We start from the raw sequence: 55,775 nt of genomic DNA, 5'->3' as shown, positions 1-55,775 counted from the left end.
CGTTGCCCCTGTCCTCGGCGCTTTGGAGCATGAGCGGCGGGCACAGCGCCCGAATCGGGCGCGTTAACGGGTATTCGATAAGATTTTACGAAAATTTTAGGTTAATTCTATCTTGCCGGGGATGGCCCGTTACGACCGGCCGGAATTCCGATACAAGGCACGCATTCAACAGTATCTCCTGCATGTCCATCGGCATTCATTGACCATTTACGGGAACCCCAGCCGTGAACACCATAACTGTTGCCAGCTCCAAGCCGCTCGATCCACTGGACGAGACGACATCGCTCGAAACCGCTGCCACCAGGAGAGAATTGGGGCCGGATCTGTTGCGGGCGCTTGCCATCCTGCTCGTCATGCTCGCGCATCTGCCCGTCGAAGCGACGCCGCTGCTTTTGGCTGAAATCAGGCCCTATGGCTGGATCGGCGTCGACATCTTCTTCGTGCTCAGCGGCTATCTCATCGGAGGCCAGTTGATGGCGGAGGCCACGCGCCGCAGCGCCGTCGATTTCAGGGCTTTCTACCTGCGCCGGGCATTCCGCATATTGCCCGCCTTTCTGCTTGTGCTCGCCTTCTACACATTCATCCCGTCGCTGCGGGATGCACCGACGATGCAGTCGGCCTGGCGGTTTCTGACCTTCACTGTCAATTTCGGGCTCGACCCCCGCCTTGGCGGCACTTTCACAGAAGCTTGGTCGCTAAGTGTCGAGGAGCATTTCTATCTCCTCCTGCCACTGCTCGTCGTTCCGCTGAAACGTCGCGCGACCTTAGTCTTTGCGGCCTTTCTGGTCACGACCATCATGATTGCCGGCATGGGTCTGAGGTTCGCGCTATGGCAGAGCCAGGTCGGCCCCGCTGTTGAAATACAGGCCTACAGGGAGGCATTCGCCATCTATCTGAGAGATGTCTACTACCCGACCTACAATCGGCTTGATGGGCTGACCTTTGGTGTCGTGCTGGCGGCGATCCGGCTCTTCAGGCCGTTGCTGTGGGAACGGTATCTGCCGCCCTTCATCGCGCTTGGCATCGGCGGCATGGCCGTGACGGCGGCGCTCGTGATCTTTTCGATCCGAGGGCCCTTTGCAGAAACCAACTTGCCGCTGGTGTTCCAGCCCCTTGCGGGCGCGGTCGTCGGCTTTCCGCTGTTCTCGGCGGGCGTGGCTCTCATCCTCGGTGCATTGCTGGACCTACAGCCCAGGATCGGACGCTGGCACCTGCCGGCGATATCCGGCATCGCGACGCTTTCCTACAGCCTCTATCTCACCCACAAGGGTGTCTACCATCTCGACCAGATGGTCTTCGGCAGGGACAATCTTCAGGGGCTTTCCGGCTTCATCATCTATCTCGCCACCTGCTTCCTCGTGGCGGTGACGCTCTGGTTCCTTGTGGAAAGAAACTTCCTGACATTGCGGGATCACCTGATGTCCCGCTCGAACCGAACAAATTAGGTCTGGAACCTGAAAAAGGCGGCCGGTTGGCCGCCTTCGCCGCTTATTTCTTTGCCCAGAGCACCTTGAAGCGGGCGTTGCGGCAGGTCTCGCCAAACTCCTTGAAGTTTTCCGCCAGCACCGGCTCGTAGGGCAGGCCGCGATTGGCGACCAGCATCAGGCGGCCGCCACCGCGCAGGGCCGAAGCCGCCGTCTTGATCATCGCCTGGCCGAGCGAAGGCTCGGCGGCATGGCCTTCGTGGAAGGGCGGGTTCATGATGATCAGGTCATACTTGTCCTTGACCGGCTCGCTCGCCAGATCGGTCCAGAAGAAGCGCTGGGCGACCTTCGGGCAGTTTACCAGCAGGTTGGCGCGGGCAGCCTCCAGCGCGCCGTAATGGGCCTCGTAGAGGTCGATACGCGCGATCCTTGGCGACTTTGTCGCAAGCTCGACGGAAAGGTAGCCCCAGCCGGCGCCGAAGTCGGCGGCGTCGCCGGTAAAGTCGGTCGGCAGGCGTGAGGCGAGCAGCTCCGAACCGGCATCGATCCGGTCGTGCGAGAACATGCCGGCCGTGGTCGTGAAGCGCTCATCGACGCGGGTTGCCGGCTTTACCAGCTGCGCGGTCAGAGCCTTTACGTCGGCGGGGCGTGCGAACCACAGGGCGACGCCGTGATACTTCGGCATATGCTCGACTGTGAGGCCGAAGCCTTCGAGGCGCTTGCGCAGCGGCTGAATGCCATCTTCCTTTCCGCCGGCAATGACGATGAGGCCACTCTCTTTCACGCGCGAAAGCGCTTCAGCAATATAGCTCTCGTTCTCACCCTTGTGCTTGCCACAAAGCACCAGCGCGCCGTCATAGCCTTCGCCTTCGATCTCCGGCGTCACATTGATCCGCTGTGCCTGCAGCTGGCGATAAAAGGGACGGAAGCCCTGGACGGCTGAAAGCTCGGCGGCAAAGTCGCCTGGCAGCGAAAAGCCGGCCTCAGCGCCAAGAAACAGAATCCGCTCGCCTTCTCCGGGCGCGTCGACAGTACTGGAGGCAAAGGGGTGAAACAGGGTCTTCAGGGCATCGCGGCTCATGGGTGCGGTCTCGTCGTGAAAGGTGGATTTGGATCGTCGGATATCCGTGGCCTTATCGTATCTTGTGCTTGCCCCTCACCCTAGCCCTGTCTCCGTTGAAGCGGGGAGAGGGCTAGGGTGAGGGGCCGGGCACGCAGTTTCAGCGAAGGCAGCCGACGGCATTTAATATAAAAAGGGCGCGGAAAAGATCCCGCGCCCCGGAACTTGGATGAAGGCGCAGCTTACTCGGCTGCGTCGTCCTTCTTCTTGTCGGCGGCGATCTCCTGGCCGGTAGCCTGGTCGACGACCTTCATGGAGAGGCGAACTTTGCCGCGTTCGTCGAAGCCGAGCAGCTTGACCCAGACCTTGTCGCCTTCCTTGACGACGTCCTGCGTCTTCGCAACGCGCTCGGAAGCGAGCTGCGAGATGTGGACGAGGCCGTCGCGGGCGCCAAAGAAGTTGACGAAGGCGCCGAAGTCAGCGGTCTTGACAACAGTGCCTTCGTAGATCTGGCCGACTTCCGGCTCAGCCACGATCGAGTGGATCCACTTGCGGGCCGCTTCGATTTCCTTGCCGGAGGAGGAGGCGATCTTGACGGTGCCGTCGTCCTCGATGTTGATCTTCGCGCCGGTCTTTTCGACGATTTCGCGGATGACCTTGCCGCCGGAGCCGATGACTTCGCGGATCTTGTCGACCGGGATGTTCATCACTTCGATGCGCGGAGCGAATTCGCCGAGCTGGCCGCGGCTCTCGGAGATGGCCTTGGCCATTTCGCCGAGAATGTGCAGGCGGCCACCCTTCGCCTGGTTCAGAGCGACATTCATGATCTCTTCGGTGATACCTTCGATCTTGATGTCCATCTGCAGGGCGGTGATACCGGCTTCGGTACCGGCAACCTTGAAGTCCATGTCGCCGAGGTGATCTTCGTCACCCAGGATGTCGGAGAGAACGGCGAAGCGCTCTTCTTCCTTGATCAGGCCCATGGCGATACCGGCAACCGGCTTTGCCAGCGGAACGCCGGCATCCATCAGCGCCAGCGAGGTGCCGCAGACGGTCGCCATCGAGGAGGAGCCGTTGGACTCGGTGATTTCCGAAACGACGCGCAGCGTGTAGGGAAACTGTTCCGCCGTCGGCAGCATCGGATGAACAGCGCGCCATGCGAGCTTGCCATGGCCGATTTCGCGGCGGCCCGGAGAACCCATGCGGCCGGTTTCGCCGACCGAGTAGGGCGGGAAGTTGTAGTGCAGCATGAAGTTTTCTTTGTACATGCCGGTCAGGCTGTCGACGAACTGCTCGTCTTCGCCGGTGCCGAGCGTGGCAACGACGATCGCCTGCGTTTCACCGCGGGTGAAGAGAGCCGAACCGTGCGTGCGCGGCAGGAGGCCGACTTCGGAAACGATCGGGCGAACGGTCGACAGGTCGCGGCCGTCGATGCGGCTCGATGTGTCGAGGATGTTCCAGCGAACGATCTTGGCCTGCAGGTGCTTGAAGATAGCGCCGACTTCTTCAGCCGTGTACTTGGCTTCGCCTTCGGCAGGCAGGAAGTGCGCCTTCACTTTGGCCTTGACGGCGTCGACGGCTGCGTAGCGATCGGCCTTCTGGGTGATCTTGTAGGCGTCGCGCAGGTCGGCTTCAGCGAGGCCGAGCATTTCCTTCTCGAGCTCGGAATAGTCTTCCGGCTGGAAGTCGCGGGGCTCCTTGGCAGCTACTTCCGCGAGCTTGATGATCGCATCGATAACCGGCTGGAAGCCGCGGTGACCGAACATGACGGCGCCGAGCATGACGTCTTCAGCCAGTTCCTTGGCTTCGGATTCGACCATGAGAACGGCTTCCTGCGTACCAGCGACGACGAGGTCGAGGCTCGACTCGTCCATTTCGTCGAGATGCGGGTTGAGGACGTATTCGCCGTTGATGTAGCCGACGCGAGCACCGCCGATCGGGCCCATGAACGGAACACCCGAGAGCGTCAGGGCAGCCGAGGTCGCGACCATCGACAAAATGTCCGGATTGTTTTCCAGGTCATGCTGGATAACGGTTACGACGACCTGCGTGTCGTTCTTGTAGCCTTCCGGGAAGAGCGGGCGGATCGGGCGGTCGATCAGGCGGGAAACGAGCGTTTCGTTTTCGCTCGGACGGCCCTCGCGCTTGAAGTAGCCGCCGGGGATCTTGCCGGCTGCGTAGGTCTTTTCCTGGTAGTTGACGGTGAGCGGGAAGAAGTCCTGGCCCGGCTTAGGAGCCTTGGCGGAAACGACGGTCGCAAGCACCACGGTCTCGCCGTAGGTGGCAACGACGGCGCCGTCGGCCTGGCGGGCGATCTTGCCGGTTTCGAGCTTCAGCGGGCGGCCTGCCCACTCGATTTCGACGGTATGGGTATCGAACATATCTTGTCCTTACATTGTACGGGAAAAGGCGCCATCGCCGACGATTTCGGCAAGGCACGTCTTCAACCGCACGAAATGTGACGCATCACGGGCAAGACAACGAGAGGCTTTCGAAAATCGGCCGAAGCGCGAAGCTTCGGCTGAAAGCATCCGGCAATCCTGCCCCATGACAGGTCAACGGTTGTTGTTGGCAGCGCCGGCCCATCCGGGCTGCCGGCAATTTCGCATCGCGCAGACACAAGGCGCGAGGGAAACTGGTCTCAAGGGCTCATACCCTTCATAAGCATCCGGCGGACGTTCAGGTGAACGCCCGCCGGAAATTCCGTTAGCGACGGATACCGAGGCTGGTGATCAGCTTGGTATAACGGCCTTCGTCCTTCTTCTTGAGGTAGTCAAGAAGCGAACGCCGGCTGGAAACCATCGTCAGGAGACCACGACGGGAGTGGTTGTCCTTCTTGTGGTCCTTGAAGTGGTCCGTGAGGTTGTTGATGCGCTCGGTCAGGATCGCAACCTGGACTTCCGGAGAACCGGTGTCGCCTTCAGCGGTCGCGTATTCCTTGATCAGCGCAGCCTTGCGCTCAGCAGTGATCGACATCGGATAGTCCTTTCTATGAGAGGAAATTAAAGTCGCCAAACGCCGGGATGTCGTCCAGCATTGGCCGCGAATGCAATCAGGCATGCCCGATGCTGGCGCTGCCTATAAACCAAATGAGCGCCAATGGAAAGAGGGTTCTCCCCGAGGCGGTTTCCCGGCCTGTTTCAGCGTCCCGCTATGGCGTCCCGAACCATGGCGTCATACCCCTCCGGATCCTGCAGCATGGCGAAATGGCTCGCATCCTTCAGAATGACGAGCTTGGCGCCAGGGATCTCCTTTGCCATCATCTCGGTATGGTCGAGCTTCACCGCCTCGTCATGGTCGCCGATGGCAAGCGTCACCGGCACGGCGATCTTTCCGAGGTCGGCTGCCGTCCATGCTGGTTGGCTCGCCCACATCTGCGAGATCTGGCTGACGAAGGCATCGTACTCGTTGGGCGTTGGCGACAGCTTTCTGTAGTAGTCGCCGGCCACGTTGATGTAGTCGTTGAAAGTCTTGTTGTTCATGACGTCGGGCTTCACGCCGTCGGTCGTGACATTGGCGGCCTGAGCGACCACGCGCTTCAGCTTTTCGGGATGTTTCATGGCCATGTCGATGCCGATGATGCCGCCATCGGACCATCCGACGAGCGTCACCTTGCCGATCTTCAGGTAGTCGAGCAGAGCAACATAGTCCGAGGTCATCAGGTCGTAGCCGAAGGGCTGCTGGCTGCGCGTCGAGCGGCCGTGACCGCGGCTGTCGGCAACGATGACCAGGTGATCCTTGGCGAAATCGGCGACCTGGCGACCCCAGATGTCGGCATTCCCAAGTCCCCCATGAATGAAGAGGATCGGGTCACCTTCGCCATATTCGGCGTAATACATCTTGATGTCGTTGACATCGGCCATGCCGCTCGTTTTCGGCTGCGGCATTGGCGGAAATGGCGGCAGCCCGGCCCATCGCTCGGCGGATTGGGCGCTGGCGATTGCCAGAAACAGGGAAAGGAATGCCAGTATTCCGAATGCAACTCTGCGCATGTTTGCCCCCTTTGAACGGGCCACGATGGCCCGTCGGGCAGCATATCGCATCGCCATTGCCCAGCAATAGAGCGCCGTGCTTCCTTCGGAAGCACAAAGTCGCTCTATCTCTTTTACCCTACGCATAGGCCCGAAAATCGATTCCGATTTTCGGGCCTATGCGTAGTCGGCTTCTCCGGCTGATCGAAGGTCAGACGAAGACGCGCTTGGGGCGGAATTCGCCCTGGCCGATCTCGCCGATGGCGATCAGCTTGCCGCGTGCCGTGGCATAGGCCTCGGTTTCGGCGACCGGCGCATCGCGGCCGCGCACGAGAATGGGGTTGCCCATCTTCAGGCGGTGCGCTTGGTCGTCGTTGATGACGAGATGCGGCAGTGACGACAGGGCTTCCGCCGTATCGATAAGCAGAGCATCGAGCGCGGCAAGCCGCTCATCGGCATCCTCGATCTCTTCCAGTGCCACCAGATCGGCAAGCGGCACCATCGTCTCTTCAGCGAAGGGTGCGACGAAGCTGCGGCGCAGGCCGGAAATATAGCCGCGGCAGCCGAGATCGCGACCGAAATCGCGGGCCAGCGCGCGCACATAGGTGCCCTTGCCGCATTCCACTTCGAAGTGGGCAGTGTTGGCATCCGGGCAAGCCAGCAGCGTCAGCCGAAAGATCTCGACTTCGCGCGAGGGGATCTCGACCGTCTCGCCTTCACGGGCGAGGTCATAGGCGCGCTCGCCTGATATCTTGATCGCGGAAAACTGCGGTGGAACCTGCTGGATGACGCCGGTATATTTCGGCAGCAGCGCACGGATCTCCTCTTCGCTCGGACGGGCGTCCGAGGTGGCGGTCACTTCGCCTTCGAGATCGTCGGAAGCGCGCTCTTCACCCCAGGTCACGGTGAATTCATAGATCTTGCGGCCGTCCATGACGTAGGGAACCGTTTTGGTGGCATCGCCGAGCGCGATCGGCAGCATGCCGGAGGCGAGCGGATCGAGCGTGCCGGCATGGCCGGCCTTCTGGGCCTTGAACAGCCACTTGATCTTGGAAACAGCTTCGGTCGAACCGAAATCGACCGGCTTGTCGAGGATGAGCCAGCCCGAAATCGGGCGGCCCTTGGGCTTGCGTGGCTTGGACATTCTCTGTCTCTGTTATTGATCTTGGTCGTTGTCGTCTTCGAGGTCACGGCTGACCTCGGGCGAGCGCAGCAATGCGTCGATCTTCTGGTAGTTGTCGAAGCTCGTATCGTCGCGGAAGCGCACTTCCGGCATGTACTTCATCTGCCGAAGCTGCGGACCGAGGCGGCCGCGGATATATTTCGCATGGCGATTCAGCGCCTCGATCACAGCGGCGTGATCGGCAACGCCGAGCGGTGTCACGAAGGCGGTGGCGATCTTCAGATCCGGCGACATGCGCACCTCGGAAATGGAAATCACGGTGCGCTCGATCAGGTCGTCGCGCACTTCGCCACGCTGCAGAACCTGCGTGATCGCTGAGCGCACTTGCTCGCCGACGCGAAGCATGCGCTGCGAAGGCGCGGAAGAAGTTGGTCTGGTCATGGTTGTTCCGTTAGCAGCGTCCCTTGGACGCGATAAAGGGGGTCAAATGACTCGATCCGGCGCAAAGGTCAAGGCTGGACAGGGTTTGCGGCCCGCCAGAAGCCCAGAATCCTTGCGAATGCGGCATCCTGCACCTGTTGATCGGAAAAGGCGGAGGCCGGAATATAGGTGAAGAAAGACTCGAGATCGAACTCGATCCGCCCGTCGACGCGGCTGATACTGATGATTTCGCTCCAGCCGAGCCAAATCCTGGTATCCGTCGACGCCCAGGATGCACCCTGCGCATTGGCCGTTACGGTGATCGTGACACCAGGTCGAATGCGTGACCGCATTACTGCCCGCCGTCGCCGCATCGCCCATTGGGCATAAACCAGAATGAGCGCATAGATCATCAGCGAAGGCACAAGCCATATAATGGCAATGTCGGCTTCGTGGATGGAAGGCGATAGTCCGAAGACGGGGACATAGACATAGCGTCTTAGCAGATAGAAAAGAACCGGCAGGCCCGCGCCAACGGCAATCGCCGATATGAAGAACCATCCCACCTCGTTCTGGGCTTTTTGCGGGCTGCGGCGTGCTATGCGTCGGCCTGCCCGCAGCATCACCGCGACATGTTCGTCGGGCTGGCGCAGGAAGGAAACGGTGACTGAATCGTGGTCTTCAGACCCATTGGTCATGGCTTCGGTTCATCCTCGCTCGGTCGGATCCAACAAAAAACCGCCGGTCGTGGCCGGCGGTTTTGATATCGTGCAAATCGAAAGATCGCTTACAGCGTGCGGGTGATGTGCTCGACGCGGAAGCACTCGATCGTATCGCCGACGCGGATGTCTTCGTAGTTCTCGAAGGCCATACCGCATTCCTGACCCATGTTGACTTCAGAGACTTCGTCTTTGAAGCGCTTGAGGGTCTTGAGCTTGCCCTCGTGGATGACGACGTTGTCGCGCACCAGGCGGACGCCGACGCCACGCTCGACCTTGCCTTCGGTGACGCGGCAACCTGCGACCTTGCCGACCTTCGTGATGTTGAACACCTCGAGGATCTCGGCATTGCCGAGGAAGGTTTCGCGACGCTCCGGAGATAGAAGACCCGACATCGCTGCCTTCACGTCATCCACCAGATCGTAGATGATGTTGTAGTAGCGGATTTCGATGCCTTCGCGCTCTGCGAACTGGCGTGCCTGTGCATTGGCGCGAACGTTGAAGCCGATGATGGCTGCGTTCGACGCTTCTGCCAGCGAAATATCCGACTCGGTGATGCCGCCTGCGCCCGAATGGACGATGCGGGCACGGACTTCGTCGGTGCCGAGCTTGTCGAGCGCTCCGGCAATGGCTTCGATCGAGCCCTGCACGTCGCCCTTGATCACCAGCGGGAATTCCTTCACGCCGACGGTCTGCAGTTGGGTCATCATCTGTTCGAGCGAACCGCGCTGTCCGGACTGGCGGGCAGCGGCCTTGTCGCGGGCCAGACGCTGGCGGTATTCGGAGATCTCGCGGGCACGGCTCTCGTTTTCGACGACGGCGAACTTGTCGCCTGCCGCCGGTGTGCCCGACAGACCCAGAACCTCGACCGGCGTGGCCGGACCGGCTTCCTTCACATGCTCGCCCTTGTCGTTGATCAAAGCGCGCACACGGCCCCACTGATCGCCGGCAACGACGATCTGGCCCGGACGCAGCGTGCCCTTCTGAACGAGGACGGTAGCGACGGAGCCACGACCGCGATCGAGCTGAGCTTCGATGACGGTGCCTTCGGCCGTGCGGTTCGGATTGGCCTTGAGATCAAGGATTTCCGACTGCAGCAGGATGGCTTCGAGCAGCTTGTCGAGGTTGGTGCGATTCTTCGCGGATACTTCCACGTCGAGCACTTCACCGCCCATGGATTCGACGAAGACTTCGTGCTGCAGCAGTTCCGTACGGACCTTCTGCGGGTTGGCTTCGTGCTTGTCGATCTTGTTGATCGCCACGATGATCGGAACACCCGCCGCCTTGGCGTGGTTGATCGATTCGATCGTCTGCGGCATCACGCTGTCATCGGCTGCAACGACCAGGATCGCGATGTCGGTCGCCTGGGCGCCGCGGGCACGCATTGCCGTGAAGGCGGCGTGGCCTGGAGTGTCGATGAAGGTGATCTTCTGACCGTTCTGCTCGACCTGATAGGCGCCGATATGCTGGGTGATGCCACCGGCTTCGCCGGCCACCACGTTCGCATGGCGGATGGCGTCGAGCAGCGAGGTCTTGCCGTGGTCGACGTGACCCATAATGGTGACGACGGGCGGACGGGAAACCAGTTCGCCTTCCTCGTCGGCAACGTTGAAGATGCCCTGTTCGACGTCGGATTCCGAAACGCGCTTGACCGTGTGGCCGAATTCGCCGGCGATGAGTTCGGCCAGATCGGCGTCGATCACGTCGCCCGGCTTCATCATCTGACCTTCCTTCATCAGGAACTTGATGACGTCGACGGCGCGTTCGGACATGCGCTGCGACAGTTCCTGAATGGTGATGGTCTCAGGCAGGACGACTTCACGCGAAATCTTTTCGCGCGTTTCCTGCATCTGGCTGCGGCGGAACTTCTCCTGCCGGCGGCGCATGGCCGAAAGCGAGCGACCGCGCGCATTGCCGTCTTCGTCGACATTCGCCGTGGTGACCGTCAGCTTGCCGCGACGGCGTTCATCCTCGGTCTTCGGACGCGTGGTAACGGGCTTTGCCGGTTCCGGACGCACGACCTTGCCGCGTGCCGGAGCGCCGCGTGGCGGCCCACGATTTTCTTCCTCGTCGCTGCCCGGGCGACGGCGATTGGCCGGCGCTTCCGATGCGGGTGCGCCGGGGCGGGCAGGTTGCGGCGCAGAGGCATCCGGGCGTCGGGCGACGACGGGTGCTGCTGCGGGCTTTGCAGCCGGCTTCGGGGCTTCGACCTTGGCTTCGCTCACTGGAGCAGCGGCGGCTTCCGCCTTCGCTTCCACAGCGCGGGCAGCCTCTTCGGCGGCGCGGCGTGCTGCTTCAGCCTGCTCGGCGATGCGGCGTGCTTCTTCTTCCTGGCGGCGTCGTGCCTCTTCTTCGGCACGACGAATTGCATCCGCGGCGTCGCGGGCCTGGGCGTCGGCAAGCGCGCGGCGGCGGGCATCCATTTCATCGGCGGACAGATGGTTCAGAACCACCGGACGCGACGAGCGTTCCTGCTGCGGGCGCTGCTGATAGCCCTGGTTGGACTGTCCCGGCCGCTGCTGCTGGCCACCGGGCTGATGAATGCGCGGAGCCGGCTGCGGCGGGCGCGGCGGCTGCGGCGTCGGTTCAGCGACGCGCGTCACGGATGGTGCCGCAGCAGGTGCAGTCGAAGCTGTGATTGGCTTTTCGTCTTCCGGGCGCAGCGGGCGGCGCTTGCGGGTTTCAACCACGACCGCCTTGGTGCGACCGCGGCCCATGTCCTGGCGCACGGTGCCCTGGTTTACGCCTGAAGGCTTCAGGGTGAGAGTCTTCTTACCTGAAACACTCAGCGTCTTGTCGTCTTGATTGTCGGTCATTCCGTTCCCGTTCCTTCGGACAGGGTACGGAATTCTCCGTCAGACCCTGTCGTTCAATGCATGTACCTTAATGAGGCGTCCGGCATAGGCCGGTGACCGCGTCATTGTTTTCGCCGGCCAGCGCCGCCCGTTGCCCGGGACTGACCGCCGTTGCGGTACCGTTCGAGCAGGTTTGCGCGCTTCACTACACCTTCACCCGCCTGCCCTGCAAGCGCTGCGGCATGGATAAAAGCATTCTGGCCCATCAGTTCTTCCATCTCCGCTTCCGTAAAGACACGGAAGGAAGGTATTTCCTTTTCGGTTTCCATACCGAGATGCCAGGCTTTGCGTGCCTGGTCGATCTTGCGGACGCCATCGTCGGCGGCGGCGATCGCGTGGAACACGGCAAGTGCCGAGCCGTTGCGAACGGCGCCATCGACCTTCGCCGAACCGCTGACGAACCGGCCCGCCTTGCGCGCCATGTGCATCATCCCGGCCAGCTGCGCCACGAGAAGACGGTCGACGATGGCACCCAGATCGGCCGGTGCCGTCACTTCCGCCTTCAAGGCGCGTGAAAACAGTTTCTTTGCTACTGCCTTGTCCACGAGCGCCCGGTCGAGCTTGACCCAGCACCCGCGTCCCGGCAGCTGCCGCTTCAGATCGGGAACGACTGTCCCGTCCGGAGCGGCGACGAAGCGGATCAACTCGTCGGGCGATCCGCTTTCGCGTGTTACGATGCACATGCGGCCATTTGCGCCGTCACCGCCGAGATCATCGTCCTCGGGCGGAGCGTCAGGCCCCTCGGTGATCGTCATGCTTCTTGCTCGGTTTCGTCCTCCGCAGCCTCTTCGGCCTCAGCGGCGAGATCGGCTTCGGTAATCCAGCCGGCGAGCAGGCGAGCCTGCACGACCATCTGTTCTGCTTCGACGCGCGAGACTTCGAGCTTGGAGAACAAGCCTTCGTACTTCTTCGTCTCGCCGTTCTTGCGTTCGCTCCAGCCGACGAGGTCGTCGGCGGCGCAGCCGGCGAAGTCTTCGATCGTCTTGATGCCGTCTTCGCCAAGCACAACCATCATCTGTGCGGTCATGCCGTTGATCTCACGAAGCTCGTCGGAAACGCCGAGTGCCTTGCGCTTTTCGTCCATCTCGGCTTCGAGCTTTTCGAGATATTCGCGGGCGCGGGTCTGGATTTCCTGCGCGGTGTCTTCGTCGAAACCGTCGATGGAAGCGATTTCATCGAGATCGACGTAAGCCAGTTCCTCGACCGCGGCAAAGCCTTCGGAAGCCAGAACCTGACCAACCATTTCGTCGACGTCGAGTGCATCCATGAAGAGGTTGGTGCGCTCGTTGAATTCCTTCTGACGGCGTTCCGATTCCTCGGCTTCCGTCATGATGTCGATGTCCCAGCCGGTCAGCTGCGACGCGAGGCGGACGTTCTGACCGCGGCGGCCGATGGCCAGCGACAGCTGCTCGTCGGGAACCACGACTTCGATGCGCTCGGCATCTTCGTCGAGAACGACCTTGGCGACTTCGGCCGGCTGCAGCGCGTTGACGACGAAGTTCGCCGGCTCATTGGACCAGGGAATGATGTCAATCTTTTCGCCCTGCAGTTCGCCGACGACGGCCTGAACGCGTGAACCGCGCATACCGACGCAGGCGCCGACGGGATCGATCGACGAGTCGTTCGAGATGACGGCGATCTTGGCGCGCGAACCCGGATCGCGGGCGACCGACTTCACCTGGATGATGCCGTCGTAGATTTCAGGCACTTCCATGGTGAAGAGCTTGACCATGAACTGCGGATGCGTGCGCGACAGGAAGATCTGCGGGCCGCGCTGTTCGCGGCGGACGTCGTAGACATAGGCGCGGACGCGGTCGCCGTAGCGGAAGTTTTCGCGCGGGATCATCTCGTCGCGGCGGATGATACCTTCACCGCGGCCGAGGTCAACGATGACGTTGCCGTATTCGACGCGCTTGACGGTGCCGTTGACGATTTCGCCGACGCGATCCTTGAATTCGTCGAACTGGCGGTCACGCTCGGCTTCGCGCACCTTCTGCACGATGACCTGCTTGGCCGACTGGGCAGCGATACGGCCGAAATCCATCGGCGGCAGCGGATCGGCGATGAAATCGCCAAGGGCTGCGTCCGGGTTGCGATCGCGTGCGAGTTCCAGTGGGATCTGCGTGGAATAGTCTTCGGCCTTCTCGACGACTTCGAGCAGGCGCTGCAGACGGATTTCGCCGGTCTTCGGATTGATGTCGGCGCGGATGTTCGACTCCGTGCCGTAACGCGAGCGTGCGGCCTTCTGGATCGCATCCGCCATTGCGGCAAGCACGATCTCACGGTCGATGACCTTTTCGCGCGCCACTGCATCTGCGATCTGCAGAAGTTCTAGCCGGTTCGCACTGACTGCCATTGTCTTTAGTCTCCGTCTTCCTGCCCTAGGGTTCCCGTTCCGTCAGGCGGTTCGTTGATCGGTTATTCTTCGTCTTCGTCCGCTTCGTTCTGGTTCGCTGCCTCGGCTTTCGCCAGCTTGTCGGCGCGCAGCGCGTCGCGGATGAGATCGTCCGTCAGGATCAGCTTGGCTTCGGCCAAGGTGCTGAACGGAATGATTACCTTCGGCTCCTCGCCGCGGGTGGCTTCGTCACGCTCGATCGTGAAGCCCTCGGCGTCGACGGCAATGATCTTGCCGCGGAAACGCTTGCGGTTCTCGACAAGGATCGACGTTTCGCATTTGACGAGATGGCCGATCCAGCGCTGGAAATCCGATTTGCGCACCATCGGACGGTCGATGCCGGGCGACGAAACTTCGAGATGATACGCCTTATCGATCGGATCTTCCACATCCAGAACCGGCGAAACCGCCGTGGAGACCGCTTCGCAATCCTCGACGGTCATGGTGCCGTCGTTGCGCTCGGTCATGATCTGCAGCGTCAGGCCGTTCAGGTTGAGGAGACGCACGCGCACCAGGCGGTAGCCCATGCCCACAAGGACGGGCTCGATGATGGCGGCGACACGCTGATCAAGGCCGGTTTCGACGATCAGCCTGGGTTCGTTGGTATTGTCTGCGTTTGTCACGTCCGACAAGCATTCACTCCTGCAATGTCTTTGCATTCGGAGATCGTGCTAATAAAAAAGAGCGGGTCCTTGCGGCCCACTCTTCATCACACGATCAAGAATTTGATGCCGATATAAGCCTCTTTCCGGCGAATTGCAAGGCATTCACGCCGAAAGCAGTTTCCGCGCCTATTTCAGCATGCCGAGCATCGAGCTGTCGGGATAGCAGGTGGGCTTCATGCCGTTCTTTTCCTGCCACTGGCCGATCGACCGTCTGGTCTTGTAGCCGGGCAGGCCGTCCGTGCCGCCGATATCATAGCCTTTGTGCTCCAGAGCCTTCTGCATACCGGCGACATCGGAGCGCAGCATCTTGCCGACATCGCCCCATTTTTCCTCGAAGGCGCCGCTGCCGGAGGCGATGCGATCGGCGAGATTGCCGATATAGATGCCGTAGAGGTCGGAGTTGTTGTATTCCTTGATGACGTAGAAGTTCGGCGTGACGATGAATTCGGGTCCGTCGCGGCCGGCCGGCACCAGCATCATGCCGCTTGCCTTCAATTCCTCGGATGGAAACGCCTTGCCCGATACCCGCGCGATGCCGACTGAAGCCCATTGCGAGATCGGCTTGGCGAGATCGGGTCCTTCCTGGGCACAGGAGACATTTTGCGGGATTTTCACCTCATAACCCCAGCCTCGGCCGCGCTGCCAGCCCTTCTGAACCAGATAGTTGGCTATGGATGCCAACGTATCCGGCACCGAGGTCCAGATGTTGCGATGGCCGTCGCCATCGAAATCTACCGCATATTTCAGATAGTTGGTCGGCATGAACTGCGGCTGGCCAAGCGCGCCGGCCCATGAGCCCCGGAACTGATCGGGCGTGACGTCGCCATGCTCGAGGATGCGCAGCGCCGCGATGAGCTCCGTGCGGAACATGTCCTTGCGCGTCGACATGAAGGCCTTGGTCGCCAACACCTGAATGGCTGAATTCGGCAACTTGGCGACGCCGAAGCCGGTCTCGCGGCCCCATATGGCGAGCAGGATCGGTCCGGGAACGCCATAGGTCTTTTCGATCCGGCGCAGCACAGGCGCATATTGCGAGGCAAGGCCCCGCCCAGTTACGGCCAGTTTCTGTAGCCGTCCCTCATTGAAATAGGGGGCAGGCGAGGAGAATTCGGCCTGGGTCTGCTTCTGCTCCTTGGGCTTCGGGAAGCCCGGCGGCGCCAGATCCGGCAGATCCCAGTTCAGCGCGATGCCCGCAAAGGCGGCCTTGAAGGTCTTCTCCGAAATTCCGGCCTTGCGCGCTTCCGGCCAGAGATCCTTCTGGATCCAGGACTGAAACTGCGCTTCGACATCCGCTTTAGAGGCGGCGAAGGCGGGCAGGGGGAGGAGGGCTAGGAGGAAAATGCAGAGCAAGTACAGAGAATATCTGATCTTCATCGCGATCATTCTGGATGCATCCCATCCGCGCGTCATGCGCAATCCTTTCAAATCGCCGTTCTCGCCCGAAGCGCCGCCGTCAGCGTGCCTTCGTCGAGATAATCAAGCTCGCCCCCGACAGGCACGCCATGGGCAAGCCGGGTGATCTTGACTTCAAGGCCGGCAAGCTGGTCAGTTATATAGTGCGCTGTGGTTTGCCCTTCGACCGTGGCGTTGACGGCGATGATGATCTCGCGGACGCCACCTTCGCCGACGCGCGCTATCAGGCCGCGAATATTGAGATCGTCAGGCCCGACGCCGTCGAGCGGGGACAGCACGCCGCCGAGCACGTGATAGGCGGCGTTCATCGCGCCGGCGCGCTCCAGTGCCCAGAGATCGGAAACATCCTCGACGACGATGATGACAGACTGGTCGCGCCGGTCGTCGGTGCAGACGGTGCAGGGGTCGACGGTATCGACATTGCCGCAACGCGAGCAAATCTTCACCTTGTCATAGGCTTCGCCCATCGCGTGGGATAGCGGCCCGAGAAGCTGATCCTTCTTCTTGATCAGGTGCAGCGCTGCCCGCCGCGCCGAGCGCGGTCCAAGGCCCGGTACCTTCGCCAGGAGCTGAATGAGTTTTTCGATTTCGGGGCCGGTGACTCGCTTTGCCATGGGAGGCTTTTAGCTCATAAGCTCACGGAACGGAATCGCGGAAGGCGTGGTTGAACGATGAAAATTCTGGCCGTTTGCCTCGGTGCCCCCGAAACGCTGCCGGGCAGGAAAACCAAGACCGGTATCAACAAGCATGCCGTGAACGGCGCCGTGATGATCGATGCGCAGGGTCTGCTTGGAGACGCCATCTGCAATCGCGAGCATCATGGCGGCCGCGATCAGGCGGTTTATGTCGAGGGTTCGCTGACGCTGGATTGGTGGGCAAGAGAGCTTGGGCAAGCATTGGAGCCCGGCTTTTTCGGCGAAAACCTCATTCTCGAAGGGCTCGATAACTGCGCCGTCTCGGTCGGAGATAGATTCATAGCCGGCGATCTTGTTTTGGAAGTGACCTGTGCCCGCATCCCCTGCGCCACGTTCGCGGCGAAGATGGGCGACCCCAAATTCGCGAAGCGCTATACCCGGGCAGGGCGTCCCGGCATCTATTGCCGTGTGCTTGCGGGCGGTACGGTCGGCGCCGGCATGCCCGTCGAGTACGTGCCTTATGCGGGCGCGCCGGTCACGATGCCCGAAATGATGGCAACTTTCAGCAGGCGATTGTCTCCGGAGGATCTGGCGCGGTATCTCGCTGCACCGATCCACTACAAGCTGCGCGCTACGCTCGAAAACGAGGCGCTTTAGTCTCAGCGCATGGCAATCGCCACGGCAGCACCGGCCATGGTGGTCGCGCTGGTGCGATTGGCGATGCGGACCGCGCGACGGCTCTTAAGGAAGGTTCTCGCCTTCGCGGCAAGCATGGCCCAGGTAAGATCGATGATAACGAGCACTGCGAACATCGTCGTTACCAGTTCGGCCCAGCCGAAGAGCGTGACGGCATGCAGATCGATGATCGAGGGCAGCAGCGCCACGTAGAACACCATGATCTTCGGATTGCCCATGGTCACCGTGAAGCCCGCCAGGAAGAGGCGCGTGGCCGATTGTTCGTCCGGCAACTCCTCTCCCGTCGTGTCGGAGGAGGCAAACCACATCTTCCAGGCAAGATAGAGCAGATAGGCAACGCCGAGCCATTTGATCACCACGAAAGCGACATGGAAGGTTTCGGCAATGGTCGCAAGACCGGCGACGGCGAAAGTCAGCCAGATCGCTTCGCCGAGCCACATGCCGGAGAGGAAGGGCAGCACGTTGCGTGCGCCCTTCGTCAAAACGCGCGCCACAAGCGCGGCGATGTTAGGTCCCGGCGATCCGGCAGCAATGAACAGGGCACCGGCAAAAACCAGCAGCGTCGACAAACTCATGGCATTTCCTCCGAACGGACAAGCCAGACGATATCTGGAAGAAGAACGCCAGAGATAGCATTCCGGCGCACCTTTTCCAAACGCCAGCTTTGCTCCTACCGGAGCTCTGCGCGAAAACGTTCGAAGATCGCCTTGCCCTCAGGCCAATCTCCCAGACCCGATGCGCCATTGATATGGCCGCGCGGCCCTATATCGACGAAGGCGCTGCCCCATATTTCGGCGCTATCGCGCGCATAATCGAGGGAGCAGAACGGATCGTCGGTGCTTGCGACCAGCTGGGTTGGAAAGGACAGCCTTTGCCGTGGCGGATGGGCGAAGCTGCCGGCCTCGGCAAGGTAGATTTCACCCGTAGGTTCAGGCGGCGCCACGAGAAAGGCGCCAAGGATCGCGGCTTTCCCGATGGGTGCCCAATGGGCGATGAGCTGGCAGGCAAGGCTATGTGCGATCAGGATCGGCGGTGTCTTTGAGGTTGCGATTTCCCGTTCGAGCGCGCCAATCCAGTCGGTGAGCATCGGCCTGTCCCAGCTTGACGGCTGGAACCGACGAATGCTTGGATCCTGTCGTTCCCATAGCGTCTGCCAATGACTTTCGCCCGAGCCGCCAAGGCCCGGAAGCATGATGATATCGTTCATCGCTATCCTTTCTCCATAGTGTATGACGGAGAAATGCTGACATGCCGGGATAGTGATTGACATTGCAATCCATCGGATAAAGTTTTCATCAGCCGATGAATTTAAGGTGCAGCATGGATAGTATCGAAAGAGGCCTGGATCCGACCGATCTGTCGATCATCGAGATTCTTCAGGAGGACGGACGAATTTCGGTTTCGGAGCTCGGTCGCCGCGTCGGTCTTTCGCAGCCCGCGGCGTCAGAGCGGCTGAAGCGGCTGGAGGAGCGTGGCGTCATCGTTGGATACCGTGCCGTCATCGATCCCTCCGCTGTCGGGCTCGGTATGCTGGCGGTCATCCGGCTGCGGACGACACATGAACATATCCGGCCTTGCCTGAAGCAGTTTTCGGAAATGCCCGAGATTATCGAGGTCCTCAGGCTCACGGGCGAGGATTGTTTCCTGCTCAAGGTTCTCGTGCCGACACCGGCTAACCTTGAAACCATCGTCGATTCAATCGCGCGCTACGGGGCGGTGACGACATCGCTGGTGCTGCGAAACGAGCCGGCAAAGGCGATCGGCCGCGAATTGATCCGCAAAGCGATCGCCCGGTGACGGAGCCGAAAGGTCCCAATCTCAGAACGGCAGCTTGAAACCGGGCGGGATCGGCAGGCCGGCCGTAAGTTCGCGGGTCTTTTCGGCAGCGATTGCCTCGGCCTTTTCCTGGGCGTCCTTGTTGGCTGCGACGATCAGGTCTTCGAGGATCTCGACATCGTCTTCCTTGAAGAGCGAAGGGTCAATCTTGAGGCCGAGCATCAGGCCCTTGCCATTGACCGTGACAGTGACGAGGCCGCCGCCGGCCTTGCCTTCGACGCGAATGTCGGCGATTTCCGACTGCATCTTCTCCATCTTGGCCTGCATTTCCTTAACCTTGCCCATCATGCCCATGATGTCGCGCATCGTCATTGGTCCTTCTTCTGCCTGTTTCTATTCCCATTGGCCACGATCTCTCGCCAGCCGCCGCGGTTGTTTAGCCGGCGGGCCCGATGTCACCCATCTTACCCTTAGAATTCTATATCGTCGCCCGGCAGAATATCGCCATCGATGGATTCGGCGATGGCGGGAGCCGCGGTCTGCTCTTCTTCCTCGTCCACGTCGGGCGCGCGCACGCGGACGTCGATGATCTTGGCGCCGGGAAATTGCGACAGGATCGCTGCGACATCCGGGTCCTGGCGGGCATCGGCGACGCGCTGCTTCTGCACGTTCGCTTCGGCCTCCACCAGCGTCGGCTCGCCTTCGTCGCGGCTGAGGCTGACGATCCAGTGAATACCCGTCCATTCCTTGAGTTTGACGGCAAGCTCGTTGAGCAATGTCCCCGGGGCACCAGGCGTCAGGTTGACGTCGAGCCGGCCCGGCTCAAGCCTTACGGGACGAACGAAAGTGCGCACCAGCGCCTTGATCTTCGGATCGCGCTTCTGGCCGGCAAGCTCGGCGATATCGGCCATGGAGTTGACCGGAACCAGCGGCTTCGGCGCCTGGGCAGGTTTCGATTCGATACGGCCGACGGGTTGTGAATCCGGCTGCGTATTTGGCACCGCGCGCAGCATGGCGACCGGTGCGGAAGGCGTCGGCCTCGGTGCAGGCGTTTCCACTGCCCTTGCCACGGCGCTGCCTTGATAGGAAACCGAGGCGCCACCGCCATTACCGATGGGCGCGCCGGATGGCGGTCGCGCGGCACCATTGTTCTCGGAAAACTCAGTAAGCCTGCGTGCGGCATCTTCAGGCGCCGGAAGGTGAGCGGCATGCGCCAGCCGGATCAGCACCATTTCAGCAGCGCCTGCGGTGCGCGCGGCATTTTCCGTTTCGGTAATACCTTTGAGCAGCATCTGCCAGATGCGCGACAGTGCCGTCACCGCCACGCCCTGGGCGAATTCCATTGCCTTCGTGCGCTCGACTTCGCTCAGCGACGGATCGTCTGCGGCATCTGGCACATATTTGAGGCGGGTGACGAGATGGGTGAAATAGGCAAGATCGGTGAGGACGACGACGGGATTGGCGCCCGCTTCGTACTGGCTGTTGAATTCGGCAAGCGCTGCCGAAACATCGCCTTTGACGATATGGCCGAATAGATCGACGATGCGGGCGCGGTCGGCAAGCCCAAGCATCGCGCGAACGGCGTCGGCGGCAACGAAGCCGCTGCCATGGGCGATGGCTTGGTCGAGCAGTGACAGGCCGTCGCGCGCCGAGCCTTCGGCAGCACGGGCGATCATGGCGAGCGCTTCCGGCTCAGCCTCGATGCCTTCCTTGCCGGCGATGGTGGTGAACAGCCCCACGAGATCGGAAGCGCTGATCCGGCGCAGGTCGAAGCGTTGGCAGCGCGACAGCACTGTGATCGGAACTTTACGGATTTCGGTCGTGGCGAAGATAAACTTCACATGCTCCGGCGGCTCTTCCAGCGTCTTCAGCAGACCGTTGAAGGCAGCTGTCGACAGCATGTGCACTTCGTCGATGATATAGACCTTATAGCGGGCCGAAACCGGACGGTAGCGCACCTGCTCGATGATCTCTCTGATATCATCGATACCTGTATGGGAGGCGGCGTCCATCTCGATGACGTCGACATGCCTGCCTTCCATGATCGCCTGGCAGTGTTCGCCGGGTTCGCGCAGGTCGATGGTGGGTCGATCGATCGAAGCGGTCTTGTAGTTGAGACCGCGCGCGAGGATGCGGGCCGTCGTCGTCTTACCGACGCCGCGCACGCCGGTCAGCATATAGGCCTGCGCAATACGGCCGGTCTCGAACGCGTTGGTCAGCGTACGAACCATCGGCTCCTGGCCAACCATCAGGTCCGTGAAGTCCTTGGGTCTGTATTTGCGGGCCAGCACCCGGTAACCGGTGCCGGTCGAGGCGGCATCTTTTGCTTGTCGCTCGCTGTCGCTCATCGCCCTGCTTATTGCCCGGTGCCCAAGCTTATAGCCCGGCGAAAGCCGGGTCTTGCTTTCAGAAAGGGTGGGAGGCTGGCACGATGACCCGTGCCGGGCTCGTTAGGGCTGCTTCCTTCCGGACCTGACCCGGTTGGCGAGTGGCTCGTCCACCACCAACCTCCCGGATGCACATATCGGCAATATCGCCATCAAAAGCAAGCCAAGGTCAAAAAAAACTGCTAAACATTTGAAAAAACAATGGAGGATGCCCCCTTGAAGGAGTTCGCGCTCGACGATCGCCTGGCCAATGACAGCGTTTCCGTCACCATTACCGGCCTTTGCGACGTGCGGCTGATGAAGGATCGCCGCTGGCCCTGGCTCGTGCTGATCCCCCGCCGTCCCGACAAAGTGGAGGTTTTCGATCTAACTCCGCTCGACCGGGTCCTGCTGACCTTCGAAACGGATAAGGTCGCAAGCGCGCTGAAGACGCTGACAGGTGCTGCAAAAATCAATGTCGGAGCACTTGGAAATATTGTCCGTCAGCTGCATGTTCATGTCATCGCACGGTTCGAAGGTGATGCCAACTGGCCAGGCCCGGTCTGGGGCTATGGCAAGGCGGAACCCTATTCGGATGAAGACATGAACAGCCTCATAGCCAAGTTGCGGGAAACGCTTTCACAATGAGCCATTCCATCTTTTCCTCGGATGCACCGCATCCGGAAGCCAGCAGCCTCACCGCCTTTGCGGAAAATCAGCTCGACCGAGATGCCGAGCATCGCGACGAGGAAACGATCAAGCACGCGCTCGCCAAGGAGGGCACGCACATCCTGGCCTTCGCTCAGGACCGGCTTGTTTTGAAGCATGACGGCCAGGTGCTCGACCCTCTGTTCGCCCGCTACGAACTGCAGGGGCTTGATCCGAACTGGGAGGAAGCCGTCCTTCTCGGTTACCGCAAGACCGGGGAGCCGCGACTGGCTGTGCCGGTAGGCATCAATGCTGATGAACTTGCCAGCCAGTATAAGCCGGCTGACATGCGTTCGCTCTGGCGCGATCTTCTGCTGGAGGGAGAAATCCTCGGCGAGGCGGCGCAGGGCATGAGCCTCATCCGTTGGAACAGCGACAATCGCTTCTGCGGCCGCTGCGGTTCGGTCATGGAAAGCCGCATCGGCGGCTACAAGCGGGTCTGCACGGCCTGCGAACATATGATTTTTCCGCGCACCGACCCTGTGGTCATTATGCTTGTCGTCGACGAGGAGCGGAACCGCTGCCTGCTTGGCCGCAGCCACCATTTCGCGCCCGGCATGTATTCTTGCCTTGCCGGCTTCCTGGAGCCGGGCGAAACCATCGAGAATGCCGTACGTCGTGAGACATTCGAGGAATCAGGCATCCATACCGGTCGTATACGCTACCACGCGTCTCAGCCCTGGCCGATGCCTCATTCGTTGATGATCGGCTGCTATGCCGAGGCGAAGTCGACGGAAATCCATATGGATGGCGCAGAGCTCGATGATTGTCGCTGGTTTACACCGGAGGAGACGCTTGCCATGCTGGATCGCGTCTCTGCATCAGGTAATACCTCTCCGCCCAAGGGCGCCATCGCCCATCGTCTGATGCGTGATTGGGTGGAATGGAAGCGCTAGGTCTTACTTCGCCATGGCTCGCTCGGAACGATTGCTGACGCTGTTGCAGACGCTGCGGCGCTACCGCCGACCAGTGAGCGGCGCAGTGCTTGCCGAGGAAACCGGCGTCAGCCTGCGCACGCTCTACCGCGATATCGCCAGCTTGCAGTCGCAGGGCGCTGTGATCGAAGGCGAGCCTGGCATTGGTTACGTGTTGAAGCCGGGCTTCATGCTGCCGCCGATGATGTTTTCGCAGGACGAGATCGAGGCATTGGTTCTGGGGTCACGATGGGTGGCGCGGGCAACCGACGCCCGTCTGGCCGCAGCCGGAACCGATGCGCTTGCGAAGATCGCCGCGGTGCTGCCCTCAGAGATGCGCGAGGCGATTGATCAGGCGGCTGTCGTCGTCGGCACGCGGCGCATCACGGAGGACAAGGCCGACCTTTCTCTGATGCGCAAGGCGATTCGTACAGAGCGAATGGTGCAATTGACCTACGGCGACGTGAACGGCACGATTTCCACCCGCCGCATCTGGCCCTTCGCGCTCGGCTACTTCGACAATTCGCGCATCGTCATGGCCTGGTGCGAGCTGCGCCAGGACTATCGCCATTTCCGCGCCGACCGCATCGTTGACTTTGCCGTGCTGGAGGCGCGCTACCCGCGCCGCCGCGTCGCGCTCGCAAGGGAATGGCAGGCTCGCGAGGGCATGATCCATAATTAAGCTGCCGGCGTAACGCTACTGCCAGAAACTGTCAGTAGGCCTGGTTATTATCGGACCATCCAAACAGGAAGGAGGACCGATCATGGCAAGCAACGTTTTCACCATAACGAAGCAGGCACATCGCGACGACATCGAGGCGCGCGCAGACAGGAATATTCTTATGCCGGCATGGCCGGCTCGCCTCATGCAGGCTGCGAGCGGCTATTTCAGCCGCCGCTGGAATCGTCTCGATCTTGAGGAAACGCCGAATTCCGTGAAGCGCGATCTCGGCTTTCTTGACGGCCATGCCCCTTATCGTGAGGAAGACCGGATGCGGTAAGGCATCTCGCACTTCTGCGATAACGACATCCGCAACATCAAAATCCCAAGCGCAGGAAGCTGATCCGAGGGTCGCGATGCGCGTTGGGAACGCATGTCAGCAAACACCTGACTGACCATCGACAGATCTTTCCCCAGCGGGTCGCGCAAGACCCGCCGGACCGCCTACCCATGCCCCCAGTATCCATCTCAACCAAGAGGAATATCCAAATGATGACCCCGAATCTCATCGTCTTCTACGTCAAGGATCCCACCGAGAGCGCACCGTTCTACCGTGATTTGCTTGGCCACGAGCCGACCTTCGCATCGCCGAATTTCGTGGCCTTCTCGCTCGCAAACGGTTTCAATCTCGGCCTGTGGCGTCGCAGCAGCGTAGAGCCGCAGCCTTCTGCCATCGGCAATCGTGGCGAGCTGGGTTTCATGGTCGAAGGCGCCGGCGCGGTCGAAAAGCACTACCAGGATTGGAAGGCGAAAGGCCTGCCGATTGCGCAGGAACTGACGACGATGGACTTCGGCCCGACCTTCGTCGTGCTCGATCCGGACGGTCATCGCCTTCGCGTTTGTGAGCCGGATAAATAAGGTTCATCGACAGATGAGCCGCAGCATCTGCTGACGGCCGTGCCTGGGAAACCGATCGCCCGTAACATGCTGTTGGGGGCGATCGCTGTTGCCGGGCTAGAGGCGAATATTAGGGAAACGATTTGGCTGCAGGAGGCTCAATTGCTGCATCACATTTCTTTCGGGGTCTCGAATATCGAGCGAGCGGCAGCGTTCTATGACGCCGCATTTGCGCATTTGGGCTATGTTCGGGTCTGGGATGATCTGAACCCCGGCGACCCTGATCAGGCCGTCGGCTATGGTCCACCGGGCGGTGGTGATAAATTTGCCATCAAGTTGCGGGGTGATGCGGCAAGCCCGCCGGGCTTGGGCTTCCATCTTGCTTTCTCAGCACCAAGCCAGGAAGCCGTCGTGCTGTTTCATGACGCTGCCTTGGCGCATGGCGGCACAGACAACGGGCCGCCGGGCCTACGACCGCATTATGCGCCGGATTATTTCGCCGCCTTCGTCGTCGACCCCGACGGATATCACATCGAGGTCGTTGCCAAGGACGCGGGGTGATCTGGCGCCGCGTCGATTGCTCGTCCTCACCCTGACGCTCAAAGCTGGCAGGGTAAGGCGTCAACGGATGGCCGGCTCCTCAAGCCATGAGGTTTAGAGCTTTCCACGCATCGGATGGCCCTTGTAGACGCCGAGGATGCGGACTTTTTCAGAGAAGAACCGCAGCTCTTCCAGTGCACGACGCACATGCGCATCAGAAGGGTGGCCCTCGATGTCGGCATAGAACTGCGTCGCTACAAAACGGCCGCCGAGCTGGTAGCTTTCGAGCTTCGTCATGTTAATGCCGTTCGTCGCAAAGCCGCCGAGCGCTTTGTAAAGCGATGCCGGGATGTTGCGCACATTAAAGACGAAGGTCGTGACGATCTTTTCGTCCGGTGTGCTGCGTTCCGCCCAGTTCTCGTCGCGCGAAAGCACGACGAAGCGCGTCATGTTGTTTTCGGTATCCTCGACATTTTCCGCGATGATTTCGAGACCGTAGAGATCGGCTGCCAGCCGCGGCGCCAGCGCTGCCATGCTGCGGTCGCCGGTTTCCTGCACCAGCTTGGCGGCGCCGGCGGTATCGCCGGCTATCACAGGCTTCCAGCCATTGGCGCGCACGATATTGCGGCACTGACCAAGAGCATGGATATGGCTGTGCACCGTGCGGATCTCTTCTTTTTTCACGCCCGGCAACACCATCAGCTGGAAGCGGATCGGCATGAAATATTCGCCGACTATATGCAGGCGCGAATCCGGCAGCAGGTGGTGAATGTCGGCGACACGTCCGGCTATGGTGTTCTCGATCGGAATCATGCCGAGATCGGCCTCACCATTGTCGATGGCGGAAAAGGCATCCTCAAAGGTCTGGCAGGGCAGCGGCTCCATGGTCGGGAACATGTCACGGCTCGCCATGTCGGAATTGGCGCCGTAGTCGCCCTGGAAGGAGATCTTGTTGGTCTTGGTGATCATTTAACTGCCTTTTGGGGGACTGCCTTTGGGGGAATGCCGTCAGAGAGAGGCGGCGGAAAGAATGCGTCGGGCCTTTTCAAGGTCCTTCGGAGTATCGACACCGAGCGGAACCGTGTCAACGATCTCCACATCGATGCGCATGCCGGCTTCCAACGCCCGCAGCTGCTCCAGCGATTCGCGCCGTTCCAGCGTCGATGGGCCGAGGCTGACGAATTTCTCGAGTGCCGAGCGGCGATAGGCGTAAAGGCCGATATGATGATAGAGCGGCCCGTTGCCGTAAGGGGCGGTGGTGCGGGTAAAATAGAGCGCCCGCAGGCGGCTGTCAGAGATCGGCGACCCCACAACCTTGACCACGCTCGGTAGGGTCTTTTCTTCCTCGTCCTTGATTTCGACGGTGAGCGTCGCGATGTCGGCGGCCGGATTTTCGAGCGGGCGCAGCGAGGCGCGAATGGTCTCGGGATCGATCGTCGGCAGGTCGCCTTGCACGTTGACGACGATCTCGGCACGGCCATGCGGATCCACGGCCTGCAGGGCCTCATAAATGCGATCCGAGCCGGATTGATGGTCGCCCCGCGTCATGACCACGTCGAAGCCGGCATTGGCCACTGCGTCGTAGACATTCTGATCGTCGACGGCGACGATGATGCGACCGATCGCCGCCTCGCGCGCGCGCTTGGCAACCTGTACGATCATGGGCAGGCCGCAAATATCGGCGAGCGGCTTGCCGGGCAGGCGGGTGGAGGCCATTCGGGCAGGAATGAGAACCAGCGTCTTGTCTAAATTTGGATCTGTCATTCTTGGGCCTTCTATTCCTGCGGGAAAAGTGTCAAAACGTCTCACGGTGGAGGCCGTTTACAGAGTTGCAAGAAACAGCCAAAAGACATAGGTTTCGCGCGAATTCAAGATGGGCCGGCTGAGGATGCTGGCGGCGAGGGGAGCATAGCAGATGAATTCATCCTACGTGAACATGGGAGTCGGGGCACTTTTGGCCACGCTGTTCGTGTTGAAGTCCGTGTCGCTCGCGTCAGGATTTATTTTCCATTCAGAAACACCGGAAAAGCCCGGTTTCGCCATCGTTGCCGCCGAAGAGCCGGCTGGCGGCGAGAAGGGCGCGGCCGCCAAGCCGGACACGCCGATCGCTCAGCTGATGCAGAAGGCTGATGCCAAGGTCGGCGAAACGATCTTCAAGAAGTGTCAGGCCTGTCATTCCGGAGAGAAGGGAGGGCCGAACAAGGTTGGCCCCGATCTCTGGGGTATCGTCGACCGCCCTGTTGCCGAGCATGAAGGCTTCGCCTATTCGGCCGGCATGAAGGACTTCTCCAAGGGTGGTTCGCAGAAGTGGACCTACGATCACCTCTATCACTTCCTGGCTTCCCCGAAGAAGTTCGTCGCGGGAACCGCGATGGGCTTTGCCGGTCTGCCGAAGGAAGAGGATCGTGCCAACGTGATCGCCTATCTGCGCACGCTTGCCGATACGCAGGTGCCGCTGCCGGATCCGAACGCGCCGGCTGCCACCAACTAAGGCAATCCGTAAACGGATGATCAATTGAAAACCCGGCCGCCGAGGCCGGGTTTTCCGTGTCTGCGAATCAGGGTTTGCGAATCACGTCGCGTGCCGGCGCGAGCGGGTTCTTTGATCGAGATCGAAGACCTTCAGTCCATCTTCAGCGCTTGGCGGTTTGCGCCAATCTTCCGCTATCAGCGCCTTTCTGGCATCGCGCAAGCCGGCCTCCCAATGCTCGTGCATCGATAGCGACGAGAACTCGTAATCCTTGGAGTGCGAGCGGAACTGTTTGTTGCGATAGATGAGATGGATGATGGTGACGCCGTAATCCGAGCAATGCTGCTCCAGCTTCTTGATCTCTGGATCGGCCTTGGCCTCTTCAGGAAGTCGCGCATAAAGCTCCGATATGGCGCGGCGCAGGCGATGACGCTCCAGGAAAAGATCGGTGTTGAGGCGGGTACGGCTGGAATAGGTGATGTCCTTGCGGCGCTCCTCGACCTCCTCGAGATCCTGCGGCAGGGGGCCGACTGCGCTGAACAGATCGACCTGGAACACCACCGTATCGACGCCTGCGCCATTGCGCAGCACGTAGGTCAGCGGCGTATTGGAGACCAGGCCGCCGTCCCAGTAGTATTCGCCGCCGATCTTGATGGCCGGAAAGCCTGGCGGCAACGCGCCGCTTGCCATGATGTGCTCCGGCGTGATCTTGATGGCCCTGTTGTCGAAGAAGGCAAAATTGCCGGTTCGCACGTTGACGGCGCCGAGGCTCAGCCGCACCGGGCCATGATTGATTCGGTCGAAATCGACGTGGTTGAGCAGGGTCTGGCGCAGTTGCTCGGTATCATAGATGCTGGTTGCGCCCGCCGAGCCGCGTGCCTGGAACCAAGCTGGGATCGCCCAAGGGGAAAAGAAGCCGGGCGCTCCGAAGGTCGACACCCACCAGCTGCTGACCGAGCGATAGAAGGGATTGGTCTCGCGCCGATCCTGCATCAGCATGTCGACGGGAAGCTGAACGGTGATCTTGTTCCAAAAGGAGCGCAGCTTCTCGAGCCTCTCTCCCGGTACGTTGCCGGCCATGATTGCGGCGTTGATGGCGCCGATCGATATGCCGGCGATCCAGTCCGGGTCGATATTCTGCTCTCTGAGCGCCTGAAAGGCGCCAGCCTGATAGGAGCCGAGAGCGCCGCCGCCCTGGAGGACGAACACCTTATGCGAATAGGCCGATGCGGGATTGGTAAGCGGAGCCGCAATGTTCATGTGCCATCCTTTGCTGCGCTCCGGATGGGAAGGCCCGGATGCGCAAAATATATGACCATTTTCCAGCCTGCCTCTCCTTTTGTGGGGAGATGCTTTTTCTATCAGCGACCTTGAGCCTGCGCTAAGCGAGCAGATAAGCCCAAAGCGACACCGAGAATGCCCCGAGCGCCGTCGTCAGCGTGATGGTCGAGGCGGCGAGACTGTGACCGACACCGAAGCGATTGGCAATCAGCCACGCGTTCACACCTGTAGGAACCGCGGCAGTAAGCACGAGCGCGGTGCGCCATTCCGGGCTGAGACCAAGGAGATGGCCGGCCGCCAGCACGCAGGCCGGCAACAGGAGGAGCTTGAAGGCCGAGATGACGCTGGTGATACCGAGATTGCCTGAGAGGCCGTATTGACGCAGCGCCATGCCGAGCGAGATCAGCGCTGCCGGACCCGCAATACTGGCAATGCTGTCGATGACGGTGGCAAGCGTCGAAGGGATGCGAAGGCTGGTCAGATGAACGATCAGGCCGCAGAAGAGCCCGATGACCAGAGGATTGCGGATGAGGTTCCTGCCGACTTGCTGCAATAACTCGGCGGTGCTGCGGCCGGTCCCGCCATTCTCCTTGCGCTCGGCCTGCTCCATCAGCAGCGTACCGGCAATCATCATTGTGGGAAGGTGCACGGCAATCAGGATCGACATGGCCATGACGCCGTCAGGCCCGACCGTGCGGCCGACGAGGGGCAGGCCGATGAAGATCGTATTGGCAAAGGCCGAGGAAACGCCGGCCAGCACGCCGATGCGGGCATCCCGGCCGAAGAACCGTGTGGCGACGACATGGCCGGCGGCCCAGGTGACGGCGACACCGGAAAAATAGGCGATCCACAAGCGAAACGGCGACGCGCCGCGAAAATCCGCGTCGGCAATCGTCCGAAACAACAGGAGCGGCACGGCGATCTTGAAGACGAACTCGCTCATCGCTTCGCCGACATCGGCTTTCAGTAGTCCCGTGCGCACGATGACCCAGCCAACGAGAATCAGCAGGAAGATCGGAAGAACGTCGGTGAAGATTTCGGACATGCCGGACGCGGGGTATGACAATCGTGGCTTCGAGGAACTGGACCCGAAACTTGTAGCAGCTTACCCAGGGGTGGAAACCCGCAAAAAACAAAAAAAGCGGGCATTGCCCGCTCTTGTCGATCTCGTCCCGAAGGGCGGTCCCCCCGGTGCACATGCCGCCAGTTCATCCGTGGTCGGCCCGCGTACCGGCGAGGCGGAAGGCATCATTCCTTCCCAAGCTGGCTTGAAGCCTTGTGAGCTTCTCATCCCAGCCGCTTGATAAGCATTTAAAGATAGAAAGTGACAGGCTAATGACTGACTGGAATTTAGTTGGCGCCGCAGACGCTGATTTTTCTTCCAAACTTCGCAAAAACCGATAATACCGGATACCGGCTATCACCAATACCGGGACCCTCCAATAGATGACTCGCTTCGATGTATTGACCGTTGGCAACGCCATCGTCGACATTATCGCCCGTTGTAACGATCAGTTCTTGATCGACAATCAAATCACCAAGGCCGCGATGAATCTCATCGATGCCGAACGCGCCGAACTTCTCTATTCGCGCATGGGCCCGGCGCTTGAAGCTTCCGGCGGCAGCGCTGGAAACACGGCAGCGGGCGTTGCCAATTTCGGCGGCAAGGCTGCCTATTTTGGCAAGGTCGCCGAAGATCAGCTCGGAGAGATTTTTGCCCACGACATCCGTGCCCAGGGCGTCCACTACGAAACCAGGGCCAAGGGCACTTTCCCGCCGACAGCCCGTTCGATGATCTTCGTGACTGAGGATGGCGAGCGTTCCATGAACACCTATCTCGGCGCCTGCGTCGAGCTTGGTCCGGAGGACGTCGAGGAAGACGTCGTCGCCGATGCGAAGGTGACCTATTTCGAAGGCTATCTCTGGGATCCGCCGCGCGCCAAGGAAGCTATCCGCGAATGCGCCCGCATCGCCCACGCTAATGGCCGTGAAATGTCAATGACCTTGTCCGACAGCTTTTGCGTCGGCCGCTATCGCGCCGAGTTTCTTGATCTGATGCGCTCCGGCACCGTCGATATCGTCTTCGCCAATAGCGACGAGGCCCTGTCGCTCTACGAAACCGACGACTTCGAAAAGGCGCTGACCCTGATCGCGGCCGATTGCAAGATCGCCGCGGTGACGACGGGCAAGGATGGTGCCGTTATCGTGCGCGGCAACGAACGCTATGTCGTCGATGCTCATCCGATCGAGGAGCGCGTTGACACGACCGGCGCCGGCGATCTCTTCGCCGCCGGCTTCCTGTTCGGCTACACGCAGGGCCGCAGCCTCGAAGATTGCGCCAAGCTCGGCAATCTCGCGGCCGCGACCGTCATCGAACAGATCGGCCCGCGTCCGATGCAGTCGCTGTCGGAAAAGGCGAAGGCCTTCGGTCTTCTCTGACCGGGTTCGACCTCAGAAATTTGCTGGATACAGGCAAGTAAAGCCGCCCTTCGAGAGATCGCTAGGCGGCTTTTCGTTGTGATCGCGAAGCACTACTTGCCGGCGCTAGCGCCAGAAAAACTCAACGGTCCCGGCTTCGTAAAGGATGAGGACGCCGATCGCGATCAGCACGAACGGCACCACCCTGTAGCCGTGCCGCCTGATCGGCGCGCCAAGTTTCGGATGATTGACAAGAGCATGGGCCACGCCGAGCCAGACGGCCGTCAGAGCCGCGAAGACGCAGCCGAAGGCGAGAATCTCATAGGCGGAGCGTGTGGCGAAGAGCGGCGTATAGACGCTGATATTGTCGCCGCCATTGGCGATCGTTACCAGGGCAACAGCCACGATATTGCCGTGCCCCGCAGATGCCTTTTCATGGTCTTCGGGATTGTCGTCGGTGTCGATGCCGTTCCAGATTTCCCATAGCCTTTTCAGGCCGAAATAGATCGGCGCGAGGCCGAGAAGGCCGATATAGGCCGCGGGAATGACGAACACCAGCAGCGAGGCGAGTACGCTGAAGCCAAAGAGCGCGGCAATTCCCAGATATTGGCCGATGACGATCTGCCTTACCCGGAATTTCGGATCGGCGAAAAAGCCAAGGAGAACGAAGAGGTCGTCTACATCTGTCGATGCGAATACGACGATCGCAACGCCCAGAGCGCCTAGTAGATGGTCCAAAACACGGTCTCCTTTTCCGATGCGGGGATATATCATCGCGCCGGAAAAGTCGCGCGCCTGCTTTCATCGCGGGATGTCTAGAGCAATTCCAGTAAAAGTGCGCAGCGGTTTTGCGTGAAAACAAGGAGATAGAGCATTTCTGCGACTCCGTTTTAGGTGGAAATGCTCTAGGGAACGTTTACTTGAAGGCTTCGCCGGGATAGGCACCCCATATCTCGGACTGAGCCACCCAGCCCTCGGTGCTATCGGCAGTGACGAGACACCAGTTGCCTGTGCATTCGCGGACACTCATCATCACACCTGGCTGAAGCTTGGCGATGACCGTGCCGGATGGCTGGGCTTCGCGGCGCATATTGACGAAAACAGCCTTGCCCTTACCCTTCATCCACGGCGCGGCGATGGCCGAGCGTTGGCCGGACAGCAGCGATTGGTTGACCCAACCCTCGGTGCCGTCAGCGTCGCGGACGCGCCGCCAGTTATCGTATTCCTGGATGATTTCGACCGGCAATCCCTGCTTGAGATAGAGCCATGACACGGCGTAATCGGAGCTCGGTCCAATGCGCAGATTGACCCGTTTGGATTTCAGCGTGACGAAGCGCGGCAACGGCAATCCGCTCGGTCCCTTGGCAGCCTGGGCGGCTGCAAGGTCGGTGGTTGCAAAGGCCATCATCAGGCCTATTGTAAAAATAGCGCAGGACTTCAATACTTTGCCACGCATTGGATTTCCGTTCGTTCGTCATGACGAAGGCGTTGTTTCGTCGCCTCTTCGCTCCGGCCAGCGGCAAATCCTCGGATCGCGTCAGCGAGTTTTGTTTGTCTTCGCCTACGGGTCTGGTAGAAATGCCCGGAACGGGAAAATTATCCTGCTTCTTGGTTAAGAACATCTGAACAAGGCATCACCGCTCGCCATGACGACGAAGAAAAAACCGAAGGTCTACGTCACGCGCAAACTGCCGGATGCAGTGGAAACGCGAATGCGTGAGCTTTTCGATGCCGAACTCAACATCGACGATCGTCCGCGCACCAAGGATGAATTGATCCAGGCTGTCCGCATGATCGATGTGCTGGTGCCCACCGTTACCGATCGCATCGATGCCGAGGTGATCGCCGAAGCCGGTCCGCAGATGAGGCTGATCGCCAGTTTCTCCAACGGCACGGATCACATCGATGTCGAAGCCGCGGCGCGGCGCGGCATCACCGTCACCAACACGCCCAATGTTTTGACCGAGGATACAGCCGATATGACCATGGCGCTTATCCTTGCCGTGCCGCGGCGGCTGGCGGAAGGTGCGCGCGTGCTGACCGACCACCCGGGGGAATGGGCCGGATGGTCGCCAACCTGGATGCTTGGCCGACGCATTCACGGCAAGCGCATCGGTATCGTCGGCATGGGGCGCATAGGCACGGCCGTTGCTCGCCGTGCCAAGGCATTCGGTCTTTCCATCCACTATCACAATCGCAAGCGCGTCAATCCGGCGACCGAGGACGAGCTTGAAGCAACCTATTGGGACAGCCTCGACCAGATGCTGGCGCGGGTCGATATCGTCTCCGTTAATTGCCCCTCGACACCGGCTACCTATCACCTGATCTCGGCTCGCCGCCTGGCGCTGCTGCAGCCAACGAGCTACATCGTCAATACCGCACGCGGCGATGTCATCGACGAAGCTGCATTGATCAAGATCCTGCGCGAAGGCAAGATCGCCGGCGCAGGCCTCGACGTGTTCGAAAACGAACCGGCCGTCAATCCGAAGCTGGTGAAGCTTGCCAATGAGGGCAAGGTGGTGATTCTTCCGCATATGAGTTCGGCCACGCTCGAAGGCCGTATCGACATGGGCGACAAGGTCATCATCAATATCCGCACCTTCATCGATGGCCATCGCCCACCGAATCGCGTGCTGCCGTTTCGGTAACGAAGGCGTTCTGATTCCTCGGCCGAAATGAGGCAGGAATACGCGCTTCAAAATAGATCTTCCTTCTCTCCCTCTGGTCATGTGCATGTCACAAAGCCGGCCCAGAGGTGGCGGCAAACATCAATCAAGAAGGACGGAAACGATGGCGCGTGCGCTGCCGCATGAGCGGATTCAGTATGTGGTCGAGGGCGGCTTCAAGCTGTCGGGCGAGATCGAACCGAGCGGTAACAAGAATGCCGCATTGCCTATCATCGCCGCTTCGCTTTTGACCGATCAACGCGTCGAGCTTAGCAACGTGCCGCGTATCCGTGATGTCGAGGCCTTGGTGGAGTTGATCCAGTCGGTCGGCGCCAGGGTACGCTGGCTCGGCCGCAACGAGCTTGAAATCGAAGCGCGAGAGCTTCGCCCCGCCAATCTCGATCCCGATCTCTGTGCGCGCATCCGCGCTTCCATCCTGCTCGCCGGCCCCATGCTGGCGCGCTGCGGCGAGATCACGCTGCCGCCACCCGGCGGCGATGTCATCGGACGCCGGCGTGTCGACACGCATTTCCTCGCACTGGAGCAGCTCGGCGCCAAGATCGAGGTCAACAGCGTCTACAGCTTCCGCACGGAAGGGCTGCGCGGTGCCGATGTCTTCCTCGATGAGCCATCCGTGACTGCAACGGAAAACGCGCTTTGCGCCGCTGTTTTCGCTGAGGGGACGACGATCCTTCGCAATTGCGCCTCCGAGCCGCATGTCCAGGATCTCGCGCGGTTCCTGATTGGCATGGGCGCGCGCATCGAGGGTGTCGGCACCAACATGATGACCATCCACGGCTGCCAGCGGCTCGGCGGTGCATCCCACCGAATCGGCCCCGACCACAACGAGGTTGGCTCGCTGATCGGCCTTGCCGCCGTCACCGGCTCGGCAATCACCATTCGCCGCGCCGGCGTCGAGCATCTGCGCTCCACCCTGATGACCTTCGAGCGCCTCGGCATCCGCTGCCAGATCGACGGCGATGATCTCATCATCCGCTCGGGGCAGGAGATGAAGATCCAGCCCGATTTCGGCGGCCATATTCCAAAGATTGAGGACCAGCCCTGGCCGGCCTTTCCGGCCGACACCATGTCGATCGCCATCGTCACGGCCTCGCAATGCGATGGCGTCGTGTTGATGTTCGAAAAAATGTTCGAAAGCCGCATGTTCTTCGTCGACAAACTGATTGCTATGGGCGCACGTATCGTGCTCTGCGATCCGCATCGCGCCATTGTCGCCGGCCCTTCCAAGCTGAAGGCGGCCCAGCTCGAAAGCCCCGACATCCGTGCCGGCATGGCTATGTTGATCGCGGCGATGTGCGCCGAAGGCACGAGCGTCATCAACAATGCCCAGCAGATCGAGCGCGGTTACGAGCGCATCGAGGAACGGCTGAATGCCATGGGTGCTCGGATCACCCGCATCCCGCCGCGCGAAGCTTAACCGCTCTGCTTATCGCTGAAAATGCGTCAGGCGATAGTCTTTCGCATCTCGATCGATGTCGTCCGATCAAAGCCAGGGTGGCGGCTTTCGGCCGTCTTCACAAATCCCCAGCCTGCGAAAGTCGTGTGATTCTCGGTTAATTCGATGCGCGTTTCGAGCCGCAGGGTAGTGAGGCCAAGATTGTTCGCAGCCGCCTCGGCCATCGCCAGCAGGCGTTTGCCGACGCCCTCGCCCTGTGCGCCCGGCAGCACGGCAAGCTTGCCGATATAGAGTGTGTCGGGCTCTGCGCGGCAAAATACACAGCCGGCTATCTTGTCGCCGTCAACGGCAATGTAACCGAGCTCGTGGCGCGCTTTCTCCTTGAGAGACTGCTGCGTCAGTGAAAGCGCCGAGGAGGGCGGGTCGATCCGTCCGTCCATATAGGCGAAAGAGGTGAGGATGAGATCGAGCAATTCACTCCAGCGATGAAAGCTGTTATCCAGACGCTGAATTAACAGATCGCTCACTCGGCCGCCACCTTTGCGCGCTTGCGCCGATAGCGAACGGTTTCGAATCGCGCGGCGAGCGCATCATAGAGCAGCAGGCGGCCAATCAGCGGTTCGCCGATCCCAGTGATAAGCTTGATTGCCTCCATCGCCATCAGCGTGCCGATGACGCCGGTCAAGGCACCGATGATGCCCGCTTCGGCGCAGCTGGGAATGAGCCCCTGTGGGGGAGGGGCTGGGAAAAGATCGCGATAGCGCGGATTGGCTGCGCCATCGGCATCGCTTTCATAGGGTTTCAGCGTCGTCACGGATCCATCGAATCGGCCGACAGCGCCGGTCACCAGCGGCACACGCGCAGCCTCGGTCGCATCGGCGGCGGCATAACGCGTATCGAAATTATCCGAGCCGTCGATAACGAGATCGAAACCGGCAAGGTGCCTGGAAGCCGTATCGAGCGAAAAGCGCTCTTCGAAGCGGATGATACGTACATGAGGGTTGAGCCTGGCGATGGCGTCGGCTGCACTTTGCGTCTTCAATTCGCCGATCGTGCCCGTATCGTGGATCACCTGCCGCTGCAGGTTGGACAGCGAAACCCGGTCGTCGTCGGTAATGCCGAGCGTACCGACCCCGGCTGCCGCGAGATATTGCAACACCGGGGCACCGAGGCCGCCTGCGCCGATGACCAGCACGCGCGTAGCCTTCAGCTTTTGTTGGCCGGCCCCACCGACTTCGGGCAGCAGGATGTGGCGCTGGTAACGGGCGATTTCGTCTGGTGTCAAAGGATCCATGGAAGCGATCCTATCATGATCAGCGAGTTTGAGATGCTAGGATTTTGAAATGCCGCCATGCGAAACGGTAAAGAATTGCGCCCGCTCGCCAAGCGCCGAAAACATGGATTTGTCCGTACCGGTCATGAAGGCCTGCCCGCCGAGCCCGTCGATGAGGTCGAAAAGTGCGGCGCGCCGGCCCTCGTCTAGATGGGCGGCGATTTCATCGAGCAGCAGGATCGGCGCATATCCCGTGAGATTCCCGACGAGCCGTGCATGGGCAAGGATAAGACCGACGAGAAGGGCCTTTTGTTCGCCGGTGGAGCAGCGCTCCGCCTCCATGTCCTTTTCGCGGTGGCGCACCAGGAGATCGACCCTGTGCGGCCCATCCAGCGTGCGGCCGGCCGCGGCATCGCGGTAGCGTCCGTCGCGCAGCATCGTGGCATATTGATCTTCCAGATCGACGGCCGGGCGGTCGAACTGGCCGTCGAGAAAGCCTGACAGGTCAAGCGCTGCCGAAGGGAAAGGTGTCGCCTCGCGAGTTTCGGCGATCAGCCGCGCCAGGAGCCCGAGCATTTCCTGCCGCGCGATTGCCATGGCAATGCCAAGGCTCGCCATCTGCTCCTCAATGCCGGCAAGCCAGGAGGGATCGAATCGACCTTCCGAAAGCAGCTTGTTGCGGCTGCGCATGGCGCGCTCGAAATCGCTGGCGCGACGGCCATGGGCGGGATCGAGCGACAGCACCAGCCGGTCGAGAAAGCGGCGTCGCTCCGAAGAGCCGCCGGTAAAAAGTCCGTCCATGGCCGGCGTCAGCCAGAGGACACGCAAATGATCGGTCAGCTCGTCGACGGTCTTCGCTGGCGTTCCGTTGATTCGCAGTTTGCGGGCGGTTGATTCGTCCGTAGTGTCGATGCCAGTGCCTATCTCGACGACGCCATCCATGCCGTCCAGCTCGGCAAAGATCGAAAATCCACCCGGAGCATGGACGCGGGTAACGTCGGTATATGCGGCCCGGCGCAGGCCGCGGCCGGGCGACAGCAGCGAAACCGCCTCCATCAGATTCGTCTTGCCGGCGCCATTGTCGCCGGTCAGCACCACATGCCGCTCGTCAAGCGTCAGCGCCCCCGCCGCATAATTGCGGAAGTCCGTGAGCTTCAGGCGCGAGATGAAAACCTTGTCCGGCATTGGTCTTTGAGATTCGTGTCGATGGCCGAGGCGTATGCCGAACCCCGCTCAAGTGCAAGGTTTTTGCCGCGTTCTTGGTCGCCGATCAGCGAGAAGACCGCACTTGGCTCAACCTCTGGTGCCAGGATGGGGCGCTCCCTATATGGCCTTGCCTGGAGACACGGTGAATGGGGGCTCAAATGGACTCTGCAAAAGCGCTGCTCGCGCATACGCGCGCCGACTGGACGCGCGTGAAGCAAGGCGAATCGGGTGATCTCGTCTATCGGCGTGGGGATGGCCGCGCCTATGCGAAAATCGCGTTGCCGGCACACCTGGCTGATCTTGCCGGCGAACGCGATCGGCTGCTTTGGCTTCAGGGCAGGGGGATCGCCGTTCCCGAGGTCATCGATTGGCGGGAGCCTGAAAATGGTGCGTGTCTGATCATGACGGCAATCCCCGGCGTGCCCGCGGTCGAATTGGATGGCGATGCCTTGTTGAAAGCCTGGGCTTCGATGGCGCGGCAACTCCGGTCTCTTCATGACCTGCCCGTAGACGACTGCGCTTTCGATCGCAGCTTGTCGATCACGTTCGCACGGGCGGGAGATGTGGTCGCAAGACACGCGGTGAACCTGGATTTCCTGCCGCCGGAAGACCAGGGCAAGCCAGCCGTTGAATTGCTTGATCGTGTCGGGCGCGATTTACCTGTTCGGCTTGCTCAGGAGGCTGTCGACAAGGTTCTCTGTCACGGCGACGCCTGTATGCCCAATTTCATGGTCGATCCGCATAGCCTGCAATGCACCGGCCTGATCGATCTCGGGCGTGTTGGAAAAGCGGACCGCTATGTCGATCTTGCGCTGATGGTTGCCAATGCTGGGGAAAGTTGGGCAAAGCAGCAGCAGGCCGATCGGGCCTTCACGATCCTGTTCGAAACACTGGAAATCGTGGAACCGGATCGCGAGCGCCTCGCCTTCTATCTTAGGCTCGATCCGCTCACCTGGGGCTGATTCGCGGTACCGAATATGATTCGCCCGCCCAAACAAAAAATCCGACCGAATCATCGGTCGGATTCATGTGAAACACTTTGCTTCGCGATCAGTCGCTGAAGGTGTCGAAGAAATCCTTCATGCGGGCGAAGAAGCCCGTTGATTCGGGATTGTTGTCCTTCGAAGAGATCTGCTCGAATTCCTGCAGCAACTCGCGTTGCCGCTTGGTGAGCTTCTGCGGTGTCTCGATCTGGATCTGGATATAGAGATCGCCGACCTGGCTGGAGCGGAGCACCGGCATGCCCTTGGCCTTCAGGCGGAATTGCTTGCCGACCTGCGTTCCCTCGGGAACGGTGACGCGAGACTTGGTGCCGTCGAGCGTCGCCACGTCGAAGGTGCCGCCAAGTGCAGCCGTCGTCATCGAGATTGGCACGGCGCAGTAGAGATCGGCGCCATCGCGCTGGAAGAACTCATGCGGCTTGACGGAAAGGAAGATGTAGAGGTCGCCCGAAGGTCCGCCGCGTTGACCGGCTTCGCCTTCGCCCTGCAGACGGATGCGCGTGCCGTCTTCAATGCCGGCCGGGATGTTGACGGAGAGCGAACGCTCCTCGGTCACGCGGCCCTGGCCATGACACTTGCTGCAGGGATCCGGAATGATCTGGCCGCGGCCATGGCAGGTCGGGCAGGTACGTTCGACGGAGAAGAAGCCCTGTGCGGCGCGCACACGGCCGGAGCCCTGGCAGGTGCCGCAGGTTTTCGGCTGGGTGCCGGGCTTGGCGCCCGAACCGGAACAGACGTCGCAGGTAATGGAAGTCGGGACGCGAATCTGCGCCGTCTTGCCGCTGAAGGCCTCTTCGAGCGAGATTTCCATGTTGTAGCGAAGATCGGCGCCGCGCTCGCGACCGCCGGAGGAGCGTCCGCGCGAGCGGCCACCACCCATCATCTCGCCGAAAATATCTTCGAAAATATCCGAGAAGCCGCCGCCGCCGAAACCGGCGCCGAAGCCGCCGCCACCGCCCATGCCACCATGCTCGAAAGCAGCGTGGCCATAGCGGTCATAGGCTGCGCGCTTCTGCGGATCCTTGAGCGTTTCGTAGGCTTCGTTGATTTCTTTGAACTTCCGCTCGGCGCTGCTGTCGTCCGGATTCTTGTCCGGGTGATATTGCATCGCGAGCTTGCGAAAGGCGCTTTTCAGCTCTTTCTCGTCCGCCGTCTTGGAGACGCCCAATGTCTCGTAAAAATCCGCTTTTGCCATTCAGCATTCGACCCTGGAAATGGATTTCCGGCTGCCATGAGGCAGCCGGATCATGCGCATAACCCCTTAAATTGATTCAATTTAAGGAAAGGCTTAGGCGCCACTTTAAGTTCTACCGCGGCCTTTGCGCGTCCAAAAGGACGCGCGGCGCAGTAGTCCTCGAGAACCTTTCGGTTCGCGCTTATGCAGACCGCTTATGGTCGCCTTCGTCCTTGATTTCCTCGTAGTCGGCATCGACGACGTCGTCCTTGCCGGCTGCCGAGTGATCGCCCGAAGCGCCGCCTTCGGCCTGCTGAGCCTCATATATCGCCTGGCCGAGCTTCATGGAAACTTCCATGAGGGTCTGGGTCTTGGCCTTGATATCTTCTGCGTCCGGCTCGGAAGCTTCGGTTGCCGTCTTCAGCGCTGCGATCGCGTCGGAGATCGCGGTGCGATCGGCTTCTGTGACCTTGTCGCCGTAATCCTTCAGCGACTTCTCGCTGGAATGGATCAGGCTTTCAGCCTGGTTCTTGGCTTCCACGCCTTCGCGGCGCTTCTTGTCTTCTGCAGCATGGGCTTCAGCGTCCTTGACCATCTTTTCGATGTCGGCGTCGGAAAGACCGCCGGAAGCCTGGATGCGGATCTGCTGTTCCTTGCCGGTGCCCTTGTCCTTGGCCGAAACCTGAACGATGCCGTTGGCGTCGATATCGAAGGTGACTTCGATCTGCGGCACGCCGCGCGGTGCCGGCGGCAGACCAACGAGATCGAACTGGCCGAGCAGCTTGTTGTCGGCAGCCATTTCGCGCTCGCCCTGCGAAACGCGGATGGTCACGGCCGACTGGTTGTCGTCAGCGGTCGAGAAGGTCTGCGACTTCTTCGTCGGGATCGTCGTATTGCGCTCGATCAGACGGGTAAAGACGCCGCCGAGCGTTTCGATGCCAAGAGACAACGGGGTTACGTCGAGGAGCAGAACGTCCTTGACGTCGCCCTGCAGAACGCCGGCCTGGATGGCGGCGCCGAGAGCGACGACTTCATCCGGGTTGACGCCCTTGTGCGGCTCCTTGCCAAACAGCTGCTTGACGACTTCCTGCACCTTCGGCATGCGGCTCATGCCGCCGACGAGAACGACTTCGTCGATTTCAGCGGCCGTAACGCCCGCATCCTTGAGAGCTGCCTTGCACGGAGCGATGGTGCGCTGAACGAGATCGTCGACCAGGCTTTCGAGCTTGGCGCGGGTCAGTTTCAGCGTCAGGTGCTTCGGGCCGGTGGCGTCTGCCGTGATGAAGGGCAGGTTGATTTCGGTCTGCTGAGCGGACGAAAGTTCGATCTTGGCCTTTTCGGCAGCTTCCTTAAGGCGCTGCAGAGCAAGCTTGTCGCCCTTGAGGTCGATGCCGTTGTCCTTCTTGAACTCGGCAACGAGATATTCGACGAGACGCATGTCGAAGTCTTCACCGCCGAGGAAGGTGTCGCCGTTGGTCGACTTCACTTCGAAGACGCCGTCGCCGATTTCCAGGATGGAGATATCAAAGGTGCCGCCGCCAAGGTCGTAAACGGCGATCGTCTTGCCGTCCTTCTTGTCGAGGCCGTAAGCAAGAGCGGCAGCCGTCGGCTCGTTGATGATGCGCAGCACTTCAAGACCGGCGATCTTGCCGGCATCCTTGGTTGCCTGGCGCTGAGCGTCGTTGAAGTATGCGGGAACGGTGATAACGGCCTTGTCGACCTTTTCGCCGAGGTAGGATTCGGCGGTTTCCTTCATCTTCTGAAGGATCATTGCGGAAATCTGTGCGGGCGAATAGCCCTTGCCGTTGGCTTCGACCCAGGCGTCGCCATTGTCGCCCCGAACGATGTTGAAGGGAACAAGGTGCTTGTCCTTCTCGACAGTCGGATCTTCGTAGCGACGGCCGATGAGGCGCTTGACAGCGAAGAGGGTATTCGTGGGGTTCGTGACAGCCTGGCGCTTGGCCGGCTGGCCGACGAGACGTTCGCCATCGTCGGTGAAGGCAACCATGGAGGGGGTCGTCCGGGCGCCTTCGGCATTTTCGATCACTTTTGCGTCTTTACCGTCCATGACGGCAACGCAGGAATTTGTTGTTCCAAGGTCGATACCAATTACTTTTGCCATGTCATTCTCTCCTTGAAGCAAGCTGTCGGAACCCCTGTCAGGCATTCCATTGACAGCCCCTTACGGGATGGTCTTGAGGATTGCGCAGCCATGACTGCGGTGATGCCGCGTATATAAGTAGCGGTTTTACTGACTGCAAGGCAGGAAATCACCCGGAATCCAGCAAAACGAATGGTTTCTCGCTCAAATTCCGCCCAGCCAAAGTTGCGCCGTAAGCCGGTGGATTTGAAGCAATCTCGCATTTGAGCAGCCTTGCCGCTGCCATGCAAGCGGCAAGGTCGAAAATTGCGATTTTATCGTCCAAGGATCACGTCGAGCAATGAGGTGCGGTGCGGCCGTGCTGCTCTGGGCCGACCGCTGTCGCCGACATCGGCGGGCGGGATCTCGCTGTCATAAGGGTCTGAATTGTAGGGATTCGAACTGTAGGGATTGTTATCGTCGGACAGGTTCGCCGGAGGCAGGTCCTGCGGGTCCTCATTGCCAACCGTCTGGTTGACGATCTGCGGCTGGATCGGTTGCTGCATTGGCCGCCGCTGCAAGGACGGCTGCCCACCATCGTCCGCGCCGGAAATAATGTTGCCGATGCTTGTCGGCTGGTCGCCGTCCGGCCCTGTCTGCGCCACCGGCAAGCCGTTGTCGATGATCTGGCCGCCGCCGAAGATCGGCGTAGGCGTGATCCCCTTATGGGCCGCGACCATGAATTCCTTCCAGGCTTTCGCCGGCAGCCCGCCGCCCGTCACCTTGCGCATCGACTTGCCGTCGTCGTTGCCGAACCAGACGCCGGTTGTCAAATGGCTGGTGAAACCGACGAACAGCGCGTCGCGGAAAGACTGCGTCGTGCCCGATTTGCCGGCAGCTTGCCAACCGGGAATACGCGCGGCCTTACCAGTTCCCGAGGCGATAACGCCGGCCATCATGGCGTTCATGTTGGTGACGATATCCGGGTTCAGCACACGCTCCGGATTATTGGAATTGGCCTGGTAGAGCACCTTGCCGGAGGCGGTCGTCACCTTGGTGATGACATGCGGTGCCACCTTGAAGCCGCCGTTCATGAAAGGAGCATAGGCGGAGGTCAGCTCCAGCAGCGAGACTTCGGAGGTGCCGAGTGCGATGGAGGCATTGGCCTGCAGGTCGGATTCGATGCCGAGCCTGTGCGCCACCTTGATTACCTGCTCGGGGCCGACCTCGGCGATGAGCTGGGCAGCAACGGTGTTTAGCGATTTCGCCACGGCTGTCGCGAGCGTCACTGGACCGCTGTAACGCTGCTCGTAATTCTCCGGAGCCCAGTTGCCGATCTTGACCGGCAGGTCGTTGCGGATCGAGTTGGGCGTCAGACCCGCCTCCAGCGCTGCCGTATAGACGAAGGGCTTGAAGGCCGAGCCCGGCTGGCGCTTGGCGGTGACGGCACGGTTGAACTGGCTCTGCGCATAGTCGCGGCCGCCGACGAGCGCGCGAACGGCGCCTGTGGCATCGATGGAGACGAGCGATGCCTGAGAGGCATTCAGCTTCTTGCCTTCCTTTTCGAGCACGTCGCTCAGCGCCTTTTCGGCTTTCTCCTCCAGCGACATGTCGAGGGTGGTATCGACGATCAGGTCTTCCTTGACGGGGCTGCCGATCAGCTTCGGCAGCTGATCCATGACCATGTCGGCGACGTAGTTCTCCGCGCCGCTCCAATAGCTCGTGGTTCGTGTCGGAGGCTGCGCCATCGCAGTCTTGATATCGGATTCGCTGATAAAGCCCTGGTCGCGCATGGCCTGCAGCACAAGCTGGGCGCGGGCCTCGGCAGCAGCAGGATCGCGGGCGGGTGACAGCCTTGACGGCGCCTTGACCAGACCGGCCAGCATGGCGGCCTCGCCGAGATTGACGTCCTTGGCCGACTTGTTGAAGTAGCGCCGCGACGCCGCCTCGACACCATAGGCGTTCGAGCCGAAATAGACCCGGTTCAGATACATCGTCAGGATCTGATCCTTGGTGTACTTGTGCTCGAGCCACAGCGCCAGCAGCACTTCCTGAACCTTGCGTTCCAGCGTGCGGTCCGGCGACAGGAACAGGTTCTTGGCGAGCTGCTGCGTCAACGTCGAACCGCCCTGAACGGCATGTCCCGTCACGACATTCGTCACCACCGCGCGGCCGAGGCCGATCGGGTCGAAGCCGAAATGCGAATAGAAACGACGGTCCTCGATCGCGATGATGGCTTCCGGGATATAGGGCGACATGTCGCTGAGCGTCACGGCCTCGCCGCCGGTCGTGCCGCGATTGGCGATCAGGTTGCCTCCAAGATCCGTAATCTTGACGTTCGGTGGCCGCTCGGGAATGGACCAGGTGCTAGCGCTCGGCATGCGCGAACCATAATAGGCGACAAGGCCAGCGACGCCGATACCGGCCCAAAGGCAAAGCACGAGGCCCCAATAGATCGTCGCCCGGATAAATCCAAAAAAGCCGCGAGGCGGCGGGCGCCGGGCTGGCTTGCGACGACTGCGGGCGCGGCGGGGCTTCTGAACCACCGGCTCGTCCTCGTATTCATCGTCGTCATCTTCGTCTTCGTCTGGTTCCGGCTCTTCGTAGCGCTTGGCCGCGCGCCTGGGGCCAACGATACGTTCGCCGGCGCTGAATCCGTCATCGATGCGTTCCCGACCGCTAGAAAAGGATGGTTCTATCCTTTGGCGTGACTTTTTCTTATCTGCCATTGCGGGCCGGTCGTACCTCGGTGCCTGGAGCTGATGCCGAAAGATGTCAGCGGTTGTCGGACGAAATCATGCTCAATGTCTTTGATTCTGGAGCGGATTCAGATCTTAAGTCTTGCCGACCCAAGATCATCGGGCTCCCGTATTCTCACGTCTTCCGTCAGGGTAATCACGGTGGTGGTAACCGTGCTTTAGCGCATGCAACCGACTTTGTCTCGGCACGTCACCTTGAAAATGGATCCCGAATTTCGGGAAAGGCTGCTGCCCACCATTTGTTCACGAACCCCTCGTGAAGACATCAAGTCCCGCCTGAACTGTAAATGCGGCGATTTAAGGAGGGATTAAGAACATTTGCGCAGTGAATATCACAGCGACTCCGGCTCGGCTCGGTCATGCATCTCAAGGAACTTTCCGTCGTCTTGGGCATTATCCGACTACAAAACCGAGGGGCGAGCACATGAGTTCGTTGATCAAGATAGAGGAAGTTCACGAGAGCAAGCTGCGGGAGGTCTGGAGTGTCGAGGATTTTGCCCGACGCCATCGGATTGCCAAGGAGGAGGAAGCCAGGCTGAAGAAGCTGTTTGGCGACTTCGCGACGAAGCAGGAATTGCTCTCGAACGCGCAGAGGCCACCACTGTTCCGGTGAACCGGAACAAGCGGCCTGGTGCGAGGTTCATCGGGCGCTGCCTTGGCAGAAAGGCCGCGGCGGCGGAGGCTATATCGATGTGGAAACGTCTTGAATTATGGCTGGTCGACCGGATCGACCGCATCCTCGGCCTGGAGCGGCTCGCCCGTCGCGCAGGCTTCTCGCCGGAAGAAGCAAAGCGGATCGCGCGCGACAGATAAAGTTAAGCCGCCCGCACGGTGCAATGAGGCCTGTGATCATGCCGGACTGCCAAGAACAGAAGGTTGAAATCGGCGTAGCGCGCCTCAACGGTGGATACGATTACTCCGGGTGTCTGCGTCGATACTTCGCGTGGTGCGGCGAATCTTCAGTATTTTCGAAATGTCTGATCGAGGTTATAGTACCGTCATCTGGCTGTCTTGAAAGGCGGTTCCAGACGGTTTGGTAGCCTGTGAGGAGGAGTGTTCATGCGGCAAATCAAATGGAGCAATCCAATCGAGATCGGCTTTGCTCAGGGTAGTTTCCAGATCGTGACTGGGCCATCCGAGGCCTTGAATTGCATGGCTAATCTTTGGCCAGACCGCCGCGGCCCGCTGTATGTGGCGGCCAGAAGCCTGTGCCGTGCTGCAATCGATGGCCGCAAATCAGCCGAGGAAGCGCGGGAAATGTTCATTTCGGCAACGCGGGAAGCGCATCTCAAAATGCACTAGGGCGCTTTGCTCCCGACCGATTGCTTAACCGGTCGGCGATCGAGGGCCGATGGATGCGATGCAGACCTTGATAAGCTCGGGACCGTACTGCCCGGTAGAAGCGCCCAATATCATGCCGCCGCAGCATGTGCGGAAGGCCATCACTCCTTGGATGGAATGCTTCTCATGACAAAGGCCGGCGGCTTTTCAAAGCCGCCGGCCTTTGTTTTTCTAAAAACCAGAACACCGCCGTTTTATTTCGAACTGCGAAGACGCTCTATTCTATCGATCCTCTACGCATTCCTGACGGAAAGTCGCCACGTACTTTTCCGGAAGTGCTCTGGTGGAAGGTTGTCGTCAGCGGTTTGACCCTCTGGGAGAGACGGGAGAGAGGTTGCAATCCGGTTGCGATGCCGGGCAGTCCTTGTATCTGTATGGCGCGGGCGTTCCTGGGTTGGGCTGCGGCTGCGGCTGCGGCTGCGGTTGAGGCTGCGCGACCGGGGGCTGCTGTTGCGGTTGCGGGCGCGGCTGGTTGTCCGGGCGATCACGCGGGCGATCCGGCCGGTTACCCCAGCCCTGATTGTTGTCTGGCTGGCGGCGGCCCCAGTCGCGATTGTCATCCCGTTGTCCGTCCCAGTCGCGATTGCGGTCGCGGCGGCGATCCCAATTGCGATCCTGCCCGTCATTCCAGTCCGAGCCACGATTCCAGTCGCGACTGCGGTCAGGACGACGATCCCAGTTGCCATCCTGATCATCATTCCAGTTGGAGCCGCGATCCCAGCCTGGAGCATTGCGGTCCCAGTTGTTGTCCGGGCGGCGGTCTGCCCAGCCGGGGCCGCGGCGCCAGCGATCGCGATCACGGTAGAAGTCACGGCCGCGATAGTAGCGACCCCAATAGTCATCGAAATTGAAGACCACGGTCGGGATGCCGAGTGGACGATAATATTGCCGATCGACATAGATGCGACGCGACTGGTAGGTCGCCTGGATGTAACGGCCGGCAACCCAGCCGCGTCCGCCATAGAAGGAGACGTCGCACCAGGGCGTTTCGCTAAGGCAGCCGTTGATCCGAAGCGACACGCCGACCGGGATCATGGTCACGGCGGGATAGGCGGTGCTAGGGCCTGAGCGCATGTTGACGTTTGCGGTGGCAAAGCCCTCCGCAGCTTCCGCGACGGCTGGCAACGCAATGAAAGCGGCCAGCAAGCTCGCGGCAAGAACCTTGAACCTCATGAATATTCTCCCTTCGCACATCACGATCGCGAAAATGCGGCTTGATGCCTGTTCCGTGTTTGATGCGCCTACCCCGGCGCCATTCGCTATGACTTTCCAATTCCGGCAAGACAATGGCCCGTGCATGCACGGATTTCGATAGGTTACCATGCCGCATCTTCAATCCTTACCTGTGTTGTAAGTGTATCCGCATGAATGCAGCTTGAATGATCGCGGTTGGCACTTGGCTAAGCTGAGGCATTTTCAGCGAGGCCCGCTCGCCATTTGGCCGATCAGGATGGCGCAGTTGTCGCCATCTTGCTTGTAGCAAGAGAGAAATAATCGCCCGGCCTTGAAATCGCCACCTTGCTCTCCGATATAGGGTCCAGTCATGCAGCCCATGAATGGCTGGCGCGCTTGAAAGCGAGCCGTTTCATTCGTTGGGATTGTTGAGGAGAAGTAACGCTTCGTTAACCTCTAACAATCAATCTGGCTGCAGTTCCGCTTTCCCTTTGACCACGGATGTACTGGCACTGTTGAGAGAGCGGATGACGAAAGGCCGGATCGCTCCGGCCTTTTTGTTTTTTGCAGATGGCGTGTTCCCGAAAAAGCAGGGGCACGCCATTTTCGATTTGCGCGCCGACAGAAAGCAATAAAAAACCGCCGCAGTTTCCTGCGGCGGTCCCGAAACCTCGTCCGATAAGACGGATAGTCCGTGTCAGTTTACCTTCTTGGCCGAAACCTTGACGACCTTGGCCGGAGCCTGGGCAACATTTGCTTTGCCGGCCGGCACATAACCGGCGCCGATGGCAACGTTCAGCGAGATGTAGTTGTTGGCGCTCGATTGAACGGCCTGTGCCAAGCTCTGCTGGGCAGCGGTCACGTTACGCTGTGCGTCGAGAACGTCGAGCAGCGAGGACGCACCGTCCTTATAGCTTGCCGTCGAGAGCTGCAGGGCTTCCTGATAGGATTTGACCTGAGCATGCAGGGCGGCAACGGTCTGCGCATCGCGGGTTACGGCCGACAGCGCGTCTTCAACCTGCTGGATCGCAGTTCTTACAGTCTGCTGCCAGGCGAGGTAGTTTTCGCGGCTCGAGGATTGCGCATTCTTGACACCGGCGCGCAATGCACCGCCGTCGAAGATCGGCAGGTTCAGCGTAGGACCAAAGGACCAGCTGGTCAGGTTACCGCTTGTAGACCCGCTATTGCGGATATAGCTCGGCGAGATCGAACCGCTGAGCGTGATCGACGGGTAGAGCTTGGCTTCCGCCACGCCAATCTGAGCCGTCGAGGCTGCGAGGGTGCGCTCCGCAATGCGGATGTCCGGACGGTTGCGGATGAGATCGGCAGGAACGCCGCTGCGGACGCTGCCGCGGAAGACCGGCTGTTTGCCGCCACCCTGCATCTGCGCGATGATCGTTGCCGACGGCACATTCAACAGGGTTGCGATGTGATGTACGGCCTGGCGATAGCTAATTTCGTAGCCGGGAATGGTCGAAAGCGTCGAGTTGACGAGGCCTTCCGCCTGAACGACGTCGAGGCGCGATGCGGCGCCGGCTTCAAGCTGGAACTTGGTCAGCGAAAGCGTGTCGCGCCGCGATTTCAGGTTTTCCTGAGCGATCGCCACCAGCGACTGGTAGTAGCGGGCGTTGACGTAGCTGGTCGCCAGATCCTGAAGATAGGTCAGGCGGGCAGCGTCGACACTCGAATAGGCGGCGTCGAGCGAGGCGTTGGCGCCTTCCTGTGCCCGGCGATATTGACCCCAGAGGTCGAGCAACCACGAAACCGAGGCGCCACCACCCGTTACGTTTCGCGTTCCGATTATGCTGCGCAGATTCTGCGTGCCCCTTTGGCCGCTGGTCGTGTTCTCGCCGCTGAGCGTGAGGCTTGGGAGGCCGCCTGCGCCTGCGGTGACGACGGCAGCTTCCGCCTGGTTGATGCGCTCCAGCGTTTGCTGGATGGTAAGGTTCTGGGCAAGTCCCTGTGCTGCAAACGCATTCAGCTTAGAGTCACCGAAAGCGGTCCACCATTGCGAACTGGCGACATCGCCGTTCATCTTCGTACCGCCCTCCGAGAACTTGGCCGGTAGAGGCATTTCCGGTGGCTTATGGTCTGGGCCGCTGACGCAACCTGCCAGAATAAGCAGCAGGGCGGGGGCGGCAGTACGAATGGAAACCATCACATTGTCCCACAATTCAATTTACTGATCAGTGTTTTAAGGGCCGAACTTGACCCATATGTTTCGGCGCTCCAGTCTTACGCAGTACAAAAAATGACCCGAAGCAGTCGTCGTTAATCTAGCAATGAGTTTTGCAATAGCACAGTGGCTTTTACGAATTCTCGACGCCGAACATATGTGGGATCGGGCGAAATATCAGGGTGCCGGTAAAAAAAATCTAAAGTGTTGCAAAAAACATACCCTTTTTGCGCCCCTTTTCGGGCGCGGTATGTCCATGAAACGTCAAGCGGCACAACTTGGGGAACGTCACTCGACGAATCGATTGCGCCGAGTGACCATTCGAACTGTCCTTACGGGAAGTAGTGCGCCAGGCTTGCGCGAACCCTATCGCGGGGGCTCGCGGCACGATCGTCCGCCACAAAGGGTGTGCCGGTGATCGCTTCAAAGGCGCGGATGTAGACTTTTGACGTCTGTTCGACGAGGTCGAGCGGTATTTCCGGAATTTCGTCCTTGTAGGGGTCGCAGCGCTCGGTCACCCAGGCCCTTACGAAATCCTTGTCGAAGCTTTCCGGACGCGCACCCTTTTCGAAACGCTCCTGGTAGCTGCCGGCCAGCCAATAACGGCTGCTGTCGGGCGTATGGATCTCGTCGGCGAGAATGATCTGGCCGTTTTCGTCGGTGCCGAACTCATATTTGGTGTCGACGAGGATCAGGCCGCGCTGGCGGGCGATCTCCTGTCCGCGGGCGAACAGCGCCAGGGCGTAGTCCGAAAGCGTCTGCCACTGGTCCTGCGTAAGCAGGCCATTTTCCACGATCTGGGTCGGCGTCAGCGGCTCGTCGTGGCCACCGTCGAATTCCTTGCTCGTCGGCGTGATGATCGGTGCGGGCAGGATCTGGTTGTCGCGCATGCCGTCAGGCAGCGTGATACCGTACATCTCGCGCTGACCCTTCTTATAGAGTGTCAGGATCGAGGTGCCGGTGGTGCCGGCGAGATAACCGCGTACGACGACTTCGACCGGCAGGATATTCAGCCGCTTGCCGACGACGACGTTCGGATCCGGATAATCGATGACGTGGTTTGGGCAGATGTCGCGCGTTTGCTCGAACCAATAGCGAGCCGTCTGCGTCAGAACCTGCCCCTTATAGGGAATGCAGGTGAGGATGCGGTCGAAGGCGCTGAGGCGATCGGTGCTGATGATGATACGGCTGCCATCCGGCAGGTCGTAATTTTCGCGTACCTTGCCGCGATAGTAATTAGGCAGTTCCGGGAAATGGGCTTCGGAAAGAATTCGCAACGCGTCCACCACAGGCTCGTGCATCCGCCCAACGGATGCTTCTTGAGTGGACCCTTAGCGCATTGTCGGCGGAATCGGAACGATTTTCACATATATATAGATTGTCTTCCCGCATCCGTTGGCCCGTTTATCTGCCCGGAAGGCGCGCTAGCCGGGTATTCGCCAACCGCCATTTGCCGTCTTCTCCAGGATCGGTGTCGAGAAGACCCCGACGATCCGCTCGCTCCATTGCTTTCCGTCCGCATCGACACGGTCGCGCCAGCGTTCGGATTGCAGCATGGCCGCGCCAATCACTACCGGCTCGATGCCGCATGAGGCGGCAAGCGCCAGGCCGGAGACGATCGAGGCGCCGCTGGAGATGACGTCGTCGATCAGCGCCACCCGCTTGCCCTCGAGCAGCGGCAGCATGCGCGGATCAATATAGAGACGCTTCTCCTGGTTCGGGGTGGTGATCGACGAGAGCGAGACCGACAACTCGTCGCGGTACCAGAACTTGCGCGAGGTGCCGAGCGGCACGTAGCGCTTGTGGCCGAGCGCCCGCGCGACAGCACTTGCCAGCGTCAGGCCGAGCGTCGGCAGTCCGGCGACAACCTCGATATCGTATTCGGCAATCCGTGCCGCCAGCGCCTCGGCAAGCGCCTCCTGCACGATGAAACTGGCCTGATTGACGATCAGCGAGGTCAGCGCGTGCTCGCCATCGGCCAGAACGCGGATCGGCAATCGAAGCTGCCGCCCGTCCGGCAATTGGGCCACATAGAAATCGCGGCACTCCTGGCCTTCCGAAAAGCTCTGCGGCGGATGGAGTTCCTGCCAGAAATCATGAGGCTGCATTGCGTTTCGTCTTCGCTCCATTTTGTCCGTTCGACTTTAGATCCGCCCGCCGGCGCAAGCGAAGAATCTCGGTCTCCGTAAGCGCGCGGACTGCACCTTTCGGCAAATCGCCGAGCTCGATCTCGCCGAAAGTGACCCGCACCAGCCGCAGGCATTCGATGCCGAGCGCTTCCAGCATCCGGCGGATCTGCCGATTGCGGCCTTCCTTGAGTTCGACCTCGATCCAGCTGTTGCGATCTCCGCTGCGCAGCAGCCGAGCCGAGCTGGCGGTCAGAAGCTCGCCGTCGTCGATGATGCCGCGCTCCATCCGCGCGAATTGCTCGTCATCCATGATCCGGTCGACCTGGACGTGATAGAGCTTGCCGACATGGCTGATCGGATCGAGCAGCGCCTGTGCCAGCACCGTGTCATTGGTAAAGAGCAGCAAACCCTCGCTCGCTTTGTCGAGACGCCCGACTGGGGCAAGGTGCCGCGCATCGATATCCTTCAGGCAATCATAGACGGTCGGCCGCCCCTCGGGGTCGTCGCGTGTGGTCACAAGCCCGCGCGGCTTGTTCAGCATGAAATAGAGTTTTTCCTCGGCGGATATCGTAACGCCGTCGACGGCAAACTGCGCATTTTCCAGGTCGACCCAGGTTGAGGGCTCCGTGACCTTGCGTCCGTCCACAGTCACTCGGCCAGCCGAAATCAGCACCTCGGCTTGCGTGCGGGAACAATAGCCAAGCTTAGAGAGTGCCCGCGGCAACGTCACGCGCTTGCCGTCTGGCTCCTGCCTGCCCTTCGCCGTCTTGCCGGATCGCTGCGGTGAATGCCGTTGGCTCAACGGTCTTGCCTCGTGCTCGTTGCTGGAGTGGCTGGGCGCGCCGGCCCTGAAGCATAATCCTTTCGCACGAGGATGGCCGGGAGGCAAATCGGAATGTCGCGAATGAGGAGAAGAAGGCGGCAGGGCTCGCATTTCATGGATGCGAGCCCTGCCTTGGGCCGGAGCGGGCGATGGGGTCGGGTCGGCGGCGTCAAGGCTGCCGCCGTTCGCTCCGGAGGGATCGGCGTGGTTGGAAAACTGCATGGCTTCTTTTGCTGGGATTTTTCAAAACGGCGGAGATTTGTTACAGTTTGTAACGTCGGCGGTTTCCCTGTTGCCAAAACCACCTTCCAACCCGCATGGAGGGTCATGGTTTCCGCATCGCTTCTTCTGGTCGAAGACGACCGCGAGATTAGGGCGCTCCTGGAGGAGTTCCTGAGCCGCGAAGGTTTTACCGTGCAGGCAGCCGATAGCGCTGCCGCCATGGATCGCATCCTCGCCAAGGGATTTCCCGATCTCATCATTCTCGATCTGATGCTGCCCGGCGAAGACGGGTTGTCGGCATGCCGGCGCATCCGCGCCCGCAGTCAGGTGCCGATCCTGATGCTGACGGCGAAGACCGAGGATATCGACCGCATTCTCGGCCTCGAGATGGGCGCCGACGATTATCTCGGAAAGCCCTTCAATCCGCGTGAGCTTCTGGCGCGCGTTCGCGCCATTCTGCGCCGCTCCGGCCCTGAGCGCTCGGAGGAAAGTGCTGCCCCCGCTCGGCGCAAGCAGTTCGCCGGCATGACTGTCGATCTCGACGGCCGGGTGATCGAGATCGAGGGCGAGCGTCTCGTGCATCTGACGACGGCAGAGTTCGATCTGCTCGTCTGCTTCCTCGAAAGGCCGCGCCGAGTGCTGTCGCGCGACCAATTGCTCGACTGGACGCGCGGGCGTGGTGCCGATCCCTTCGACCGCACCATCGACGTGACGGTCTCGCGCCTTCGCACCAAGCTAGGGCATTGTCTGCCCGATGGCGTCCAAATCATAACCACCGTGCGCAATGCCGGCTATCTTCTCACCACGGACGTGAAGGATGTATGAGCCATGCTGAAACTCGGCCTCGTTGCCCGCATCATCATGATTGTCGCCGTGGCGCTGTTCGTCATCCAGCTTGCCGCATTCGCCGCGGCGCAACTGAAGCCGGATACCTCTTTCAATCCCGAGATTTCGCCGACCATGCAGGTCAAGTCCGCGATCCGCCTTCTCGACGCCATTCCGCTAGAGGCGCAGCCGCTGGCGATTCGCGCCCTCAATGCCAACGGCTTGGCCGTCGGCCTGACAGATGCGCCCGCCCAGGTGGAAAACGAGGCGGCATCCGATCTGACTCTGACCGACAAGCTGGCGCGCGAATTTGCCAACATTGCCTTTGGCAACCGCTACTTCAACATCCGTTCGCTTTCGGAAAAGCCGCAGGGCTGGTTCTCCGTGGGCGCGTCTGACCGGATCGTCGAAGTCTCGATCGGCGTTGCCGACGGCAAGGTGGCGGTCTTCAATCTTCCCGATACGCCGACAGTGCGATTGCATGGCGTGCCCGTCGGTCTTATCGCCGGTGTCCTAGGCATGCTGGTCGCGGTCATCGCGATCGTCGCCGTGGCCCGCGAGACCCGGCCGCTGACGCGTCTGTCCCGAACCGTCAATTCCATCGGCAATGGTTTGCAGCCGGTTTCCATTCCCGAGCGAGGCGCCTGCGAGCTCCGCATGCTGATCAAGGCCATCAATGCCATGCAGTTGCGCATTGCCGCCCTGCTCAACAACCGCACTCTGATCATCGGGGCGATATCGCATGATCTGCGCACCTATCTCACCCGCTTTCGCCTGCGCGTCGAAATGATGCCGGATACCCCGCATCGCGACCGCGCGATTGCCGATGTCGAGGCCATGCAGCGCCTCGTCGAGGATGCGCTGGGGTTTGCGCGCAGCACCGTCGTGTCGGAGGGCAGCTGCATCGTCGACCTCGATGCCGCCATCTGCTCCCATGTCGCTGAGCGTCAAGATGGCTCGGCCCTCGTCGCTTTTGCGCCGTTGGGACACCCATTGGCCGTTACCATGCCTGAGACCGCGCTGGTGCGGGTGCTCGATAATCTCGTTGACAATGCGCTGCGTTATGGTGGCCGCGCAGATATTCATGTCGAGCATCGGGGCAAAATGGGCGTCATCACCATTGGTGATCGCGGGCCGGGCATTCCGGCGGAGCGCCGCAAGGACGTGCTTGAGCCGTTCGTCAGATTGGAAGAATCGCGCAATCGCGATCTCGGAGGCAGTGGGCTGGGGTTGGCAATCGTCCGCCAAATTCTCGACGCGCACGGCGGCGTGCTCTGTCTTGAGGATCGCGACGGTGGTGGCCTCAATGCCGTCGTTCTGTTGCCGCTTGCTGCAGTACAGAGAAAAGCGGCCTGACGGCCGCGCGAACACACGATGTCTCCGCCCAACGTGTGCGGTCGACTCGGATATCGTGCCGCAAGCTCAGTGGCAGGTCAGAAACGCCCTGAGTTCCTCCCTGCTGAGGACAATGCCCTCGGCCGCCTTCTGCGGATCCGGATGTGTATAGGTGAACCTTGTCAGATCGGGCAGGTCCAATGCCTGGCGCATGCTCATAATACCGAGCGCGCGACGTCCGTTGGCGCTATCGACGCTGACTTCCACGATGCTTTCTGGTCTTGTCATGTGCATTGTCTCCTCCCTTCCCCATACTTTAGCAGGTTTTCCGATAAAATGGCGGTTTTTCTGAGGCTTGCAGCCATGGCCAGCCTCGGCCCTTTGATCGTCAGTATATGGTGTGGGGCTTCGGAAAGCGGCGGTCGGATCGTATTAAAGGGTAGGGCCCAATCCAAGGATGACGCACCTCGTCGGGTCAAATCGAAATTTTGACCATTTGGACAATGTTTTCGGAGGCGCTTGTGGGCAAAATTTCCAAGAACGTCCCCGCGGTCTAAAGTTCCATATTAAAATCAGTCCCTTAGAAAAATGTCAGAATTTTTACAATGGTGGTGTTGACTATATCGGGAGGTAGGGTCTATAAGCCCGATCACTGACGAGGGCGGCGGCGCTGCTGGCGACGACGATCTTCGCTCTAGTGTTTCCTGGATTGGCTGCGATGCTGATTGGTGGTTCTGGGCTTTCGGGTTCGGGATTGTGGGACGTGAT

General features: G+C 60.5%; 56 protein-coding genes and 1 other RNA gene. 21 read left to right on the top strand and 36 right to left on the bottom strand.

What is annotated here, in order from left to right:
* Positions 1-224: 224 nt before the first annotated feature.
* A complete protein-coding gene (locus QD461_RS22560; RefSeq protein WP_414089744.1) occupies positions 225-1,445 on the top strand; it encodes an acyltransferase family protein in 1,221 nt (406 codons plus the stop codon).
* A gap of 43 nt (positions 1,446-1,488) precedes the next feature.
* On the opposite strand, the gene QD461_RS22555 is transcribed toward QD461_RS22560, so the two are convergent.
* The 13 genes from QD461_RS22555 to recR form a co-directional block, all read right to left on the bottom strand.
* Entirely contained in the window at positions 1,489-2,505 is a 1,017-nt protein-coding gene (locus QD461_RS22555) for a class I SAM-dependent methyltransferase (protein ID WP_414089743.1), read from the bottom strand.
* A 221-nt stretch (positions 2,506-2,726) separates the two neighbouring features.
* On the bottom strand, positions 2,727-4,865 hold the full coding sequence (gene pnp / locus QD461_RS22550) for a polyribonucleotide nucleotidyltransferase (RefSeq protein ID WP_184709592.1): 2,139 nt from the start codon (positions 4,863-4,865) through the stop codon (positions 2,727-2,729).
* 325 nt (positions 4,866-5,190) lie between these two features.
* Positions 5,191-5,460, bottom strand: a complete 270-nt coding sequence (gene rpsO, locus QD461_RS22545; RefSeq protein ID WP_004127740.1) for a 30S ribosomal protein S15 — start codon at positions 5,458-5,460, stop codon at positions 5,191-5,193.
* 164 nt (positions 5,461-5,624) lie between these two features.
* The gene (locus tag QD461_RS22540; protein WP_414089742.1) at positions 5,625-6,476 is read right to left on the bottom strand and encodes an alpha/beta fold hydrolase; all 852 of its coding nucleotides are present in this window, start codon (positions 6,474-6,476) and stop codon (positions 5,625-5,627) included.
* A 190-nt stretch (positions 6,477-6,666) separates the two neighbouring features.
* On the bottom strand, positions 6,667-7,599 hold the full coding sequence (truB, locus tag QD461_RS22535; protein ID WP_414089741.1) for a tRNA pseudouridine(55) synthase TruB: 933 nt from the start codon (positions 7,597-7,599) through the stop codon (positions 6,667-6,669).
* A gap of 12 nt (positions 7,600-7,611) precedes the next feature.
* Positions 7,612-8,019 (bottom strand): 30S ribosome-binding factor RbfA, encoded by a 408-nt coding sequence (gene rbfA / locus QD461_RS22530; RefSeq protein WP_184709586.1) that lies wholly within the window; start codon positions 8,017-8,019, stop codon positions 7,612-7,614.
* A gap of 68 nt (positions 8,020-8,087) precedes the next feature.
* Positions 8,088-8,696 carry a hypothetical protein gene (locus tag QD461_RS22525; RefSeq protein ID WP_414089740.1) on the bottom strand — a complete coding sequence of 203 codons (609 nt, stop codon included), beginning with the start codon at positions 8,694-8,696 and terminating at the stop codon, positions 8,088-8,090.
* 89 nt (positions 8,697-8,785) lie between these two features.
* Complete coding sequence (infB, locus tag QD461_RS22520; protein ID WP_414089739.1) at positions 8,786-11,533, bottom strand: translation initiation factor IF-2; 2,748 nt, start codon at positions 11,531-11,533, stop codon at positions 8,786-8,788.
* A 101-nt stretch (positions 11,534-11,634) separates the two neighbouring features.
* Positions 11,635-12,327 (bottom strand): RNA-binding protein, encoded by a 693-nt coding sequence (locus QD461_RS22515; RefSeq protein WP_414089738.1) that lies wholly within the window; start codon positions 12,325-12,327, stop codon positions 11,635-11,637.
* Positions 12,324-13,928, bottom strand: a complete 1,605-nt coding sequence (nusA, locus tag QD461_RS22510) for a transcription termination factor NusA (protein WP_414089737.1) — start codon at positions 13,926-13,928, stop codon at positions 12,324-12,326. Before nusA ends, QD461_RS22515 begins: the two co-directional genes overlap by 4 nt.
* A gap of 62 nt (positions 13,929-13,990) precedes the next feature.
* Positions 13,991-14,599 (bottom strand): ribosome maturation factor RimP, encoded by a 609-nt coding sequence (gene rimP / locus QD461_RS22505; protein ID WP_414089736.1) that lies wholly within the window; start codon positions 14,597-14,599, stop codon positions 13,991-13,993.
* 159 nt (positions 14,600-14,758) lie between these two features.
* Complete coding sequence (locus tag QD461_RS22500; protein WP_414089735.1) at positions 14,759-16,006, bottom strand: lytic murein transglycosylase; 1,248 nt, start codon at positions 16,004-16,006, stop codon at positions 14,759-14,761.
* A 47-nt stretch (positions 16,007-16,053) separates the two neighbouring features.
* The gene (gene recR, locus QD461_RS22495; RefSeq protein ID WP_414089734.1) at positions 16,054-16,659 is read right to left on the bottom strand and encodes a recombination mediator RecR; all 606 of its coding nucleotides are present in this window, start codon (positions 16,657-16,659) and stop codon (positions 16,054-16,056) included.
* Between the two features lie 57 nt (positions 16,660-16,716).
* On the opposite strand from recR, the gene QD461_RS22490 reads away from it, so the two are divergent.
* Positions 16,717-17,337, top strand: a complete 621-nt coding sequence (locus tag QD461_RS22490; RefSeq protein ID WP_414089733.1) for an MOSC domain-containing protein — start codon at positions 16,717-16,719, stop codon at positions 17,335-17,337.
* Between the two features lie 2 nt (positions 17,338-17,339).
* Here QD461_RS22490 and QD461_RS22485 read toward each other — a convergent pair whose 3' ends face one another.
* Together QD461_RS22485 and QD461_RS22480 are read right to left on the bottom strand one after the other, a co-directional pair.
* Entirely contained in the window at positions 17,340-17,951 is a 612-nt protein-coding gene (locus QD461_RS22485; protein WP_414089732.1) for a LysE family translocator, read from the bottom strand.
* Between the two features lie 95 nt (positions 17,952-18,046).
* Complete coding sequence (locus tag QD461_RS22480) at positions 18,047-18,583, bottom strand: RBBP9/YdeN family alpha/beta hydrolase (RefSeq protein WP_414089731.1); 537 nt, start codon at positions 18,581-18,583, stop codon at positions 18,047-18,049.
* A 113-nt stretch (positions 18,584-18,696) separates the two neighbouring features.
* Here QD461_RS22480 and QD461_RS22475 point away from each other — a divergent pair, with 113 nt between their 5' ends.
* On the top strand, positions 18,697-19,173 hold the full coding sequence (locus QD461_RS22475) for an Lrp/AsnC family transcriptional regulator (protein ID WP_414089730.1): 477 nt from the start codon (positions 18,697-18,699) through the stop codon (positions 19,171-19,173).
* A 21-nt stretch (positions 19,174-19,194) separates the two neighbouring features.
* Here the strand turns inward: QD461_RS22475 and QD461_RS22470 are convergent, their stop codons facing one another.
* The 3 genes from QD461_RS22470 to ffs all read right to left on the bottom strand — a co-directional run bounded on the left by QD461_RS22470 (position 19,195) and on the right by ffs (position 21,664).
* Positions 19,195-19,518: a YbaB/EbfC family nucleoid-associated protein gene (locus QD461_RS22470; protein WP_047635820.1), complete on the bottom strand. Its 324-nt coding sequence runs from the start codon at positions 19,516-19,518 to the stop codon at positions 19,195-19,197.
* A 104-nt stretch (positions 19,519-19,622) separates the two neighbouring features.
* Positions 19,623-21,500, bottom strand: a complete 1,878-nt coding sequence (locus QD461_RS22465) for a DNA polymerase III subunit gamma/tau (RefSeq protein ID WP_414089729.1) — start codon at positions 21,498-21,500, stop codon at positions 19,623-19,625.
* Positions 21,501-21,567: 67 nt separating this feature from the next.
* An RNA gene (ffs, locus tag QD461_RS22460) (signal recognition particle sRNA small type) lies at positions 21,568-21,664 on the bottom strand.
* 76 nt (positions 21,665-21,740) lie between these two features.
* On the opposite strand from ffs, the gene QD461_RS22455 reads away from it, so the two are divergent.
* The 6 genes from QD461_RS22455 (at position 21,741) to QD461_RS22430 (ending at position 25,259) form a co-directional block, all read left to right on the top strand.
* On the top strand, positions 21,741-22,166 hold the full coding sequence (locus tag QD461_RS22455; protein ID WP_414089728.1) for an HIT family protein: 426 nt from the start codon (positions 21,741-21,743) through the stop codon (positions 22,164-22,166).
* Positions 22,163-23,122, top strand: coding sequence for an NAD(+) diphosphatase (gene nudC / locus QD461_RS22450; RefSeq protein ID WP_414089727.1), 960 nt, complete (start codon positions 22,163-22,165; stop codon positions 23,120-23,122). Before QD461_RS22455 ends, nudC begins: the two co-directional genes overlap by 4 nt.
* 13 nt (positions 23,123-23,135) lie before the next feature.
* A complete protein-coding gene (locus tag QD461_RS22445) occupies positions 23,136-23,822 on the top strand; it encodes a helix-turn-helix transcriptional regulator (RefSeq protein WP_414089726.1) in 687 nt (228 codons plus the stop codon).
* An 82-nt stretch (positions 23,823-23,904) separates the two neighbouring features.
* Positions 23,905-24,141, top strand: a complete 237-nt coding sequence (locus QD461_RS22440; RefSeq protein ID WP_414089799.1) for a hypothetical protein — start codon at positions 23,905-23,907, stop codon at positions 24,139-24,141.
* 209 nt (positions 24,142-24,350) lie between these two features.
* Positions 24,351-24,719 (top strand): VOC family protein, encoded by a 369-nt coding sequence (locus QD461_RS22435; protein ID WP_414089725.1) that lies wholly within the window; start codon positions 24,351-24,353, stop codon positions 24,717-24,719.
* A gap of 141 nt (positions 24,720-24,860) precedes the next feature.
* Positions 24,861-25,259 carry a VOC family protein gene (locus tag QD461_RS22430; RefSeq protein WP_414089796.1) on the top strand — a complete coding sequence of 133 codons (399 nt, stop codon included), beginning with the start codon at positions 24,861-24,863 and terminating at the stop codon, positions 25,257-25,259.
* Positions 25,260-25,352: 93 nt separating this feature from the next.
* Here QD461_RS22430 and QD461_RS22425 read toward each other — a convergent pair whose 3' ends face one another.
* Both QD461_RS22425 and QD461_RS22420 read right to left on the bottom strand, forming a co-directional pair.
* Positions 25,353-26,207: a prephenate dehydratase gene (locus QD461_RS22425; protein WP_184709550.1), complete on the bottom strand. Its 855-nt coding sequence runs from the start codon at positions 26,205-26,207 to the stop codon at positions 25,353-25,355.
* A gap of 39 nt (positions 26,208-26,246) precedes the next feature.
* Positions 26,247-27,002 (bottom strand): 3-deoxy-manno-octulosonate cytidylyltransferase, encoded by a 756-nt coding sequence (locus QD461_RS22420; RefSeq protein ID WP_414089724.1) that lies wholly within the window; start codon positions 27,000-27,002, stop codon positions 26,247-26,249.
* 151 nt (positions 27,003-27,153) lie between these two features.
* Here QD461_RS22420 and QD461_RS22415 point away from each other — a divergent pair, with 151 nt between their 5' ends.
* A complete protein-coding gene (locus tag QD461_RS22415; RefSeq protein WP_184709546.1) occupies positions 27,154-27,729 on the top strand; it encodes a c-type cytochrome in 576 nt (191 codons plus the stop codon).
* An 81-nt stretch (positions 27,730-27,810) separates the two neighbouring features.
* Here QD461_RS22415 and QD461_RS22410 read toward each other — a convergent pair whose 3' ends face one another.
* Together QD461_RS22410 and QD461_RS22405 are read right to left on the bottom strand one after the other, a co-directional pair.
* The gene (locus tag QD461_RS22410; protein WP_414089723.1) at positions 27,811-28,968 is read right to left on the bottom strand and encodes a patatin-like phospholipase family protein; all 1,158 of its coding nucleotides are present in this window, start codon (positions 28,966-28,968) and stop codon (positions 27,811-27,813) included.
* 121 nt (positions 28,969-29,089) lie between these two features.
* Positions 29,090-30,034 carry an AEC family transporter gene (locus QD461_RS22405; RefSeq protein ID WP_414089722.1) on the bottom strand — a complete coding sequence of 315 codons (945 nt, stop codon included), beginning with the start codon at positions 30,032-30,034 and terminating at the stop codon, positions 29,090-29,092.
* Between QD461_RS22405 and QD461_RS22400 the strand changes: the two genes are divergently transcribed.
* Together QD461_RS22400 and QD461_RS22395 are read left to right on the top strand one after the other, a co-directional pair.
* The gene (locus QD461_RS22400) at positions 30,018-30,293 is read left to right on the top strand and encodes a hypothetical protein (protein WP_414089721.1); all 276 of its coding nucleotides are present in this window, start codon (positions 30,018-30,020) and stop codon (positions 30,291-30,293) included. The genes QD461_RS22405 and QD461_RS22400 overlap by 17 nt on opposite strands.
* Before the next feature lie 142 nt (positions 30,294-30,435).
* A complete protein-coding gene (locus QD461_RS22395) occupies positions 30,436-31,428 on the top strand; it encodes an adenosine kinase (RefSeq protein ID WP_414089720.1) in 993 nt (330 codons plus the stop codon).
* A 105-nt stretch (positions 31,429-31,533) separates the two neighbouring features.
* On the opposite strand, the gene QD461_RS22390 is transcribed toward QD461_RS22395, so the two are convergent.
* Complete coding sequence (locus tag QD461_RS22390) at positions 31,534-32,145, bottom strand: cadmium resistance transporter (protein WP_414089719.1); 612 nt, start codon at positions 32,143-32,145, stop codon at positions 31,534-31,536.
* A gap of 178 nt (positions 32,146-32,323) precedes the next feature.
* Positions 32,324-32,863 carry an SH3 domain-containing protein gene (locus QD461_RS22385; RefSeq protein ID WP_414089718.1) on the bottom strand — a complete coding sequence of 180 codons (540 nt, stop codon included), beginning with the start codon at positions 32,861-32,863 and terminating at the stop codon, positions 32,324-32,326.
* A gap of 190 nt (positions 32,864-33,053) precedes the next feature.
* On the opposite strand from QD461_RS22385, the gene QD461_RS22380 reads away from it, so the two are divergent.
* Both QD461_RS22380 and murA read left to right on the top strand, forming a co-directional pair.
* Complete coding sequence (locus QD461_RS22380) at positions 33,054-34,055, top strand: 2-hydroxyacid dehydrogenase (RefSeq protein ID WP_414089717.1); 1,002 nt, start codon at positions 33,054-33,056, stop codon at positions 34,053-34,055.
* Positions 34,056-34,197: 142 nt separating this feature from the next.
* Entirely contained in the window at positions 34,198-35,511 is a 1,314-nt protein-coding gene (murA, locus tag QD461_RS22375; protein WP_414089716.1) for a UDP-N-acetylglucosamine 1-carboxyvinyltransferase, read from the top strand.
* A gap of 26 nt (positions 35,512-35,537) precedes the next feature.
* Here the strand turns inward: murA and QD461_RS22370 are convergent, their stop codons facing one another.
* Genes QD461_RS22370 through recF form a run of 3 tightly spaced genes read right to left on the bottom strand, consistent with a single transcriptional unit; the run spans position 35,538 to position 37,948 of the window.
* Positions 35,538-36,008 (bottom strand): GNAT family N-acetyltransferase, encoded by a 471-nt coding sequence (locus QD461_RS22370; protein ID WP_414089795.1) that lies wholly within the window; start codon positions 36,006-36,008, stop codon positions 35,538-35,540.
* A gap of 5 nt (positions 36,009-36,013) precedes the next feature.
* A complete protein-coding gene (locus tag QD461_RS22365; RefSeq protein ID WP_414089715.1) occupies positions 36,014-36,784 on the bottom strand; it encodes a molybdopterin-synthase adenylyltransferase MoeB in 771 nt (256 codons plus the stop codon).
* A gap of 36 nt (positions 36,785-36,820) precedes the next feature.
* Positions 36,821-37,948 (bottom strand): DNA replication/repair protein RecF, encoded by a 1,128-nt coding sequence (gene recF, locus QD461_RS22360; protein WP_414089714.1) that lies wholly within the window; start codon positions 37,946-37,948, stop codon positions 36,821-36,823.
* A 179-nt stretch (positions 37,949-38,127) separates the two neighbouring features.
* On the opposite strand from recF, the gene QD461_RS22355 reads away from it, so the two are divergent.
* Positions 38,128-38,931, top strand: a complete 804-nt coding sequence (locus QD461_RS22355) for an APH(3'') family aminoglycoside O-phosphotransferase (protein WP_414089713.1) — start codon at positions 38,128-38,130, stop codon at positions 38,929-38,931.
* A gap of 88 nt (positions 38,932-39,019) precedes the next feature.
* On the opposite strand, the gene dnaJ is transcribed toward QD461_RS22355, so the two are convergent.
* The 3 genes from dnaJ to QD461_RS22340 form a co-directional block, all read right to left on the bottom strand.
* Complete coding sequence (gene dnaJ / locus QD461_RS22350) at positions 39,020-40,165, bottom strand: molecular chaperone DnaJ (protein ID WP_400677706.1); 1,146 nt, start codon at positions 40,163-40,165, stop codon at positions 39,020-39,022.
* Between the two features lie 181 nt (positions 40,166-40,346).
* Positions 40,347-42,266, bottom strand: coding sequence for a molecular chaperone DnaK (dnaK, locus tag QD461_RS22345; RefSeq protein ID WP_414089712.1), 1,920 nt, complete (start codon positions 42,264-42,266; stop codon positions 40,347-40,349).
* Between the two features lie 293 nt (positions 42,267-42,559).
* Positions 42,560-44,953, bottom strand: a complete 2,394-nt coding sequence (locus QD461_RS22340) for a transglycosylase domain-containing protein (RefSeq protein WP_414089711.1) — start codon at positions 44,951-44,953, stop codon at positions 42,560-42,562.
* Between the two features lie 454 nt (positions 44,954-45,407).
* Between QD461_RS22340 and QD461_RS22335 the strand changes: the two genes are divergently transcribed.
* The 3 genes from QD461_RS22335 to QD461_RS22325 all read left to right on the top strand — a co-directional run bounded on the left by QD461_RS22335 (position 45,408) and on the right by QD461_RS22325 (position 46,285).
* A complete protein-coding gene (locus QD461_RS22335) occupies positions 45,408-45,596 on the top strand; it encodes a hypothetical protein (protein WP_414089710.1) in 189 nt (62 codons plus the stop codon).
* Positions 45,597-45,673: 77 nt separating this feature from the next.
* Positions 45,674-45,796 (top strand): hypothetical protein, encoded by a 123-nt coding sequence (locus QD461_RS22330; RefSeq protein ID WP_414089709.1) that lies wholly within the window; start codon positions 45,674-45,676, stop codon positions 45,794-45,796.
* 246 nt (positions 45,797-46,042) lie between these two features.
* Complete coding sequence (locus QD461_RS22325; protein WP_184709515.1) at positions 46,043-46,285, top strand: DUF982 domain-containing protein; 243 nt, start codon at positions 46,043-46,045, stop codon at positions 46,283-46,285.
* A gap of 336 nt (positions 46,286-46,621) precedes the next feature.
* On the opposite strand, the gene QD461_RS22320 is transcribed toward QD461_RS22325, so the two are convergent.
* Complete coding sequence (locus QD461_RS22320; RefSeq protein WP_414089708.1) at positions 46,622-47,497, bottom strand: SH3 domain-containing protein; 876 nt, start codon at positions 47,495-47,497, stop codon at positions 46,622-46,624.
* Between the two features lie 383 nt (positions 47,498-47,880).
* Between QD461_RS22320 and QD461_RS22315 the strand changes: the two genes are divergently transcribed.
* Positions 47,881-48,132, top strand: a complete 252-nt coding sequence (locus QD461_RS22315) for a hypothetical protein (protein WP_414089707.1) — start codon at positions 47,881-47,883, stop codon at positions 48,130-48,132.
* Between the two features lie 62 nt (positions 48,133-48,194).
* On the opposite strand, the gene QD461_RS22310 is transcribed toward QD461_RS22315, so the two are convergent.
* The 4 genes from QD461_RS22310 to QD461_RS22295 all read right to left on the bottom strand — a co-directional run bounded on the left by QD461_RS22310 (position 48,195) and on the right by QD461_RS22295 (position 52,604).
* Positions 48,195-49,655, bottom strand: coding sequence for an efflux transporter outer membrane subunit (locus QD461_RS22310; RefSeq protein ID WP_414089706.1), 1,461 nt, complete (start codon positions 49,653-49,655; stop codon positions 48,195-48,197).
* A 350-nt stretch (positions 49,656-50,005) separates the two neighbouring features.
* Entirely contained in the window at positions 50,006-50,950 is a 945-nt protein-coding gene (locus QD461_RS22305) for a phosphoribosylaminoimidazolesuccinocarboxamide synthase (RefSeq protein WP_414089794.1), read from the bottom strand.
* A gap of 147 nt (positions 50,951-51,097) precedes the next feature.
* Entirely contained in the window at positions 51,098-51,781 is a 684-nt protein-coding gene (locus QD461_RS22300) for a phosphoribosyltransferase (protein ID WP_414089705.1), read from the bottom strand.
* On the bottom strand, positions 51,768-52,604 hold the full coding sequence (locus tag QD461_RS22295; protein ID WP_414089704.1) for a pseudouridine synthase: 837 nt from the start codon (positions 52,602-52,604) through the stop codon (positions 51,768-51,770). Before QD461_RS22295 ends, QD461_RS22300 begins: the two co-directional genes overlap by 14 nt.
* A 348-nt stretch (positions 52,605-52,952) precedes the next feature.
* Here QD461_RS22295 and QD461_RS22290 point away from each other — a divergent pair, with 348 nt between their 5' ends.
* Both QD461_RS22290 and QD461_RS22285 read left to right on the top strand, forming a co-directional pair.
* Complete coding sequence (locus QD461_RS22290; RefSeq protein ID WP_184709505.1) at positions 52,953-53,672, top strand: response regulator; 720 nt, start codon at positions 52,953-52,955, stop codon at positions 53,670-53,672.
* A gap of 3 nt (positions 53,673-53,675) precedes the next feature.
* Positions 53,676-55,028: an ATP-binding protein gene (locus QD461_RS22285; protein WP_414089703.1), complete on the top strand. Its 1,353-nt coding sequence runs from the start codon at positions 53,676-53,678 to the stop codon at positions 55,026-55,028.
* Between the two features lie 66 nt (positions 55,029-55,094).
* On the opposite strand, the gene QD461_RS22280 is transcribed toward QD461_RS22285, so the two are convergent.
* Positions 55,095-55,301 (bottom strand): hypothetical protein, encoded by a 207-nt coding sequence (locus QD461_RS22280; RefSeq protein WP_184709501.1) that lies wholly within the window; start codon positions 55,299-55,301, stop codon positions 55,095-55,097.
* Between the last annotated feature and the right edge of the window lie 474 nt (positions 55,302-55,775).

Origin of the sequence: Rhizobium sp. BR 314 (assembly GCF_047445805.1) — a bacterium.
Lineage (GTDB): Bacteria > Pseudomonadota > Alphaproteobacteria > Rhizobiales > Rhizobiaceae > Rhizobium > Rhizobium lusitanum_B.
The sequence above is the reverse complement of the archived record's forward strand: the minus strand, read 5'-3'. Positions and strand labels throughout refer to the sequence as shown.

Coding starts and splice junctions, on each gene's coding strand:
- QD461_RS22555 (WP_414089743.1), bottom strand. CDS start 2,505: ATGAGCCGCGATGCCCTGAAGACCCTGTTTCACCCCTTTGCCTCCAGT.
- pnp (WP_184709592.1), bottom strand. CDS start 4,865: ATGTTCGATACCCATACCGTCGAAATCGAGTGGGCAGGCCGCCCGCTG.
- rpsO (WP_004127740.1), bottom strand. CDS start 5,460: ATGTCGATCACTGCTGAGCGCAAGGCTGCGCTGATCAAGGAATACGCG.
- QD461_RS22540 (WP_414089742.1), bottom strand. CDS start 6,476: ATGCGCAGAGTTGCATTCGGAATACTGGCATTCCTTTCCCTGTTTCTG.
- truB (WP_414089741.1), bottom strand. CDS start 7,599: ATGTCCAAGCCACGCAAGCCCAAGGGCCGCCCGATTTCGGGCTGGCTC.
- rbfA (WP_184709586.1), bottom strand. CDS start 8,019: ATGACCAGACCAACTTCTTCCGCGCCTTCGCAGCGCATGCTTCGCGTC.
- QD461_RS22525 (WP_414089740.1), bottom strand. CDS start 8,696: ATGACCAATGGGTCTGAAGACCACGATTCAGTCACCGTTTCCTTCCTG.
- infB (WP_414089739.1), bottom strand. CDS start 11,533: ATGACCGACAATCAAGACGACAAGACGCTGAGTGTTTCAGGTAAGAAG.
- QD461_RS22515 (WP_414089738.1), bottom strand. CDS start 12,327: ATGACGATCACCGAGGGGCCTGACGCTCCGCCCGAGGACGATGATCTC.
- nusA (WP_414089737.1), bottom strand. CDS start 13,928: ATGGCAGTCAGTGCGAACCGGCTAGAACTTCTGCAGATCGCAGATGCA.
- QD461_RS22500 (WP_414089735.1), bottom strand. CDS start 16,006: ATGAAGATCAGATATTCTCTGTACTTGCTCTGCATTTTCCTCCTAGCC.
- recR (WP_414089734.1), bottom strand. CDS start 16,659: ATGGCAAAGCGAGTCACCGGCCCCGAAATCGAAAAACTCATTCAGCTC.
- QD461_RS22490 (WP_414089733.1), top strand. CDS start 16,717: ATGAAAATTCTGGCCGTTTGCCTCGGTGCCCCCGAAACGCTGCCGGGC.
- QD461_RS22485 (WP_414089732.1), bottom strand. CDS start 17,951: ATGAGTTTGTCGACGCTGCTGGTTTTTGCCGGTGCCCTGTTCATTGCT.
- QD461_RS22480 (WP_414089731.1), bottom strand. CDS start 18,583: ATGAACGATATCATCATGCTTCCGGGCCTTGGCGGCTCGGGCGAAAGT.
- QD461_RS22475 (WP_414089730.1), top strand. CDS start 18,697: ATGGATAGTATCGAAAGAGGCCTGGATCCGACCGATCTGTCGATCATC.
- QD461_RS22470 (WP_047635820.1), bottom strand. CDS start 19,518: ATGCGCGACATCATGGGCATGATGGGCAAGGTTAAGGAAATGCAGGCC.
- QD461_RS22465 (WP_414089729.1), bottom strand. CDS start 21,500: ATGAGCGACAGCGAGCGACAAGCAAAAGATGCCGCCTCGACCGGCACC.
- QD461_RS22455 (WP_414089728.1), top strand. CDS start 21,741: ATGGAGGATGCCCCCTTGAAGGAGTTCGCGCTCGACGATCGCCTGGCC.
- nudC (WP_414089727.1), top strand. CDS start 22,163: ATGAGCCATTCCATCTTTTCCTCGGATGCACCGCATCCGGAAGCCAGC.
- QD461_RS22445 (WP_414089726.1), top strand. CDS start 23,136: ATGGCTCGCTCGGAACGATTGCTGACGCTGTTGCAGACGCTGCGGCGC.
- QD461_RS22440 (WP_414089799.1), top strand. CDS start 23,905: ATGGCAAGCAACGTTTTCACCATAACGAAGCAGGCACATCGCGACGAC.
- QD461_RS22435 (WP_414089725.1), top strand. CDS start 24,351: ATGATGACCCCGAATCTCATCGTCTTCTACGTCAAGGATCCCACCGAG.
- QD461_RS22425 (WP_184709550.1), bottom strand. CDS start 26,207: ATGATCACCAAGACCAACAAGATCTCCTTCCAGGGCGACTACGGCGCC.
- QD461_RS22420 (WP_414089724.1), bottom strand. CDS start 27,002: ATGACAGATCCAAATTTAGACAAGACGCTGGTTCTCATTCCTGCCCGA.
- QD461_RS22415 (WP_184709546.1), top strand. CDS start 27,154: ATGAATTCATCCTACGTGAACATGGGAGTCGGGGCACTTTTGGCCACG.
- QD461_RS22410 (WP_414089723.1), bottom strand. CDS start 28,968: ATGAACATTGCGGCTCCGCTTACCAATCCCGCATCGGCCTATTCGCAT.
- QD461_RS22405 (WP_414089722.1), bottom strand. CDS start 30,034: ATGTCCGAAATCTTCACCGACGTTCTTCCGATCTTCCTGCTGATTCTC.
- QD461_RS22395 (WP_414089720.1), top strand. CDS start 30,436: ATGACTCGCTTCGATGTATTGACCGTTGGCAACGCCATCGTCGACATT.
- QD461_RS22385 (WP_414089718.1), bottom strand. CDS start 32,863: ATGCGTGGCAAAGTATTGAAGTCCTGCGCTATTTTTACAATAGGCCTG.
- QD461_RS22380 (WP_414089717.1), top strand. CDS start 33,054: ATGACGACGAAGAAAAAACCGAAGGTCTACGTCACGCGCAAACTGCCG.
- murA (WP_414089716.1), top strand. CDS start 34,198: ATGGCGCGTGCGCTGCCGCATGAGCGGATTCAGTATGTGGTCGAGGGC.
- QD461_RS22365 (WP_414089715.1), bottom strand. CDS start 36,784: ATGGATCCTTTGACACCAGACGAAATCGCCCGTTACCAGCGCCACATC.
- recF (WP_414089714.1), bottom strand. CDS start 37,948: ATGCCGGACAAGGTTTTCATCTCGCGCCTGAAGCTCACGGACTTCCGC.
- QD461_RS22355 (WP_414089713.1), top strand. CDS start 38,128: ATGGACTCTGCAAAAGCGCTGCTCGCGCATACGCGCGCCGACTGGACG.
- dnaJ (WP_400677706.1), bottom strand. CDS start 40,165: ATGGCAAAAGCGGATTTTTACGAGACATTGGGCGTCTCCAAGACGGCG.
- dnaK (WP_414089712.1), bottom strand. CDS start 42,266: ATGGCAAAAGTAATTGGTATCGACCTTGGAACAACAAATTCCTGCGTT.
- QD461_RS22340 (WP_414089711.1), bottom strand. CDS start 44,953: ATGGCAGATAAGAAAAAGTCACGCCAAAGGATAGAACCATCCTTTTCT.
- QD461_RS22335 (WP_414089710.1), top strand. CDS start 45,408: ATGAGTTCGTTGATCAAGATAGAGGAAGTTCACGAGAGCAAGCTGCGG.
- QD461_RS22330 (WP_414089709.1), top strand. CDS start 45,674: ATGTGGAAACGTCTTGAATTATGGCTGGTCGACCGGATCGACCGCATC.
- QD461_RS22325 (WP_184709515.1), top strand. CDS start 46,043: ATGCGGCAAATCAAATGGAGCAATCCAATCGAGATCGGCTTTGCTCAG.
- QD461_RS22320 (WP_414089708.1), bottom strand. CDS start 47,497: ATGAGGTTCAAGGTTCTTGCCGCGAGCTTGCTGGCCGCTTTCATTGCG.
- QD461_RS22315 (WP_414089707.1), top strand. CDS start 47,881: ATGGCTGGCGCGCTTGAAAGCGAGCCGTTTCATTCGTTGGGATTGTTG.
- QD461_RS22310 (WP_414089706.1), bottom strand. CDS start 49,655: ATGGTTTCCATTCGTACTGCCGCCCCCGCCCTGCTGCTTATTCTGGCA.
- QD461_RS22300 (WP_414089705.1), bottom strand. CDS start 51,781: ATGCAGCCTCATGATTTCTGGCAGGAACTCCATCCGCCGCAGAGCTTT.
- QD461_RS22290 (WP_184709505.1), top strand. CDS start 52,953: ATGGTTTCCGCATCGCTTCTTCTGGTCGAAGACGACCGCGAGATTAGG.
- QD461_RS22285 (WP_414089703.1), top strand. CDS start 53,676: ATGCTGAAACTCGGCCTCGTTGCCCGCATCATCATGATTGTCGCCGTG.
- QD461_RS22280 (WP_184709501.1), bottom strand. CDS start 55,301: ATGCACATGACAAGACCAGAAAGCATCGTGGAAGTCAGCGTCGATAGC.